The organism is Mycobacterium sp. (genome assembly GCF_035506235.1).
Classification (GTDB): Bacteria; Actinomycetota; Actinomycetes; order Mycobacteriales; family Mycobacteriaceae; genus Mycobacterium.
Genome location: NZ_DATJPU010000096.1, coordinates 1 through 57,671 on the forward strand (window position 1 = coordinate 1; position 57,671 = coordinate 57,671).

Here is a 57,671-nt window from a genome sequence, read left to right on the forward strand (position 1 = left end):
TCACCGACATCCGCACCGACGTCACGGGCGGCCGACAGAGGTGGCGTGCCACCAAACCGATTGACGCTTAGGCGTTTACAGTATCACGGGCCTTTTCGTGCCGGCGCTGCCGCTCCATGGTGGCGAAGTAGAAGGCGAACGCGAACGCGAAACTGGTGAACAGGCTGGACACGAAGTACAGCCACGGGCGGCGCAGCCCGCGACGGTAGCCGTCGACGATGGTGAACAGCGGCAGCAGAACCACGTTCGCGATCGTGTAATCCTGACTGGCCGAGCTGGCCGCGGGGTTGGTGAACATCAGCCGGATGTATTGCGCCCAACTGCCCGGGCCCCAGATCGGGTTGGTGGACCCCGTTGCGTACTCCTGCACGAAGTGGATGTTGAAATACCAGCCCAGCGCCACCGACGCGATGCCAACGAGGTAGTACGCGGCTTCCAACGGGGAGAACAACGGGCCGTCGCCCGGCCGCGCGAAAACCTTCGAGTTGGACGCGACGATCCAGCCGATGACAGTAAGCCCGAGAACCGCATGCACGAGAAGCGACACCATGGGCGCAGTGTCGTCCCTGGCAAGAAGTTTTGTCAATAATGACAGAAAGCAGAGGGAGTACGTTACTGGCATGGTCCGACCCGCTCAGACGGCGCGCAGCGAGCGCACCCGGGAGGCGCTGATCCAGGCCGCGATGGTGCGGTTCCTGGCCCAGGGCGTCGAGGACACGTCGGCCGAGCAGATCGCCTCGGACGCCGGGGTGTCGCTGCGGACCTTCTATCGCCACTTCCGGTCCAAGCACGACTTGCTGTTTGCCGACTACACCGGGCTGAACTGGTTTCGCGCCGCGCTCGACGCCCGGCCCGCCGAAGAGCCGATCATCGACTCCGTGCAGTCGGCCGTCTTCTCGTTTCCCTATGACGTTGAGGCAGTGACGAAAATCGCCGCGTTGCGCGGCGGCGAGCTCGACCCGGGCCGCATCGTACGCCATATTCAGGAAGTCCAGGCCGACTTCGCCGACGCCATCCAAGAGCAACTGCAACGGCGTAGCTGGGCGGCGACGCACACCCCCGACGCGCGGTTGCGCGCCGCGGTGACCGCGCGCTGCATCGCGGCCGCGGTTTTCGGCGCGATGGAACTTTGGATGCTCGGCGACGATCGATCGCTGGGCGAGCTGGCGCGGATGTGCCACATGGCGCTCGAGTCGCTGCGCGCCGGCATCACCGACGCCTGGGCGGCCGGCGCCTGAATAGCGTTTCGTCATAATTGACAAAACTTGGCGGTCGTGCCAGCCTCCATTTCTGGAGGGCAGGGACATGACTGAATACGACGCGATCGTCATCGGCGCGGGACACAACGGGCTGGCCGCGGCGGTGCTGCTGCAAAAGGCCGGGCTGAAGACGGTGTGCCTGGACGCCAAGCTGTATGCGGGCGGGATGGCTTCCACGGTCGAGCTTTTCGACGGGTACCGCTTCGAGATCGCCGGCTCGGTGCAGTTCCCGACGGCGTCGGTGGTGGTCGAGGAATTGGGCCTGGACACCCTCGAGACGATCGACCTGGAGGTGATGTCGGTCGCGGTGCGCGGCGTCGGTGACGATCCGCTGATCCAGTACAGCGACCCGATCAAGCTGTTCACCCACCTCAACGAGGTGCACGGCGCGGACGCGGTCAACGGGATGGCCGGGCTGATGGCCTGGAGCCAGGCGCCGACACGGGCGCTGGGCCGATTCGAGGCGGGGACCGCGCCCAAGACCTTCGACGAGATGTATGCCTGCGCCACCAACGAATTCGAGCGCTCGGCCATCGACGACATGCTGTTCGGTTCGGTCACCGACGTGCTGGACCGCTACCTGCCGGACCGCGAGAAACACGGCGCGCTGCGCGGGTCGATGACCGTGCTGGCCGTCAACACCCTGTACCGCGGGCCGGCCACGCCGGGCAGCGCCGCGGCACTCGCCTTCGGGCTCGGCGTCCCCGACGGGGATACCATGCAGATGAAGAAGCTGCGCGGCGGCATCGGCGCGCTCACCTCGCACCTGGCCGAACTGCTGGAAAGCCTGGGCGGCGAGATGCGGCTGCGCACCAGGGTCACCGAGATCCTGGTCGCGGGGGGCCGGGTGACCGGAGTGCGCACGGAGGGGGGCGAGACGCTGGCCGCGCCGATCGTCGTCTCCAACCTCGCGCCCGACGTCACGCTCAACGAGATGATCGATCCCGCCGCGCTCCCCGCCGACATCCGCGAGCGGTACGCGGGAATCGACCACCGCGGCAGCTACCTGCAGATGCACTTCGCGCTGGAAGAGGCGCCCAGGTTCGCCGCGCCCTACGAGGCTCTCAACGAGCCGGCCATGCAGGCGTCCATCGGCCTGTTCTGCACGCCGGAGGAAGTCCAGCAGCAGTGGGAGGACGCCCGGCGCGGGATCGTGCCGGCCGACCCGACGGTGGTGTTGCAGATCCCGTCGCAGAACGATCCGGACCTGGCGCCCGAGGGCAGGCACGCCGCATCGGCGTTCGCGCTGTGGTTCCCGATCGAGGGCGGTGCCGACTATGGGCAGACGAAGGTCGAGATGGGCCAGCGGGTGATCGACAAGATCACCCGGCTGGCGCCGAACTTCGAGGGCGGCATCATTCGGCACACCACCTTCACGCCCAGGCACATGGGTGTGATGTTCGGCGCCCCGGGCGGCGACTACTGCCACGGGTTGTTGAGCTCGGACCAGATCGGGCCGAACCGGCCCGGCCCGAAGGGCTTTCGCGGCCAGCCGATCCCGATCAGGGGGCTGTATCTCGGCGGCGCGGGGTGCCACGGCGGGCCGGGGATCACGTTCATCCCGGGCTACAACGCCGCTCGCGCGGCGCTGGACGACCTGGGGCGCTAACCGCGCTCGCTCAGCAGTTCGTCCAGCAGCGCGGTGAACTCGTCCGGGCGCGCCGGCGTCAGCGCGGGGCTGGGCCAGGTCCCCGGTACGTCCAGGGTGATCAGCCTCGACTTGAACGGCCGCTGCACGTCCAGGGGCAGCCAGCGACGGAAGTCGGAGCTGCCCCAGATGCGGAACCGCTGCATGAACATGCCCAGCGCCTCGGTCTTGTACCCGCGGATCGTGTCCAGCGCGATGACCTTCGACGTGCCGGACGGAAAGTGGTAGCGGCGCAACGTGATCGCCGCGCGGTCCAGCTGGACCAGGCCGTCATCGTAAGTCGCGTTCATTTCTTCGAGCTTCGCAGTTGGTGGCCCCGCGCGGTCAGGCAGTGGCCGTCGTCCAACCGCCACTGCCAGCCGTGCAGGTTACAGGTCAAGGTGTTGCCCTCTACCACACCGAATTTCGACAGGTCGGCCTTGAGATGGGGGCAACGGCGCTGAAGCTCCCAGCCGTCCAGCGTGATCGACGCGGAGTCGTCGTGGGTCTCGGCGAACCAGCCGTCGGCGTAGGCGATCCGCTCGTCGGTCAGACACTTGAAGAATGTGTACAGGTATTCGTTGTAGCCGCCGACGCGCCACGCGGTGAAGCGGGTGGACAAGAAGATCGTGTTGACCCAGTCGGGTTCGTGATCGCGCAGCACCGTGCGCACCAACTCCGGCGCGACGGCGAAACCGTAACGGGCCTTCTCGTCCGGAATCCGTTCGCGCACAGTCCGTTTCGGGAAGTCGAGGATCACCGTCTCGGGACCGATGACCAGCTCGACGGGATAGCCGATGCCGTCGCAGATTTCGTCGCTTTGCAGCATGATCGGCTCGAACAGCGCGCGCAGTTGGTCCAGCAGCGGCTCGCCGGTGGCGGGGGCCCAGCCGGCCCGCTCCGCGGCCACCACCGGCGCCATCCGATCGGCATAGTCGGCGATGTAGGCCGCTTTGCCCGTGGTGAAGATCGCCTCCACCTGCTCGTCCGGTAGGGGATGGCGCAGCGAGTTGAGCGTCGTGCCGGAGAAGTCCGCGGTGGAACCCGGAATCATCAGCAGGCCGCCGTCGTGCCCGTGCGCGCGCATCTGCTCCAGGAAGACGATCTGGTCGGGAAAGATGTTGGCCGGATCGCCGTGGTCGTCGTTGAGGTGACGCAACTCGGGGTCCAGAAAGCACGGCGGCCCCGCCGACGGCACCACCCAGCTGGCCCCCACCTGGGCGATGTACTGGCGGGCGCGATCCATCCCCCGCTGCCTCTTCTGGATGCCGAACGACTCCTTGGCGCGGGCGGGCATGTCGTAGACCATCGGGTACCAGATCGCCCCGGAGTACTGCAGCAGGTGCACGTCCACGCGGCCGAATGCGGTTCCCAGCACGTCCAGGTCCACCGGCCGGGCGTCGTTCATGTTGAAAGCCGTTGTGGTGCCGTCGGAAACCACCAGCGCGGAGTCACCGATCGGGCCGTCGGCCGGGGCGCGCAGGGCGATGATCATGATGTCGAGGTCGCCCTTGGGCCCGCTGACCCGGTGCCTGGTCGAGTCGGTGGTCTCGAAGAACCGATGAAACCCCAGCTTCTGCAGCTCGTTTCGCAGGTCGGGCACCGGGAAGTCGGGCAGCAGCACCACCGCGTCCTTGTTGACGTGCTCGCGCAGGTTCTTGGCGTCGAAGTGATCCTTGTGCAGGTGGGACACGTACAGGTAGTCGCAGTCGCCCAACCGGTCCCAGTCCAGTGCGCTGTTGTCCGGGAACGGAAACCAGGACGCGAAGTAGGCGGGGTTGACCCAGGGGTCGCAAAGGATGGTGCCCGCGTGGGTCTCGATCAGGAATCCGGCGTGGCCGACGCTCGTGACCTGCACTGATACCTTTCGGGGGACAAGGGGGCATGCCGACGGTTGACGGCTTGTCAGCCCCCGAGCTTAGCGCGAGGCCGCATCCTCGGCCCGCCACAGCCGCCGGTGGTAATCGATCCGCGCCGGGTCCGGCCGGACGCCGTTGGCGGCGATGAACTCCCCTTCAGCGCACCTCACCCGGCTCACAGCCGGGAGCACTAGGCTGGACTGCTGTGGAACCGGTATACGGGACAATCATTCAGCTCGCCCGCTTGATCTGGCGCATTCAGGGTCTGAAGATCACGGTCTCGGGCGTGGAGAACTTGCCCAAGAGCGGCGGTGCGGTCATCGCGATCAACCACACCGGCTACCTGGACTTCACTTTCGCGGGTTTGCCTGCGTACAAGCAGGGCCTCGGGCGCAAGGTGCGGTTCATGGCCAAGCAGGAGGTGTTCGACGACAAGATCACCGGGCCGATCATGCGCAGCCTGCGGCACATTCCCGTGGACCGGCAGGACGGGGCCGCGTCCTATGAGGCCGCCGTCAGGAACCTCAAGGACGGCGAGCTGGTCGGCGTCTACCCCGAAGCCACGATCAGCCGCAGCTTCGAAATCAAGGAGTTCAAGTCGGGGGCGGCCCGGATGGCGGTCGAGGCCGGGGTGCCGATCGTTCCGCACATCGTCTGGGGCGCGCAGCGCATCTGGACCAAGGACCATCCCAAGAAGCTGCTGCACCCCAAGGTGCCGATCGTCGTCCTGGTGGGCGAACCGATCGAACCGACGCTGGCCGTCGAGGAGTTGAAGGGGCTGTTGCATTCGCGGATGCAACATCTGCTGGAACGGGCCCAAGAAATGTATGGGCCGCACCCGGCCGGTGAGTTCTGGGTGCCGCGCCGGCTCGGCGGCAGCGCCCCTTCGCTGGCCGAGGCGGCCCGCATGGACGCCGAGGAGGCCGCCGCGCGGGCGGCCCGGCGCGCCCGAGCTGCTGGGGCGCCGGAGCAGTAGCCGATGGCGGAGCCGACCTTTCGCACCCTCGAGATCCTGGCCCGGCTCGTGGTGCTGGCCACCGGCACCCCCATCGCCTACAACGGCGAGGAGAACATCCCCGACCGGGGCGGGGCCGTGATCGCGATCAACCACACCAGCTACGTGGACTTTTTGCCCGCCGCATTGGCTGTGCATCGGCGGCGCCGTCGGCTTAGATTCATGATCAAAGCCGAGATGCAACAGGTGAAGGTGGTCAATTTCCTGATCAAGCACACCCGCACCATTCCGGTGGACCGCGGCGCCGGGGCGGACGCCTATGCGGTCGCCGTTCGGCGGCTGCGTGAGGGCGAGCTGGTCGGCGTCTATCCGGAGGCCACGATCAGCCGGAGCTTCGAGCTCAAGGAATTCAAGACGGGCGCGGCCCGGATGGCCGTCGAGGCGGACGTGCCGATCGTGCCGGTAATCGTGTGGGGGGCCCACCGCATCTGGACCAAGGACCATCCGCGGAACATCGGCCGCAAGAAGTCGCCGATCACCGTGCACGTGGGCGGCCCGCTGCGTGCGGCCGAGGACATCGCGACCACCACCGCCGCCGTGCGCGAATCGATGACCGCACTGTTGCACCAGGCGCAGCAACGGTATCCGCACCCCGCCGGCGCCTACTGGGTGCCGCGCCGGCTGGGCGGTGGCGCGCCGACTTTGGCCGAGGCGGCTCAGATAGAGGCCGACGAGGCCGCGGCACGGTCGGCCAGAAAGGCCGCCAACCGCACCCCGCATCAGTTTCGGTAGGGGGAAGGAGAGGGAGATGGCAGAGCCGTTTTACCGGTTTGGGGAGTGGATCGTTCCGCCGGCCGTCGCCATGCAGGGAACGAAATTCACCTACCAAGGCCTGGAGAACATTCCCGCTCGGGGCGGTGGTCTGCTTGCCCAGAACCACACCAGCTACCTCGACTGGCTGCCGACGATGCTGGCCGTCAAGGAGCGCGGCCGGCGCATGTACTTCATGATCAAGTCCGAAATGGCCGACGTGAAGGCGGTCAACTACGTGATCAAGCACGCGCGGCTCATCCCGGTGGATCGCCGGGCGGGACACGGCGCGCTCGAGGTGGCCGTGCGGCGCATGCGCGAGGGCCAGCTCATCGGGATGCACCCCGAGGCGACGATCAGCCGCAGTTTCGAGCTCAGGGAATTCAAAACCGGGGCGGCGAGGATGGCCTTGGAGGCGCAGGTGCCGCTGATCCCGGTGGTCGTCTGGGGCGCTCACCGGATTTGGCCGAAGGACCACCCGAAGAAGGTGTTCCGCAACAAGGTTCCGATCACCGTGGCCGCCGGCCGCCCGCTGCAGCCCCAGGGCACCGCCGAGCAGCTCAACGCCGCGCTGCGGCAGGCGATGAACGCGTTGCTGTACCGGGTGCAGGACGAGTATCCGCATCCCGAAGGACAGTATTGGGTGCCGCGGCGGCTGGGTGGCAGCGCGCCGAGCCAAGACGACTCCCGGGCGATCCGGTTGGCCGAATTGCAGGAGCGGACGCAAAGGTACGGTAGCGACGGCGTGACCCGACCGGGACAGAGCCAAAGCGGATTGCACTGACGACTGCAAAGGGCGGACCGCCTCCATGACCTTGCCGGCGCTGATCGCCTGTGACGTCGACGGCACCTTGTTCGACGAAAACGAGGCCATCGGCCCGCGCACGCGCGACGCGGTGCGCGCGGCCGTCGCCGCCGGTGCGCAGTTCGTGGTGGCAACCGGCCGCCCGCCGCGCTGGATTCGTCCCGTCGTGGAGGCGCTCGGCTTCGCACCGATCGCGGTGTGCGCCAACGGCGCCGTCCTCTACGACCCCGCGAACGACCGGGTGGTGTCGTCGCGAACGCTGCCCGTCGACACCCTGGCCGAATTGGCCGAGCTCGCGACCCGCGTCATCCCGGGGGCGGGCCTGGCCGTCGAGCGGATCGGCGAACGCGCCCATGACACGGCCACCCCCCAATTCATCAGCTCGCCGGGTTACGAGCACGCGTGGCTCAATCCGGACAACACCGAGGTGTCGATCCAGGATCTGCTGAGCGCCCCGGCGATCAAGCTGCTGATCCGCAAGACCGGTGCCCGCAGCGCGGACATGGCAGCCGCACTGGCCGAACATGTCGGCATCGAGGGCGATATCACCTACTCCACCAACAACGGGCTGGTGGAGATCGTGCCGCTGGGGATCAGCAAGGCCAGCGGCGTCGAGGAGATCGCCAAACCGCAGGGGATCACCAGCGAAGAGGTGGTGGCGTTCGGCGACATGCCCAACGATCTCCCGATGCTGCGCTGGGCCGGTCACGGCGTGGCGATGGGTAACGCGCATCCCGACGTGCTGGCCGCCGCCGACGAGGTTACCGCGCCCAACACCGACGACGGGGTGGGGCGGGTGCTGGAACGCTGGTGGCTTTAGGCGGGCAATCGGGCTTCAGCGCGCTAACCCGTCGGCGTGATGGACGCCGCGAGCTGCTGGGGCAGGTAGTTGACCATCAGGGGAACGATTCCCATGAACGGCGTCCCGAAGATGGTCACGGGAAGTTGCCCGAAGATGCCCAAGTCGATCGTCGCCGTCAGCGGGTGGGGCGGAACGAGAATCCCATCGAACGGCAAGTGCAGAACGATCGGTATGGAGGCCGGTAACGGCGATGGCAGGCCCGTCGGCACCGGGATCGTCATATCCACGATCGTTTCGCCATTGAGGAAGGCGTTCGCCACGACGGCCGGGCTGTTGACGAGCGCACCGAGCGCCGCCGCGCCGTTGCCGGCCAACAGAGCCTGCTGAACGGCCGTCGCGGAGGTTGCCAGCCCGCCCAGGGTGGCGAGCGGCGCGCCCGCGGCGGCGTAGGTGATCACCAACGGCAATCCGAAGAAGACGCTCAGCGACCCGGTTTCCGGGTTTCCCAGCGGCAACGTCGCGGTCGCCGAAATCGTCGGGATCGTAAGCACATTGAGCGCGTTGGTGAGATTCTGCGATATCTGCCGGAGGATGGACGGTGGCATCAGGTTGGTGAAGTACTGCGCCTCTTGTCCGGGGATGTTTGCGAGGGCGAACAGATTCCCCAGCGGGCCAAGCAGGGTCGGATTCACCGTGGCGGTGACCGTGGGAGGGAACGGGGGAATCGGAGCGCTGATCATCACGGTGCCCGGATTGAATCCTGTGACAAAGAGATTGGCGAAGGCCTGCCCGACGTCCTGCACCGCCCCGAAGTAATCGCCGGCCAGGACGGCTTGAAGGGCCACCTGCAGCTGCGCGCCGAAAGCGGGCAGGCCGGCCACGATCCCGGTCGCCGCGGCGTAGAGGTTGGTGGCGAATGCCTGGGCGAAGCCGATCTGCGTGGTGATGAACTGCTGGACGTAATACGCGGGGTTGAACGCGAGGAGTTGCTGGATGCCGGCCTGGATGGCCGCCGGCAGGTTGGCCAGGAACGCGGGGAAGTTCTCGATGGTGGTGGTGAGCGCCGCCGCGATCTGCTGCCAGTAACCCTGCTGGTTGACGAGAACCTGGCGCAGGAACGGGAAGGGGTCGGCGGACCAGGTGTTGAAGAGGGTTTGCAGGTTCGCCGACGTGTTGGCAATCAACTGCCCGTACGCGCCGCCCGGGGCTGCGGCCGCCAGGCCGGACGCGGCGGTCGCGGCGGGGAGGCCGGTCATCAGGCTCTGCTCGGCGTTGGCGAGCTCAGTGCCGAGGTAGGCCGCCGCGCCACCGTTCAGCAGGCTGACAAACTCGTCCTGAAACGCCGCGGCCTGGGTGCTGAGGACTTGAAATTCCCGGCCGAATCTGCCGAATACCTCGGAGATCGCGATCGACACCTCGTCGGAGGCCGCCGCCGCGACCCCGGTCGTCGGCCCCGCCGCCGCCGCGGTTGCCTCACCCAGGTTCGAGCCGATGCCGGCCAGGCGCTCGGCCGCGGCCGTCACCATCTCCGGTTCGGTAACCACGAATGACACGACCGTCTCCCCTCGCCTCGATCCCAACCCCGTTGCCAGGCGGGTCGAGCCTACTGTGACGGCGGACACATCGAGCGTGAAACGACCGGAGGCTCGCTAAGTTGCGGTGGGGTGGCTCGGCAGCGAGAAGTGTTCCGGCGGCACCTCGGGACCGCTCGGGGATTGCGTCGACAACGGCGTCGCGATGCCGTCGACGACCGACGTGACGTTCCCGGTGAGCCGGTCGTAGTTCAGGGTTCCGTGCTGAAAGTTCTGCGTAATCTGCAGCGGCTCTTGTATTTCCGCGCTGGTCGGCAACCCCAGCGGACCCCGCTCGTAACTGAGTGACGCCCACGCGTCGTAGATGGCGCCGGTCACCGGCTCCGGGCCGATCTCGGGCGACCAGTACATCGCGCCCTTGGCGAAGGTGACGAAGCGGGCGTCACCCTCCCCGCTGTCTTCCGGAGCGGTGGGTGCCCCCAGGACGCTGTTCATCCCTCCCGTCGCGAGCCAGTGGTCGTAGATGGCCCCGCCCTTCAGCGCGTTGATCAGCTCCTCGGGCGGATCGTTGAAATGCGCTGCGATATCGCGGACTTCGTCCATCAGCGCGTAGGCGGCGTTGCCGGGGCAATCGGTGTTGCCGACGTCGCGGTGGGTGAAGATGGTGGGCAGGTTCGCGATGGTGCCTGCCGCGAACGTGGTGTAGTGGCTACCGGCCGACTCCAGCGCCACCTTGCCCTTGGGGTCGACGCCGTCCAGGCCCAGCCGCCAGCCGAGCAGCCTGCCCACGGTTCGCAGCTGGATCGGGGTGGGCGGTACGTCGTCGAAGTTGCCGATCATCGCCACGCCCCAGGTGTTGCGGTTGAATCCGCCGGTGTGGAAGGCCTCGACGGCCTTGGTGAGGCCCCCGGCGCTGCCCTCGAACACCTGGCCGTACTTGTCGACCAGCGCGTTGTAGGCGATGTCGCACCAGCCCAGGGTCTTGCTGTGGTAGGTGTAGATCGCCTTGACGATCCCGGCCGACTCCAGCGGCGAATAGTCGTTGCTGCCCGCGGTGTGGTGGACGACCGCGGCGCGAATCCCGTTGTCGTACTGCGGACTACCGCAGCGCAGCGACTCGTCGGCGCCCCACTCCGCCCGGCTGATGATGGTGGGTGGCTGCCCGGGCATCATGACCCCGGTCGGCGGCGTCCAGTGCGTCCTGGCCGGCGTTTGCGGCGGCGAGATGAGGATCGCGGAGATGTTCTGCCCGTAGGGCTGTTCCCTGCTTACCGGCTTGTACCCCAGGCCGTCGTGGGCCGTCCCGACGCCGCCCAGGGTCACCGGCGCGTCGATCGGGCGGGTGACCGCGATCTGGACCGTCGTGGTGGTGCCGACGAACACCGGGTCGGTGCTGCGCGGCCCCTCGGCCGGCGCGGCCGGGCGGGCCGGCCCCGCCGGCTCGTCGTCGCCCGCCGGGCCGGCGTCGGGAGCCGCCGTCTCATACTCGGTCTGATACCAGGGCCCCCACGAACCGGCGGGGCGTTTCGCGCGGACCCGGGTGGACGTGCCGGCGAGGTCGCCGGTGAGCGCGACCATCGAAAACGGCGTGCCCTGGGTGAGTTCGCGAACCGTGACCCCGCCCCCCAGCCCGACCAGCGGCTGCTCGGCGAGCTGGGTGTCCTGGGCCCGCGGCGGCTCCGGCGCGCCGCGGTCGTGTGTTGCGTCGCCCACCCACGAGACGATGACGACGGTCGCCGCGATGGCGGTGAGCAACATCGTTGGTGCGCGACTGCGGGACGACACCAGCTGATGTTACTTTTGTTTCTGGTGTTATTTATGAGGCGACACGATACTGGCGCCGACAAGTCCCCGAAAACCTGTTCGACGGCACCGCAGAGGTTGGGTCGCCGGCCGGATTGCACGTTCCGGCCCATGCGGGCTCTGCGGTGCCGTCAGGGGACAGGTTCCTCCCGGTCCTAGTGGGGCAAAGCCGGCGCGGCGGCACCGGTCAGGGCGCCGGTTGCGCCCGGCACGGCACCCGCGGCGGCAGGCAGGGCACCCGCGGCGGCCGGCAGCGCGCCCGCGGCGGCCGGCAGCGCGCCGGCGGCGGCACCGGGCAGGGCACCCGCGGCGCCCGGAAGGGCACCCGCGGCGCCGGGCAGCGCACCCGCGGCGCCCGGCAGCGCGCCCGCGGCGGCACCGGGCAGGGCGGCCGCGGCACCCGGCAAGGCCTTGGCGGCACCCGGCAGCGCACCGGCGGCGGCCGGCAACGCGGCACCCGGCGCACCACCCGCGGCGCCCTGCTGGACACTCTGCATGATGGCCGGCATCACCAGGCCCTTGAGCAGGTCGATGGCCTGGCTGGCGCCCAGCTGGTTGGCGGCCTGCATCAGGTCGTTGACCAGCCCGCCCCCACCGCCCGAGCCGCCGCCCCCGGTGCCGCCCGACGCGATCGGCGAGGTGCCGCCGAGCGTCGACGGGTCACCGAGGATCGGGTAGGTGCCGCCGGCGCCCGGGTCCAACCCGGTCGTCGAGTCGATCGGTACCTCGCTGGGCGACAGGGTAGGACTGCCGATCCCGGGTGTGACGCCAGCGGGGCTGGTCAGCGCCGGGTTGAGTCCGGCGGCCGGGGTCGTGGGCACCGCGCCGGGAGTGGTCACCCCGGGCGTGGTGGGCGGCAATCCCGGGTTCGCCAGGGCCGGGCTCGTCAGGCCCGGGCTGGTCAGCGCCGGGCTCGTCAACCCCGGGCTGGTGAGACCCGGGCTGGTGAGACTCGGGCTGGTGAGACCCGGGCTGGTGAGACCCGGGCTGGTGAGGCCCGGGCTGGTCAAGCCCGGGCTGGTAAGCCCCGGACTGCCCAGCCCGGGGCTGGCCAGGCCCGGTGTGCCGGTCCCGGTCCCGCTCAAGGCGGGCACGGGCGGCAGGTTGATCCCGAACTGCGACAGGCCCTGCGACAGCGCACCCATCAGCTCGCCGGGCAGGTCGGACATCACCGCGGCCTTCTTGAACTCGTGGTGCTCGGCCGGCTTGCTGTCGGCGGTCGATTCGTAGACAAGGAAGTATGCGCAAGGACTCGCCACTGCCACGGCGGCGACCGCGCTCATGGCTGTCGAAAGCTTGCGTCGGCGTCGGTTCGGCACGGAAGTCTCCTCAAATCTGGACAACTATTGGAACTGTGTTGTGTCGGCGTCTCCTGCCTGTCCTATCCGGCATGAAGCACACAGAGTCGATGGTACGAGTGGGATTGGTGTGACTAGAGTGCTGATATTGAATCGTGAGGTAATTGCGACTCCGACTGTGACCGGCGATCCGGGTCTTCCAAAGCCCTCGTCTTTTGCCTTTAACCCGGACTCCCTGGCCTCGCCAAATGGGTTAGGCCCGTGCGGTCGGATACCCTAAGCAACCGATGACCGCTCGTTTCGATCTTCTTGTCGTCGGTTCCGGATTCTTCGGCCTGACCATCGCCGAGCGCGTGGCTACCCAACTCGGAAAGTGCGTGCTCGTCGTCGACCGGCGCCCGCACATCGGGGGCAACGCGTATTCCGAGGCCGAGCCCCGGACCGGCATCGAGGTGCACAAGTACGGCGCCCACCTGTTCCACACCTCGAACAAGAGGGTCTGGGATTACGTGCGCCAGTTCACCGAGTTCACCGACTACCGGCACCGGGTGTTCGCGATGCACAACGGCCAGGCCTACCAGTTCCCGATGGGACTGGGCCTGGTGTCGCAGTTCTTCGGCAGGTACTTCACTCCGGATGAAGCGCGGCAGCTGATCGCCGAGCAGGCCGCCGAGATCAACACCGCAGACGCGCAGAACTTCGAGGAGAAGGCCATCTCGCTGGTCGGCCGGCCGCTCTACGAGGCGTTCATCAAGAACTACACCGCCAAGCAGTGGCAGACCGACCCCAAGGAACTGCCCGCGTCCAACATCACCCGTCTTCCGGTGCGCTACACGTTCGACAACCGCTACTTCAGCGACACCTACGAGGGCCTGCCGGTCCACGGCTACACCGCGTGGCTGGAGAACATGGCCGCCGACAACCGCATCGAGGTCAGGCTGGACACCGACTGGTTCGACGTGCGCGACCAACTGCGCGCGGACAGCCCGCAGGCCCCCGTGGTGTACACCGGTCCGCTGGACCGCTACTTCGACTACGCCGAAGGCCGGCTGGGCTGGCGCACCCTGGACTTCGAGGTGGAAGTGCTGCCGATCGGTGATTTCCAGGGCACCCCGGTGATGAACTACAACGACCCGGACCCGCCATACACACGCATCCACGAATTCCGGCACTTCCACACCGAGCGTGACTACCCGACCGACAAGACCGTCATCATGCGCGAGTACTCCCGGTTCGCCGAGGACGACGACGAGCCCTACTACCCGATCAACACCGAGGCCGACCGCGCCCTGTTGGCCGCCTACCGAGCCAGGGCGAAGTCCGAGACCGCGTCATCGAAGGTGCTCTTCGGTGGCCGGCTGGGCACCTACCGATACCTGGATATGCACATGGCCATTGCCAGCGCGCTGAACATGTACGACAACACCCTGGCGCCGCACCTGCGCGACGGCGCCGCCCTCGTCGAGGACGAGGGGGCGCGGATATGAGCGCCGTCAGCCTGCTGTCCCGCATCATCCTGCCGCGTCCCGGTGAACCGCTCGACGTGCGCAAGCTGTACCTCGACGAGTCGACGACCAACGCCCGGCGCGCGCACGCGACGTCACGCACGTCGCTGCAGATCGGCGCGGAGTCCGAGGTGTCGTTCGCCACGTACTTCAACGCATTCCCCGCCAGCTACTGGCGCCGCTGGTCGATCTGCCAGTCGGTGGTGCTGCGCGTCGAGCTGACCGGGTCCGGTCGCGTCGACGTCTACCGGACCAAGGCCACCGGGGCGCGCATCTTCGTCGAGGGCCGCCAATTCGCCGGCGGCGAGGACGAACCCGCGGTCGCCGAGATCGAGGTTGCGCTGAAGCCGTTCGAGGACGGCGGCTGGATCTGGTTCGACATCACCACCGACAGCAAGGTCACCCTGCTCAGCGGCGGTTGGTATGCGACCGAGCCCGCCCCGGGCACGGCCAACATCGCCGTCGGCATTCCCACGTTCAACCGCCCGGCCGACTGCGCCAACGCGCTGAGCACGCTGACCGCGGACCCGTTGGTGGACGCGGTGATCGGGGCCGTGATCGTGCCCGACCAAGGGGTCCGCAAGGTGCGCGATCACCCCGACTTTCCCGCCGCGGCCGCCCGGCTGGGCAATCGGCTGTCCATCCACGACCAGCCCAACCTCGGCGGTTCCGGCGGCTACAGCCGGGTGATGTACGAAGCGCTGAAAAACACCGACTGCCAACAGATCCTGTTCATGGACGACGACATCCGCATCGAGCCGGACTCGATCCTGCGGGTCCTGGCGATGCACCGCTTCGCCAAGAGCCCCATGCTGGTGGGCGGTCAGATGCTCAACCTGCAGGAGCCGTCACACCTGCACATCATGGGCGAGGTGGTGGACCGGTCGAACTTCATGTGGACCTCCGCGCCGCACGCCGAGTACGACCATGACTTCGCCGAATATCCGTTGAACGACAACAACGACCGAAGCAAGCTGCTGCACCGCCGCATCGACGTCGACTACAACGGCTGGTGGACGTGCATGATCCCGCGGCAGGTCGCCGAGGAGCTCGGGCAGCCGTTGCCGCTGTTCATCAAATGGGACGACGCCGACTACGGGCTGCGGGCCGCCGAGCGCGGGTACCCGACCGTCACCCTGCCCGGCGCGGCGATCTGGCACATGGCCTGGAGCGACAAGGACGACGCCATCGACTGGCAGGCCTACTTTCACCTGCGCAACCGGCTGGTGGTGGCGGCGATGCACTGGGACGGTGATGTCACCGGCCTGGTCCGCAGCCACCTCAAGGCGACGCTGAAACACCTTGCCTGCCTTGAATATTCGACGGTAGCGATCCAGAACAAGGCCATTGACGACTTCCTGGCCGGCCCCGAGCACATCTTTTCGATCCTGGAGAGCGCGCTGCCGGAAGTGCACCGGATGCGCAAGGAGTACCCGGACGCGGTCGTGCTGCCCGCGGCGAGCGAGCTGCCGCAACCACTGCACCGGAGCAAGGCGATGAAGCCACCGGTCAACCCCGTCTCCATCGGCTACCGCCTGTCCCGCGGGGTATTGCACAACATGACCAAGGCCGACCCGGCGGCTCACCTGCGGCCGGAGTACAACGTGCCCACGCAGGACGCGCGGTGGTTCCGGCTGTGCACCGTCGACGGCGTGACCGTGACGACCGCCGACGGATGCGGGGTCGTCTACCGGCAGCGCGACCGCCGCAAGATGGTCTCGCTGCTGCTCAAGTCGCTGCGGCGCCAGCGTCTGTTGCTGGGCCGGTTCGACGAGATGCGTCGGGTGTACCGGGAGGCGCTGCCCGTGCTGTCCAGCAAGCAGAAGTGGGAGACGGCGTTGTTGCCGGCGCACGATGAGCCCGACAAAAGACCCGAGCATGGCTGAATCGGCCGCTCCGCGCGGCGAAGTGGCCGCGCTGGTGGCCGTTCAGTCGGCGCTGGCGGACCGCCCCGGCGTGCTGACCGTGGCGCGGGGGCTGTCCTACTTCGGGGAGCACAGCATCGGCTGGGTGGCCGTCGCGTTGCTCGGTGCGGCGCTGATGCCGAGACGTCGCCGCGACTGGCTGATGGTGGGGGCCGGGGCGTTCGCCGCGCACGCCGCCGCCGTGCTGATCAAGCGGTTGGTGCGGCGCCCACGGCCGCATGATCCGTCCGTCGCGGTCAACGTAGGCACACCCAGCCAGTTGAGCTTTCCCTCCGCGCACGCCACCTCCACCACGGCCGCGGCCATCCTGATGGGGCGGGTCACCGGGTTGCCCAGAGGAATGTGCGCCGCGGTCCTGATACCGCCGATGGCGCTGTCGCGGATGCTCCTGGGGGTGCACTACCCCAGCGACGTGGCCTTCGGCGTCGCCCTTGGCGCCGCGGTCGCCCGGATCACGGGCCGGATCGGCGAGAGGTCCCGAAAGAGGTGCGTCGAATGAGCGAAGACGTGGTGACCGGGCCCCCGGGCAATGTGATCACCGGGGTCGTCAAGGCGATCCGCCCGCGGCAGTGGGTGAAGAACGTGTTGGTGCTGGCCGCGCCGCTGAGCGCGGCGGGCCGCGGCCACCGCTACGACTACGGCCAACTGGCGATGCAGGTGTCGGTGGCCTTCGTTGTGTTCAGCCTGGCGGCCTCGTCGATATACCTGATCAACGACGTCCGCGACGTCGAGGCCGACCGCGAACACCCGACCAAAAGGTTCCGCCCGATCGCCGCCGGCGTGGTGCCCGAGTGGCTGGCCTACGCCCTGGCCGTCGCGCTCGGGGTGGTGTCACTCGGCCTGGCCTGGTGGCTGACGCCGAACCTGGCGCTGGTGATGGTGGTCTACCTCGCCATGCAGCTGGCGTACTGCTTCGGCCTCAAGCACCAGGCGGTGATGGACATCTGCATCGTGTCGTCGGCGTATCTGCTGCGGGCCATCGCCGGGGGTGCGGCCACCGACACCCGGCTCTCGCAGTGGTTTTTGCTGATGGCCGCGTTCGCGTCGCTGTTCATGGTGGCCGGCAAGCGCTACGCCGAGCTGCAACTTGCCGAGCGCACCGGCGCGGCGATCCGCAAGGCGCTGGAGAGCTACACCAGCACCTATCTGCGATTCGTCTGGACGATGTCGGCCACCGCGGTGGTGCTGTGCTATGGGCTGTGGGCGTTCGAGCGCGAACACGGCGAGGCGGGCTGGTTCGTGGTGTCGATGGTCCCCTTCACCATCGCGGTCCTGCGCTACGCGGTCGACGTCGACGGCGGGCTGGCCGGGGAGCCCGAGGACATAGCGTTGCGCGACCGGGTGCTGCAGTTCTTGGCGCTGGCCTGGATCGCGACAGTTGGGGCCGCCGTTGCCTTCGGCTAGTCCCCAGGTGCAGGCGGTGGGGGCGGGGGTGAGGCGCCGGCCGGTGATCAGGCGGGCCGGACGGCCGCTGTTCCCTTACGTCACCATGGTGCGGGCCACGCTGTGGGTCAGCGTGGCGGTGGTCGCCGTCCTGTTCGCGTGGGGCGCCTGGCAGCGGCGCTGGATCGCCGACGACGGGCTCATCGTGCTGCGGACGGTGCGCAATCTGCTGGCGGGGAACGGGCCGGTCTTCAATCAGGGCGAGCGGGTCGAGGCGAACACCTCCACGGCGTGGACCTATCTGATGTACGCGGGCAGCTGGGTCGGGGGGCCGATGCGCATGGAGTACGTGGCTCTGGCGCTGGCCCTGACCCTTTCGGTGCTGGGCGTGGCGTTCTTGATGCTGGGCGCCGGCCGGCTGTACGCGCCCAGCCTGCGGGGCCGCAGGGCGATCATGCTGCCGGCCGGGGCCCTGGTCTACATCGCGTTGCCGCCGGCGCGTGACTTCGCCACCTCCGGCCTGGAGAGCGGCCTGACGCTGGCCTATCTCGGGCTGCTGTGGTGGATGATGGTGTGCTGGGCGCAAGCCGTGCGCGGGCGTCCGGACGGCCCGGCGTTCATCGGCACGCTGGCGTTCGTCGCCGGGTTCAGCGTTCTGGTCCGGCCCGACCTGGCGTTGATGGGCGGGCTGGCGCTGATCATGATGCTGATCGCGGGGCGCACCTGGCGCCGCCGCGCGCTGGTCGTGGTGGCCGGCGGATTCCTGCCGGTGGCCTACGAGGTCTTCCGGATGGGCTACTACGGCCTGTTGGTGCCGGGGACGGCCCTGGCCAAGGATGCGGCCGGGGACAAGTGGTCGCAGGGGATGATCTATCTCTCGAACTTCAACGCGCCCTACGCGGTGTGGGTGCCGGTGGTGTTGCTGGTGGCGCTCGGGGCGCTCCTGGTGGTTGCGCGTCGCCGCGCGTCGTTCCTGCGCCCGGTGCTCGCGCCCGACTACGGCCGGGTGGCGCGGGGGGTGCAGAGCCCGCCGGCGGTGGTTGCCTTCGTCGTCGTCAGCGGCCTGCTGCAGGGCTTCTATTGGATCCGCCAGGGCGGCGATTTCATGCACGCGCGGGTCCTGCTGGCGCCGCTGTTTTGTTTGCTGGCGCCGGTGGCCGTCATTCCGGTGGTGATTCCCGACGGCGCTGATTATTCGCGGGAGACGGGCTATTGGGTGGCCGGCGCCGCCGGCGCACTGTGGCTGGGAACCGCCGGCTGGGCGCTGTGGGCAGCAAACTCACCCGGGATGGGCGACGACGCCACCCACGTCACGTACTCGGGAATCGTCGACGAGAGGCGCTTCTACGCGCAGGCCACCGGGCACGCGCATCCGCTGACGGCCGCCGACTACCTGGACTACCCGAGGATGGCCGCCGTCCTGACGGCCCTCGACAACACCCCGGAGGGCGCGCTGCTGCTACCGTCCGGCAACTACACCCAGTGGGACCTGGTGCCCCAGGAGCAGCCGGCGCCCGGGGGCGACAAAGGGCCGCAGAAGCCGCAGCACACGGTGTTTTTCACCAACCTGGGCATGGTCGGCATGAACGTAGGGCTCGATGTCAGGGTGATCGACCAGATCGGTCTGGCAAATCCGCTGGCTCAGCACACCGAGCGGTTGAAGCACGGCCGGATCGGGCACGACAAGAACCTGTTCCCGGACTGGGTGATCGCCGACGGCCCGTGGGTGAAGTTACCTCCCGGGATCCCGGGCTATCTGGACGTGAACTGGGTTGCCCAGGCGGTGGAGGCCCTGAAATGTCCGGAGACCCAAGCGGTGCTCAGCTCGGTGCGAGCCCCAATGACCTTGCACCGCTTCGTCTCCAACGTCGTGCACTCTTTCGGGTTCACCACGTACCGCATCGATAGAGTTCCGCTCTACGAGCTCGCGAGGTGCGGGCTGCCCGTTCCGGAGGCGATCCCGCCGCCTCCCCGCGAGTAAAGGCGCCGGGCCGAAATTTTTTTCGGCGGGTGCCGAATTCGGCTTCGGCCGAGGGTGCTCCGATATTCCCAGCAACCTCACATCTGTGCTCTCACCAGTGCTCACTGAGGGGCAGGCACATGCGGAAACGCGATTCTCGGGGCCTTTCCAAGTCGGTGGTCGGCTCGAAAATCAAGGGGTGGGAGCCCGAAATGGCGGTTTGCCCGACCGGCTCGATGAGAGGGGACGCCCGCAGGTGTGGTTGACTACACGGGCACTGCTGCGCCGGACACATAAGCTGTCCGACCCAATTCGGGGATGCGTCCAATCGGAGAAATGCGCCGAAAGGCCGAAAGAAGGATGAGGAAGCAAGGATGACGCTTGTCGACAGGTTTCGCGGCGCCGTGGCTCGCATGCCACGACGGCTCGTGGTGGGGTCCGTTGGCGTGGCTCTGCTCTCGGGTCTGATTGGCGCCGTGGGGGGCTCGGCGACCGCCGGGGCGTTCTCGCGCCCGGGTCTGCCGGTGGAGTACCTGCAGGTTCCCTCGGCCGCCATGGGCCGCGACATCAAGATTCAGTTCCAAAGCGGTGGCGCCAACGCGCCCGCGCTCTACCTGCTCGACGGCATGCGCGCGCAGGACGACTACAACGGCTGGGACATCAACACCCCCGCTTTCGAGTGGTACAACCAGTCGGGCCTCGCCGTGGTCATGCCGGTCGGCGGGCAGTCCAGCTTCTACTCCGACTGGTACAAGCCCGCCTGCGGCAAGGCCGGCTGCACCACCTACAAGTGGGAAACCTTCCTGACCAGCGAGCTGCCCGCCTACCTGGCGTCCAACAAGCAGGTCAAGCCGACCGGCAGCGCCGCCGTCGGCCTGTCGATGGCCGGCTCGTCGGCGCTGATCCTCGCCGCCTACCACCCCAACCAGTTCATCTACGCCGGCTCGCTGTCGGCGCTGCTGGACCCGTCGCAGGGCATGGGGCCGTCGCTGATCGGCCTGGCCATGGGCGACGCCGGTGGCTACAAGAAGGACGACATGTGGGGGCCGTCGAGCGACCCCGCCTGGCAGCGCAACGACCCGTCGCTGCAGGTCGGCAAGCTCGTCGCCAACAACACCCGCATCTGGATCTACTGCGGTAACGGCAAGCCGTCCGACCTCGGTGGCGACAACCTGCCCGCCAAGTTCCTCGAGGGCTTCGTGCGGACCAGCAACTTGAAGTTCCAGGACGCCTACAACCAGGCCGGTGGCCACAACGCGGTGTTCAACTTCGACGCCAACGGCACACACGACTGGCCGTACTGGGGCGCGCAGCTGCACGCGATGCTGCCCGACCTGCAGTCCACGTTGGGCGCCACGCCCGGTGTCGGTCCGGCTACCGCCGCCGCCGCCGGCAACCAGGGCACCGGCACCTAAACCCACCAGCGACGCGACCAGCGGCGGGCACCTTCCGGGGTTCCCGCCGCTGCTCGTTCGCGGCCTGTGTGATTTGTTTCACTACCCGGCGGTCGGGGGAACAACGGCGCTGGCTAATCTGCACACAGCGACTAGACGATGGAGGGTGGACATGAGGGTCGTGCGGGGTCTGTCAACGTTGCTGTTGGGCGTTGCTCTGGCGTTAGGGACGACGGGTCCCACCGGGACCGCCCGCGCCGCGGGTTACGAGAGCCTGATGGTTCCGTCGGCGGCGATGGGCCGTGACATCCCGGTGGCCTTCCTGGCCGGCGGTCCGCACGCGGTCTATCTGTTGGACCCCTTCGACGCCGCCCCGGATGTCAGCAACTGGGTCACCGCCGGCAACGCGATGAACACGCTGGCCGGCAAGGGCATCTCGGTGGTGGCCCCCGCCGGGGGCGCCTACAGCATGTACACCAACTGGGAGAACGACGGCAGCAAGCAGTGGGACACCTTCCTGTCCAGCGAGCTGCCCGACTGGCTGGCCGCCAACAAGGGCCTGGCGCCCGGCGGTCACGCGGCCGTCGGCGCCTCCCAGGGCGGCTACGCCGCCATGGCGCTGGCCGCCTTCCACCCCGACCGCTTCGGCTTCGCCGGCTCGCTGTCCGGGTTCCTGTACCCGTCGAACACCACCACCAACGGGTCGATCCTCGCCGGCCTGCAGCAATTCGGCGGGATTGACGGCAATGGCATGTGGGGAGCCCCGCAGCTGGGCCGGTGGAAGTGGCACGACCCGTACGTGCACGCCTCGCTGCTGGCGCAGAACAACACGCGCGTGTGGGTCTTCAGCCCGACCACCGACGCGGCAAGCGATCCCGCCGCCATGATCGGCCAGGCCGGTGAGGCGATGGGCAACAGCCGGATGTTCTACCAGCAGTACCGCAGCGTGGGCGGCCACAACGGGCACTTCGACTTCCCGGGCGGCGGTGACAACGGCTGGGGCTCGTGGTCTGGGCAGCTGGGAGCCATGTCGGGCGACATCGTGGGGGCAATCCGCTAGTCAGGCGCCGCGCCGAACGCCGGTACCGTTGTAGGGAGCGCAGCAGAGGGCGGGGCGGCCGCTTCCCCCGGAATCGAGCTGCGATCGACCGACTCTGCCAGCAGGAGAAGATGACCACGAGCGCGCGGCGTAAGCGCCACCGAACCCTCGCCTGGATAGCCGCCCTCGCGGTGGCCGGCGTCGTGTTGCTGGTCATCGTGGCCGTGGTGATGCTGCTGCGCGGCCCCAAAACACCTCCCAGCGCGGTACCGCCCGGCATCCTGCCGCCGCCCTCCACGACCACCCACCCGCACAAGCCGCGGCCCGCTTCCCAGGACGCGTCGTGCCCCGACGTGCAGGTGATCAACGTCCCCGGGACCTGGGAGTCCGCCCCGCAGGACGACCCGCTCAACCCGACGCAATTCCCGAATGCGTTGCTGCACAAGGTGACCGCGGAGATCTCCCAGCAGTTCCCCTCGTCCCGGGTGCAGACGTACACGACGCCCTACACGGCGCAGTTTCACAATCCGCTGACCGGCGACACCCAGATGTCCTACAACGAAAGCCGGGCCGAAGGGACCCGCGCGACCGTCCAGGCGATGACCGACATGAACACAAAGTGCCCGCTGACCAGCTACGTGCTGATGGGGTTTTCCCAGGGCGCGGTGATCGTGGGTGACATCGCCAGCGACATCGGCAACGGCCGTGGACCCGTGGACGACGACCTGGTGCTCGGTGTGACGTTGATCGCCGACGGTCGCCGCCAGGACGGGGTCGGCAACGACGTCGGGCCCAACCCGCCCGGCGAGGGCGCCGAGATCACCCTGCACGAGGTGCCGGTGCTGTCCGGGCTCGGCCTGACCATGAGCGGCGCCCGGCCGGGCGGCTTCGGCGCGCTGAGCAGCAAGACGAACGAGATCTGCGCGCCCGGCGACCTGATCTGCGCCGCGCCGAACGAGGCGTTCAGCGTCGCCAAGCTGCCCGACACCTTGAACACTCTCGCCGGCGGCGCCGGCCAACCGGTCCACGCACTGTACGCCACGACCCAGTTCTGGAACCTGGACGGGGCGGCGGCGACCGATTGGACGCTGAATTGGGCGCGCAGGCTGATCGAAAACGCGCCGCACCCCAAACACGGGTGACACAACCGCCACGTAGGCGAATCCGTGACGCGATCGGCGGTACCTTGTGATTTGGTCTGCTGCGAGGCGCCCCTTAACATTAAGAGGAAATTAAGAGCAATCAGAGCTTCGTTGCGGCCCAGATTGGGGTTGAGGCCGGCTGGGTCTGGCAGGGACGGCGCTCCCGAGCGCGGGTCGTTCAAAGCCGGCTCGTGTATAGAGGACCCGTCGGCGCAGCCGACACGGAGGCATTAAGTCGGCGAAGCCGACCGAGATGGTTGTGACAGGAGAGGGCGGCATGGCGTACCACAACCCATTCATCGTGAATGGAAAGATCAGGTTCCCGGATAACACGAACCTGGTTCGTCACGTTGAAAAGTGGGCGAAGGTTCGCGGCGACAGGCTGGCGTATCGATTCCTGGACTTCTCCACCGAACGCGACGGTGTGGCACGCGACCTCTCGTGGGCGGACTTCGGTGCTCGCAATCGAGCCGTCGGCGCCCGGCTGCAGCAGGTCACCCAGCCCGGTGACCGCATCGCCATCCTGTGCCCGCAGAACCTGGACTACCTCGTCTCATTCTTTGGCACGCTCTACTCGGGCAGGATCGCGGTGCCGCTGTTCGACCCGGCCGAGCCGGGCCACGTCGGTCGTTTGCACGCCGTGCTCGACGACTGCACCCCGGCGACGATCCTGACCACCACCGACGCCGCCGAAGGCGTCCGCAAGTTCATCCGCGCCCGTTCGGCCCAGGAACGGCCGCGCGTCATCGCCGTCGACGCGGTGCCCAACGAGGTCGCCTCCACCTGGCAGGAGCCCGACGCCGACGAGAACACCATTGCCTACCTGCAGTACACCTCCGGCTCCACCCGCATTCCGAGCGGCGTGCAGATCACCCACCTGAGCCTGCCCACCAACGTGCTGCAGGTGCTGAACGCGCTGGAGGGCACCGAGGGCGACCGTGGGTGCATGTGGCTGCCCTTCTTCCACGACATGGGCCTGATCACGGCGCTGTTGTCGTCGGTGCTCGGCCAGGACTTCACCTTCATGACACCGGCCGCGTTCGTGCGCCGGCCCGGCCGTTGGATCCGCGAACTCGCGCGCAAGCCAGGAGAGACCGGCGGGGTCTTCTCGGCCGCGCCGAACTTCGCGTTCGAACACGCCGCGGTGCGCGGCCTGCCCCGCGACGACGAGCCGCCGCTGGACCTGAGCAACGTCAAGGGGATCCTCAACGGGAGCGAGCCGGTGAGCCCCGCGTCGATGCGCAAGTTCTACGAGGCCTTTGCGCCCTATGGCCTCAAGGAGGAGGCGATCAAGCCGTCCTATGGCCTGGCCGAGGCGACGCTGTTCGTTTCGACCACGCCTATGGACGAGAAGCCGAGGGTCATTTACGTCGACCGGGACGAGCTGAACAATCAGCGCTTCGTGGAGGTACCCGCCGACGCGCCGAAAGCCGTCGCGCAGGTTTCCGCCGGCAAGGTGGGTGTCGACGAGTGGGCGGTCATCGTCGAGCCCGACACGGCCAGCGAGCTGCCGGATGGGCAAATCGGCGAGATCTGGTTGCACGGCAAGAACCTGGGAGTCGGCTACTGGGGCAAGGAAGAAGAGACTTCCGAAGTCTTCAAAAACATCCTCAAGTCGCGGATCCCCGAGTCGCACGCCGAGGGGGCCGCCGATGATGGGCTGTGGGTGCGTACCGGCGACTACGGCACCTACTACAAGGGCCACCTCTATATAGCGGGCCGGATCAAGGACCTGGTCATCATCGACGGCCGTAACCACTACCCGCAAGACCTGGAGTACACGGCGCAGGAATCCACCAAGGCGTTGCGGGTCGGCTACGTGGCCGCCTTCTCCGTTCCGGCCAACCAGCTGCCGCAGGTGGTGTTCGACTACCCGCACGTCGGCCTCAAATTCGATCCGGAGGACTCCTCCGAGCAGCTGGTGATCGTCGGGGAACGCGCCGCCGGTGCGCACAAGCTCGACTACCAGCCCATCACCGACGACATCCGGGCGGCCATCGCCGTGGGGCACGGGGTGACCGTGCGCGACGTTCTGCTGGTGCAGGCCGGGACGATTCCGCGTACTTCGAGCGGGAAGATCGGGCGCCGCGCGTGCCGCGCCGCCTACCTCGACGGAAGCCTGCGCAGCGGCGTCGGTTCGCCGACCGCCTTCGCCGGCGCCAACGACTGAACCCGGGAACCATGACTGACACAGAACCTGACAACAACTCCACCTCAGCGGCGGAGGGGAACCTCCCCGCCAAGAAGAACGACATGACGGTCCCCGAGATGCGCCAGTGGCTGCGTAACTATGTGGCCCAGGCAACCGGGCAGTCGCCCGATTCGATCGACGAGTCGGTGCCGATGGTCGAGCTGGGGCTGTCTTCGCGCGACGCCGTGGCGATGGCCGCCGACATCGAGGATATGACCGGTGTCACCCTGTCGGTCGCGGTGGCTTTCCAGCATCCGACCATCGAATCGCTGGCGACCCGGATCATCGAGGGCGAACCCGAAAGGGCCGACGACGACGTCGACATCGTCGACTGGTCGCGCAACGGGCCCGCGGAGCGCGTCGACATCGCGATCGTGGGCCTGTCCACCCGGCTGCCCGGCGACATGAACAGCCCCGACGAAACCTGGCAGGCGCTGCTGGAGGGCCGCGACGCCATCACCGACCTGCCCGAGGGCCGCTGGTCGGAATTCCTGGAAGAGCCGCGGCTGGCCGAGCGGGTCGCGAAGGCCCGCACCCGCGGCGGCTATCTGAAGGACATCAAGGGCTTCGACTCCGAGTTCTTCGCCGTCGCGAAGACCGAGGCCGACAACATCGACCCACAGCAGCGGATGGCGCTGGAGTTGACCTGGGAGGCGCTCGAGCACGCCCGCATCCCGGCGTCCAGCCTGCGCGGCGAGTCCGTCGGCGTTTACGTCGGTGTCTCGAACCACGACTACGGATTCCTGGCGATCTCGGACCCGACCGTCGCGCACCCCTATGCGATCACCGGCAACGCGATGTCGGTCATCGCCAACCGGGTGTCGTACTTCTACGACTTCCGCGGTCCCTCGGTCGCGGTCGACACCGCGTGCTCGAGTTCGCTGGTGGCGGTCCATCAGGCGGTGCAGGCGCTGCGTAACGGCGAAGCCGACGTCGCCGTCGCCGGCGGCGTCAACGCGCTGCTCACGCCCGCGGTGACCCTCGGTTTCGACGAGATCGGCGCGGTGCTGGCCCCCGACGGCCGGATCAAGTCGTTCTCCTCGGACGCCGACGGCTACACCCGCTCCGAGGGCGGCGGCATGGTGGTGCTCAAGCGGGTCGACGACGCCCGCCGCGACGGGGACCAGATCCTCGCCGTGATCGCCGGCACCGCGGTCAATCACGACGGCCGGTCCAACGGCCTGATCGCGCCCAACCAGGACGCGCAGGCCGACGTGCTGCGCCGGGCCTACAAGGACGCCGGGATCGATCCGCGCACCGTCGACTACATCGAGGCGCACGGCACCGGGACCGTCCTGGGCGACCCGATCGAGGCCGAGGCGCTGGGCCGCGTGGTCGGCAGGGGACGTCCCGCCGATCGGCCGGCGCTGCTGGGCGCGGTGAAAACCAATGTGGGCCACATGGAGTCGGCGGCCGGCGCGGCCAGCTTGGCCAAGGTGGTGCTGGCGTTGCAGCACGACAAGCTGCCGCCGTCGATCAACTTCGCCGGACCGAGCCCGTACATCGACTTCGACGGGATGCGGTTGAAGGTCGCCGACCAGGCGACCGACTGGCCGCGCTACGGCGGCTACGCCCTCGCCGGGGTGTCGAGCTTCGGTTTCGGCGGCGCCAACGCGCACGTGGTGGTCCGCGAGGTCCTGCCGCGTGACGTCGTCGAAAAAGAGCCCGAGGCCAAACCCGAGGTGAAGGCCGCCGCCGAAGCGGCCGAGGCGCCCACCCTCGAAGGCCACTCGCTGCGGTTCGACGACTTCGGCAACATCCTCACCGACACGCCCGTGGCGGACGAGGAAGAGCCCGACCTGCCGGGCGTGACGGAAGAGGCGCTGAGCCTCAAAGAGGCCGCGATGGAAGAGCTTGCGGTGCAAGAGCTTCCGCCGCCGGTGATCCCGCTGGCCGTGTCGGCGTTCCTGACGTCACGCAAGAAGGCCGCAGCCGCCGAGCTCGCGGACTGGATGGAAAGCCCCGAGGGGCAGGCGGCGTCGCTGGAATCGATCGGCCGGTCGCTGTCGCGCCGCAACCACGGCCGCTCGCGCGCGGTGGTGCTGGCGCACGACCACGACGAGGCGGTCAAAGGCCTGCGGGCCATCGCCGAGGGCAAGCAGCGGCCGAATGTCTTCAGCGCCGACGGGCCGGTGACCAACGGCCCGGTGTGGGTGCTGGCCGGATTCGGCGCGCAGCACCGCAAGATGGGCAAGAGCCTGTACCTGCGCGACGCGGTCTTCGCCCAGTGGATCGAGAAGGTCGACGCGCTGGTCCAGGACGAGCTGGGCTACTCGGTGCTCGAGCTGATCCTCGACGACTCGCAGGACTACGGCATCGAGACCACCCAGGTCACCATCTTCGCGATCCAGATCGCGCTGGGTGAGCTGCTCAAGCACCACGGCGCCAAGCCCGCCGCGGTGGTCGGCCAGTCGCTGGGCGAGGCCGCGTCGGCCTACTTCGCCGGCGGGCTGTCGCTGCGCGACGCCACCCGGGCCATCTGCTCCCGTTCGCATCTCATGGGCGAGGGCGAGGCGATGCTGTTCGGCGAGTACATCCGGCTGATGGCGCTGGTGGAGTACTCCGCCGACGAGATCAAGACGGTGTTCTCCGACTTCCCCGACCTGGAGGTGTGCGTCTACGCCGCCCCCACCCAGACGGTCATCGGGGGCCCGCCCGAGCAGGTGGACGCGATCATCGCCCGCGCGGAATCGGAGGGCAAGTTCGCCCGCAAGTTCCAGACCAAGGGCGCCAGCCACACCTCGCAGATGGACCCGCTGCTCGGCGAGCTCGCCGCGGAGCTGCAGGGCATCAAGCCGATGAGCCCCACGTGCGGGATCTACTCGACCGTGCACGAGGGCAGCTACATCAAGCCCGGCGGCGACCCGATCCACGACGTCGACTACTGGAAGAAGGGCCTGCGTCACAGCGTCTACTTCACCCATGGGATCCGCAACGCCGTCGACAGCGGGCACACCACGTTCCTGGAGCTGGCGCCCAATCCCGTCGCGCTGATGCAGGTGGGTCTGACCACGGCCTCGGCGGGTCTGCACGACGCCCAGCTGATCCCGACGCTGGCGCGCAAGCAGGACGAGGTCGAGTCGATGGTCTCGACCATGGCGCAGCTGTACGTCTACGGCCACGACCTGGACGTGCGGACCCTGTTTACCCGCGCCAAGGGGCCCCAGGATTACGCGAACATCCCGCCGACCCGCTTCAAGCGCAAGGAGCACTGGCTGGACGTGCACTTCTCGCACGGCACCAGCTCGGTGCTCATGCCGGGCAACCACGTCGCGCTGCCGGATGGCCGCCACGTCTGGGAGTACTTACCGCGAGGCCTGACGGACCTGGCGGCGCTGGTGAAAACCGCCGCGGCCGAGGTGCTTCCGGACGCGCAGCTGACGGCGGCCGAGGAGCGCGCGAAGCCGAGCGAGGGCGCACGGCTGGTGACGACCCTGACCCGGCACCCCGGCGGGGCGTCGGTCCAGGTGCACGCGCGCATCGACGAGTCCTTCACGCTGGTGTACGACGCGCTGGTGACCCGGGGCGGCTCCGAATCGGTGCTGCCGGCGGCGGTCGGCGCGGGCACGGCGATCGCGGCCCCGGTCAACGGCGCCGCGTCGGCCGCGGACGCTCCCGGCGAGGACGCGGACACGGAGACGCTGGCCGACAGCCTGACCAACCGGTACATGCCTGCCGGGTTCACCAAGTGGTCGCCGGACTCGGGCGAGACCATCGCCGAGCGGCTCGGCGCCATCGTCGGCGCGGCCATGGGCTACGAGCCCGAGGACCTGCCGTGGGAGGTGCCGCTGATCGAGCTGGGCCTCGACTCGCTGATGGCGGTGCGGATCAAGAACCGCGTCGAATACGACTTCGACCTGCCGCCCATCCAGTTGACGGCGGTGCGCGACGCCAACCTCTACGCCGTCGAGAAGCTGATCGAGTACGCGGTGGAGCACCGCGACGAGGTCCAGCAGCTGCACGAGCACCAGAAGACACAGACGGCCGAGGAAATCGCCCGGGCGCAGGCCGAATTGCTCAGCGGCGCGTCGGCCGCCTCGGTGGTGGCGCCGGCCCCCGACCCGCAGGGGGAGCCGGCGACGCAAGCGCCGCCGGCCTCGGACGTCCCCGTCCCGCCGCCGCCGACGAACCCGTCGGGGCCGACCTCGAACGGCAAGCGGCCCGACCTCGCGGCCGCGGTCGACGTGCCGCCGCGCGACGCCGCCGAGCGCGTCGCCTTCGCCACCTGGGCGATCGTGACCGGCAAGTCGCCGGGTGGCATCTTCAATCCGCTGCCCACGCTCGACGGCGACGCCGCCGCCAAGATGGCGCAGCGCCTCTCGGAGCGCGCCGTGGGGGCACCTCCCGCTTGCGGGGGAGGTCCGATCACCGCCGAGGACGTGCTGGCGTCGGAGAACATCGAGGCGCTGGCCGAGAAGGTGCGCGAGTACCTGGAGGCGGGGCAGGTCGACGGGTTCGTCCGCACGCTGCGGGCCCGGCCGGAGGGCAGCACCAAGCCGCCGGTGTTCGTGTTCCACCCGGCCGGCGGCTCGACGGTGGTCTACGAGCCACTGCTCAACCGGCTGCCGTCCGACACCCCGATGTACGGCCTCGAACGTGTCGAGGGCACCATCGCCGAGCGCGCGGCGCAATACGTGCCGAAGCTGATCGAGATGCAGGGCGACGGGCCGTACATCCTGGCCGGCTGGTCGCTGGGCGGCGCGCTGGCCTACGCCTGCGCGATCGGGCTCAGGCAGATGGGCAAGGACGTCGAATGGGTGGGGCTCATCGACGCGGTGCGTCCGGGCGAGGAGATCCCGCAGACCAAGGAGGAGATCCGCAAGCGCTGGGATCGCTACGCCCGGTTCGCCGAGAAGACCTTCAACGTCACCATCGACGAGATCCCCTACGAACAGCTCGAGGAACTCGACGACGCGGGCCAGGTCCAGCTCGTGCTCGAGGCGGTCAGAGCGAGCGGTGTGCAGATCCCGGCCGGGATCATCGAACACCAGCGCACGTCGTACCTGGACCAGCGGGCAATCGACACCGCCGAAATCCAGCCCTACGACGGGCACGTCACGCTCTACATGGCCGATCGCTACCATGACGACGCGATCATGTTCGAGCCGCGCTACGCCACCCGCAAGCCGGACGGCGGCTGGGGCGAGCACGTGTCCGACCTCGAGGTCGTACCGGTCGGGGGCGAGCACATCCAGGTCATCGACGAGCCGATCATCGCCAAGGTGGGGGCGCACATGACCCAGGCCCTGAACGGGATCGCGGCAAAGCACCAGCCGGACACGTCCGAAAAAGTGAGGTAGGCGAGTAGTGACGGAGACCGTGCCAGCCCCCGTTCAGCACACCACGGCGGAGAAGCTGGCCGAGCTGCACGCTCGCCTCGAACTGGCCAAGGAGCCCGGCGGCGAGAAGGCCTCCGCCAAGCGCGACAAGAAGGGCATCCCGAGCGCCCGCGCCCGCGTGCACGCGCTGGTCGATCCGGGCACCTTCTTCGAGATCGGGGCGCTGGCCAAGACGCCGAACGACCCGAACGCGCTCTACGGGGACGGGTGCGTCACGGGGCACGCCATGATCGACGGCCGGCCGGTCGGGGTGTTCTCCCACGACCAGACGGTGTTCCAGGGCACCGTCGGCGAGATGTTCGGCCGCAAGGTCGCGCGGTTGATGGAGTGGTGCGCGATGGTCGGCTGCCCGATCATCGGCATCCAGGACTCGGGCGGGGCCCGCATCCAGGACGCCGTCACCTCGCTGGCCTGGTACGCCGAGCTGGGCCGTCGTCACGAGGCGCTGTCCGGGCTGGTGCCGCAGATCTCGCTGATCTTCGGCAAATGCGCTGGGGGAGCGGTCTATTCGCCGATCCAGGACGATCTGCTCGTCTCGGTGCGCGACCAGGGCTACTTCTTCGTCACCGGGCCCGACGTGATTCGGGAAGTCACCGGCGAGGAGGTCACCCTCGACGAACTCGGTGGCTCCGACGCCCAGGCCCGCTACGGCAACATCCACCAGGTGGTCGACTCGGAGGCCGAGGCGTTCCAATACGTCCGCGACTACCTGTCGTTCCTGCCGTCGAACTGCTTCGATAAGCCGCCGATCGTCAACCCCGGTCTGGAGCCGGAGATCACCCCGACCGACCTGGAGCTCGACGCGATCGTGCCGGACTCCGACAACGCGGCCTACGACATGCACGAGATCCTGCTGCGCATCTTCGACGACGGCGACTTCCTCGACGTCGCCGCGCAGCACGGGCCCGCCATCATCACCGGATACGCGCGCGTCGACGGCCACCCCGTGGGGGTGATCGCCAACCAGCCCATGCACATGTCGGGGGCGATCGACAACGAGGCGTCCGACAAGGCGGCGCGGTTCATCCGGTTCTGCGACGCGTTCAATATCCCGCTGGTCTTCGTCGTGGACACCCCCGGGTTCCTGCCGGGCGCCGAGGAGGAGAAGAGGGGCATCATCAAGCGCGGCGGGCGGTTCCTCTACTCCGTCGTAGAGGCCGACGTGCCCAAGGTGACCATCACGGTCCGCAAGTCCTACGGCGGCGCGTACGCCGTGATGGGGTCGCGGCAGCTGACCGCCGACTTCAACTTCGCCTGGCCGACGGCGCGGATCGCGGTGATCGGCGCCGAGGGAGCCGCGCAGTTGCTGATGAAGCGGTTCCCCGACCCGACGACCCCCGAGGCGCAGCAGATCAAGAAGGACTTCATCGAGGGCTACAACCTCAACATGGCGATCCCGTGGACCGCCGCCGAGCGCGGCTTCATCGACGCGGTCATCGACCCGCACGAGACGCGGCTGCTGCTCCGCAAGTCGATGCACCTGTTGCGGGACAAGCAGCTGTGGTTCCGCGTCGCCCGCAAGCACGGCTTGATCCCGGTTTAGTTCCCAACGCGAGCAGACGCAAAAGCCCCCAATTCTTAGGCGTGTCGCGGGCTTTTATGTCTGCTCGCCGGCAAAGGCGCCGTCAGCCAACTCGTCGAAACGGTCGAGCGCCTCGTCGGATTCGGCGTCGATCCCCCGCAGCGGCCCCCGATCCGCGAGATGGCGGTGCGCGTACAGCCGCGCGACGAGCGCCTTGCGCTCGCTGCCGCGGGTTTCCCGCTCCCACGCGGCCTGCTCGGTGAGCAGCGCGCCCGCATAGACGTCGCCCATGAACTGCGCCAGCGGGAACAGCCGCGCCTCGGCGACACCGCCATCGAGCTTGCCCCACGCGGTGATGGCCGCGTCGAGGTCCTCGACGCGGCTCGCGATCAGGCGAGTGGTTTCGTCGTCGTCGGAGACTGACACGGCGTCGCCCAGCCGCGCCAGCAGCGCCTCGTGGGCGCCGGCCCGCTCGATGCCGCGCTGCACGTCGAGGCACAGGATGTTGTCCGGGCCCTCCCAGATGGTGTTCACCTGGGCGTCCCGCAGCAGCCGGGCCACCGGCCACGTCTCGACATAGCCGTTGCCGCCGTGGATTTCGATCGCGTCCGACGCGGCGGTGATCCCCAGCCGGCACACCTTGAGCTTGGTGACGGGCACCGCGATGCGCTGCCGCACGCTGCGGGGCTGGCGGTGGTTGACCGCGCCCGTCCCGTCGAAGACCAGCGCGAGCGCCGCCTCGACGTCGACGATCATCTCGGCGAGCTTGCGCCGCATCAGCGGCTTGTCGATGAGCGCCCCGCCGAACGCGTGCCGCTGCCGGGCGTAGCACAGCGATTCGACCAGCGCGCGGCGGGCGTTGCCGAGCGCGAACTGGGCGATGCCGAGGCGCGCGGCGTTGGTGAGTTCCATCATGCGGCCCAGCCCCTTGCCATCGGACGGGCCGCCGTCGGACGTCGGCTCGCCGGACAGCAGAAAGGCCTCGGCGTCGACGAACTCGACCTCGCCGGAGGCCACGGAACGAGTGCCGAGCTTGTCCTTGAGGCGGCGCACCCGCACCCCGTTGCGCGAACCGTCGCGCCGGTTGCGCAGCACGAGGAAGTTGGCGACGCCGCGGGTCGAGTCGAGCGCGCCCTCCGGCTTGGCCAGGACGACGAACGCCTCCCCCGCGCAGTTGGAGGCGAACCACTTGAAGCCGTTCAGCAGCCACGCATCGCCGGACCGTCTCGCGGTGGTCTCCAGCGCGCCCAGGTCGGAGCCCCCGGTGCGTTCCGTCAGCAGCTGCGCGGTCTCGCCTGCCCACTCGCCGGAGGCGAACTTGGCCAGCACGTGCTCGGCCACGTCGCGCGGCGCGTAGGCGGCCACCAGCGACTGCACCATGCCGCCGCCGGTGCCCAGCGCGCAGCCCATCCCGATATCGGCCTGGTTGAGCAGATAGTTGGACGCGAACAGCGCCAGGCCCGAGCTCACCTCGGCGCCCCGGGCCGCGTCCCGGAGCGCCTGTTGGGCGTCGAGCACCGCGCGCTTGGACTGGGTGAACGACGTCGGCATGACGACCCGGCTGACGTCGTGTCCCCATCGGTCGTATCGCTCCAGCCGGGGTGGGTTGCGGTCGGTCTCCTCGGCCCAGCGCGCCACCGGGCCGCCCATCAGGTCCCCGATTCGGGTCAGATGGGGCTCCAGCACCGCCAATTCGCCGGGCTGCAGATAGTAGGCCATGGTGAGCTGCAGGGTGGGGTCGGTGAGGTACCAGTTGAGCCCCACAGCTCCGCGGTAGCTGTCCGTCCGATAGCGCTGCGACTTTTCTTCAGTCGAGAACGGCAGCCTGTCCACCGCTTCCGGGGCGTAGTCGCTCATGCCGCGACGGTATTACAGGCGCGACGCCGAGTGAAGGACGCTCGAGCCAATTCTCATGCGGTGGCGCGCAGCGGGCGCCGCCGACAGACGCCCGGGGCGGCGCCCGCCGCGGCACGGCCGGCGAGCGCGTCGGCGTCGGTTATCAGAACGCCCTTGCTTTGCAACGTGATCCAGCCCCGGGAAGCGAATTCGCCCAGTGCTTTGTTGACCGAGACCCGGTCGGCGCCGACGAGTTGGGCCATCTCGTCCTGGCTGAGCTCGTGCGCGACCCGCAGCGCATCACGCTCGCGGGTTCCAAAGCGCCGGGCCAACAGCAACAGCTGGCTCGCCACGCGGGTGGCCACATCGCTGGAGATCAGCTCGATGAGTTGGTCCTCGGTATGTTGTAGCCGCTGGTTCAGTGCCCGCAGGAGTTGCTCGGCGATCACCGGCCGGTGGGCTATCCAGGCGCGCAACGTGGCACGGTTCACCCACACCGCGCGCACGTCGGTGATTGCCGTCGCGGTGCAGGACCGGGGGCCGGGATCGAACACCGCCAGCTCGCCGAAGACGTCCGCCGGGCCCATGATCGCCCGGAGATTCTCGCGGTCACCGGGACCCGTCATGCTGATCTTGACCTTGCCCGTGACGATGATGTACACGCGATCACCCGGGTCCCCCTGAGCGAAAATTCGCTGCCCCGCCCTGAATTCGCACGTATGCAGCTGGTCGACCATCGCCGACGCCGTCTCGGGTTCGACGTGACGCAATATCCCGGCCTCGCTGAGGAGCCGGGTCAGGATCAGGTCCACGTCGCCTTGCTCGACGCCGGGTGCAGCGCTCACGAAAGCTCTCCTCGTCGGCGTATCAACCGGTCACCGGCCCGGTGAGAAAAACCAGGCGGAAATTGCCGATCTGGATCTCGTCACCGTTGGCCAGCACCGCCGAGTCGACGGCTTCGCGGTTGACATAGGTACTGTTCAGGCTGCCGAGGTCAACGACGCGGAAATGGCCGTTCTCCCTTCGGAACTCGGCATGCCTGCGGCTGACTGTGATGTCGTCGAGGAAGATGTCGCTGGCGGGATGCCGACCCGCCGACATGATGGGCTGCTGCAGGAGAAACTGCGACCCGGCATTGGGACCCCGCTTCACGACGAGCGTGCCCGAGCCCCGTCCCATTGTTGCCATGTCCTCGACCGCTGCGTCGGCGACGGCCATCGACGTGTCCAACTCGTCGCGCATATTAGCGCGCAAGGCGGGCCCGATGTCGGCGGTGCTTTCGTCGGGTGCTTGACCCGATTCGCGGGCGCGGGTTGGCCGCTGTGACGTTGACACCGTCGTGGTCATGCTGCCCGGGGAAGATCCGGGGTTGTGGTTGCCGCGTGCGATGCCGGTTGGCGCGGTGCCGGGGCCCAGCCGACGTAGGTGAGGTAAAGCCCGACGACCGCGAAGATCAGGCAGGCCGCAATCCACCAGGCTTGGGCGCCGATCATGCTGTTGGCCAGCGAAACGAAAGCCTGGGGAAAGGCGAAAAGGAGCAGCCCGCGCAGCACGATGAGCCAGCCCAGCAGCGACACGGTGATCGCCGCGGCGCCACGCCAGTATGGGTGCGCGGCGACGACGAAGAGGCCGAACAGCAGAATGAAGGCCCCGGTCACCCAGGTCCACAACGAATTCGCTTCAAACTGGGACAGCAGTGTCCGCATGTCCGAAGCGCGCGCCAGCGCAGTGACGTCGACAATGACGAGGAATGGACCGAGCACGCGCGCGAAAAAACGCGTCCTTGCCTGCGGCTCTGATGAAGCGTTCATTGGCGTGCCTTTCATCCGACGCCCGTTACTGGACACCTGTATCGGACCATTTCACCGAAGCGTGGAAATAGGGACCGAAGTCCCGTTCGTCCGGGGCGTTCGTCCTCGCACGTCAGCGGTGACCTATGGCCCTCCCTCGGCAGGTCCGCCGCGGTGCATGATCGGCTCGGAAGTCAACGATCAGAGGAGTCGATGATGAAGGCCAACGTGGGTGACTGGCTCGTGGTCAAGGGGACGACGACGGAGCTGGCGGATCAGCGTGGCGTGATCACGGAGGTGCACGGGGCCGACGGGGCACCGCCGTACGTGGTGCGCTGGCTTTCCAACGGCCATGTGGCCACGGTGTTTCCGGGTTCAGACGCCATCGTCGTCACGGCCGCCGAACAACAACGGGCCGACGAACGGGCGCGGCACGGGGCCGCGCACTGACTTTGCTGACGGCTTATACGGGCACCAGGAATTCGGACGTATAGAACTCGGCGGGGTTCTGGGAGTTTGGGTTTGCGCGCTCGATAATCACCCAGATCCCCGTCGTGTCCTGCCGAATGCTGTCTTGAACAGTCACCGTCGCGTTGCCGGCCCCGTCGGTGTCCATTCCGGTAAAGGCGGTGCCCGGTGCCCCGGGTCCGCAGGTGGCCGATGAGGGGCGAGGTTCCTGGATAAGGCCGACGTCGTAATGGGTGCCCGGCTCGTTGGGGACCGCCATGTGCACCTGCGCGACGGCTCTCGATCCGGAGGCGCTGATGAGGGCCGAACCGGTGCCTTCGGGTGGCTGCGGGACCCACGCCGCCTCGGTCACCTTGCTGAAATCACAGCGTCGCTCATAACTGTCCAGAACCACCGTGGTGCCGCCCTCGGCGGCCGCGTCGGCGATTTCGAAGGTCGCCGCCGGGGAGATCACCACGTCGATCGCCGCGGCGCCAGTGCCTAAGCGTGTGAGCGTGTGCATCGGGTCACCTTTTGACGCGAGTGTTAGTTACCCCACCGGGGAAATAGGTATTAACCCGCAGTTCACAAAGCTAAACATTCGGACCGCAATTACCCGGACGTTAATTTCGACCGATTATTCGACGAGTGACCAATTAATGGCGCCCAACTCTAAGAATCCGTTGCAATACAACCGATTCCGTGTTAGCTAGGGCTTGATTCGGATCTCTCCGGGTGACCACCACCCGCTACGCGTCGCGGTGCCCAGATCGAGCTGGGCGGGCCGGGCGTCGGCGATGGTGTCGAATTTGCGCAGTGAGCCCCAGTCGCGGCCCCAGTCGCGGGACAGGTAGGTGGACATCACGTGCGCGCGCAGCAGCAGGTCGGTGATGCCCAGCAGCCCGCCGTTGACGCCGTCCTCCCAGGTGTCGGTGTCCTGCTTCTTGGCGTTGTAGTCGGGAGTGATCCGGAACTTCGGGATCTCGGTGACACCGTTGACGTGCAGCATCGGCTGCTGGCAGGGGAAGGCCAGCCCGACCGCCCAGTCCAGCAACACCGGCTGCGACGAGCCGACGTACTCCTGCAGCGAGCGCAGTTCGGGCACCCGCGGCGGGGTCACCGCGATCCAGTCGTCCGGCGTCAGGGACAGGTCCTCGGCCACCACCCGCACCGCGACGGCGTCTGCGGGCATCTGGGAGCGTGGGAAGCGCAGGTTGCGCCACACCTTCGGCTGCTCGCCGTACAGGTCATAGGGCACCAGCCGCCCGGCCGGCTGCACGGAGCCGCCGGGACCGGGCCTGCCGAATTCCAATTCCACGGTCTGCCCGCTGGTGTGGTGGTGCAGGATGCTGTTGCCGGCGATCGTGCCCGCGGCGGTCACCACCAGCAGGGGATGCCCGGCGTCGGGCTTCGGCAGCTGGTACCACGCCGAGGTCAATCTGCTCTGCTGCTGCGCGCCGCTGGTATAGCTGCCGGCCAGCGGAACCTGATCGGGGTTGAGGCCGTAGGGCAGCGGCACCGTCGACCCGTTGATGCCCGGCGCCGTCAGCTTGAGCGGCGCATCCCAGTCGTAGTCGGTACCGGGCTGCGGCACCGCAGTCTCCTTGATCGACTCGGCCAGTGTGCGGTCCGGCACGCCGTTGGGGGTGAATCCTGTGGGGTTGACACCACCCAGCGGTCCCAGCGGGCCCCAGGAACCCGAGTTGGCGGGCAGGGGCGCCATGAAGCCCGCGTTGCTGTCCGGCTCGACGAGCACGTCGTCGGCCAGGCCGCAACCTCCGCTGAACTCGCGCAGGTTGTCCCAGGCGTTGGAGTACGTGGGGTACTGGCGGACGATGCCGGCCACCATCGACGCCACGAACACCAGCGTCATGAAGCCGGCGGCGATGGGGATGGGCGCCGCCGTCAGCGCCCGCGCCAGGCGGCCCTCGCCGTGCTCCGGGGACGCGAAGTGCAACCAGACCGTATACACCGCGGCGATCGCGAACAATGCGAAAAAGATTGTGCTGATTGTGGTTCCGGCGATTTTAGGCATGCTGCTGTTGAACGGCACACCGTAACTGGAGACGTACCACCAGCCGTTCGTGGTGGCGAAGCACAGCGCCAACACGAACAGCACCGCCGCCAGGAACGCCATCCGGTTGCGCGACCAGCGCAGCACCTTCGGCGACACCAGCACGGTGGTCAGCGCGGCCATCGCCGCGCCTACCGCGGCGAACAACCCGAAGTGATGCACCCATTTGGTGGGGGTGAACATCAGGAAGAACATGGTGCCGAAGATGACGCCCATCAGACGCCACGCCGGCCCGCGCGCCACGCCGGGGATTCGCTTGCGCCGCAACATGATGAACATCGCGGTGAACAAGCACAGCGCGGTGATCAAGAATCCGAACCGGCGCGACAGGGAGCCGTCGACGGTGGGCAGGATGAGGTAGTAGTAGCGCAGGTTCTCGGTGTACCACGCCTGGCTGGGGCCGATCGCGGTGCGAATCCTGGTGGCTTCCAACACCGTCGACAGCGTCTGGTCGGCGAACACCACGGTGAGGATGACGAATCCGGCCGCGAGCATCGGGGCCACCAGCGGCCACGTTCCCACCAGGCGGTGGCGTCGCACCAGGATGCGCAGGATCGGTCGACCGCCGGCAACCAGCGCGGCGACCGCGATCAGGCCGGTTGGCTGGATACCGAGCGTGAACGCGGCGGCGATCACCGCCAGCGCCGCCGGCGTCAGGCGGCTGTAGCGCATGGAACGCTCGATCAGCACGTAGGTGATCAGCGAGCCGACGGCGATCTGGCCCTCGGGGCGCAGGCCGTTGTCGAACGGCATCCAGGCGGCCAGCAGCACCATGCCCGCCGCCCAGTTCGCGGCCTTGCTTCCGGCCACCGCGGGCCCCAACCGGGGGAGCACCTCGCGCGATAGGAGCAGCCAGCACACCAGCCCGGCGACCAGGTCCGGCAACCGCATCCACAAGCTGGCGTCGCTGACCTTGGTCATCAGCGCCAGCAGGTTGTAGTACCAGCCGAAAGGGTCCTCGGGGCTGCCGAACCAGCGGAAGTAGTTGGACATGTAGCCGGCGGGACCCGCGACCCGCGCCATGCCCAGGATGTAGCCGTCGTCGGAGGAGTTTGCGCCGATCACATGCCACAGCAAGAAGCCGAATATGACCGTGGCGTCGGCCAGGGTAAAGGTGCGCCAGTTCGCGGGAATGAGCCGGCGCATCCGGTGCCCGTCCAACTGGTCGAGGCGCCACAGCGCGACCAGCGAGACGATGGTGGACACGATCGCCAGCACCATCGCGACAAGTTTCAGCGTCGTCGGTGTGGTCGAGAACCGGGTGTCGATGGTCGCCGAGAACCGCAGCCCGGGCGGAGCGGGACCCGTCAGATCCGTGAACACCCCGACGATCTGGGGGCGCAGGTTGGGATCGGGGAAACCACCGCCCAGCGGCTTGCCCGCCGGATCGGTCAACCCGACGAAGGTGGCGTAGGCGCCGGCCTTTGTGGAGGTGATCTCGATGCGCTGGCATTGTGGGGATTTCGCCTGATCCCGGGGGACGCTGGCGATCACCACGTTGCGATCGGTGACGTCGACGCGCTTGGCGTTGGCGACGACGAACAACCCGTTCAGCGCGGCATCCTTGCCCTTCTTGGGCGCCGTACTCAGCACCACCCCGCCATCGGGTGGCAGCGCGCGCACCACCGAGCACGGCACGGTCACCGTCACGTCGACCGGTGTGAGCGAGATCAGCGGTGCGGTAACGCTGTTCAACTGGCCATTTTGCGGCCAGTTCAGCGTCGCCGTGGTCTGCACGACGGGAAGCAGCGGCGTCGCGACCGACAGGACGAAGCCGATCAGCCCGGCGATCGTCGCGACCCAGCGCGTCACGCGCACGTCTTGACGCGGGGCCGCCGTGTTCTCTCGGGTCCTGACGGTGGTGACGCTCATGGCAGAGCTCGAATCGGTCCCTGCCGGGTCCAGCCGCGCACTGTGATCACACCCTGTTCTATAGCGGCGACCGGGGCCTGATCTGCCGGCACCAACGGGTAATACTGCTCGACCGACCCCCAGTCGCGATACCAGTCACCGCGCAGGTATGTCGAGACCGTCGAGGTGCGCAGCATCGCCTGCGTGACCAGGAACGGGCCGCCGGCCTCGCTGGCCTCCCACCCGTTCGACGATGCCGCCGTCTGTTTGTGGTCGGGCAGGATGCGGTATTGCGGGAGTTCGGCAACGCCGAGGTGTTCGGAGAACGGCCGCTGGCAGGGGAAGTTCGCCGCGGTCGCGATGTCCATCAGCACGGGTGTATGCGATCCGATCAGTTGCTGCAAGGTCTGCAGCACCGGGACCCGCGGCGGCGTGAACGCGAACCACTGCTCGGAGCTCAGGTTCGGGTCGTAAGCGACGATGCGTGCGACGTTGGCCTCCGGGGGCGCCCAGGTGAGCGGGAACCGCAGGTTGCGCCAGGCGGGCTCCGGCCCGATGTCGATCGGGTACACCTCCGCCAGCGGCCGGGTGCTGCCGTCGGGGCGAGCGACGCCCCACTGCAATTTCAGCTGCTGCCCGTAGGTGAAGGTGCCGTCCTCTTTGTACGACCAGATGGCGCCGGTGGCGGAGACCACGACGATCGGCCGGTCCGGGCTGCGGGGTGGCAACTGGTACCATTCCGAGGTCGCCGTGGCGGCTAGCGAGTTTTCCCCGTAGCTGCCCATCACCGGTGTGCGGGCGGGGTCGAGGCCGAACGGCAACGCCGCGTGCGATCCGTTCACGCCGACGGAACCCTTCCCGCCGGCAGTGCCCGCGGAGTCACTCATCGAGGCGTTGGGCTTGTTGGGTGACGCGTCGGAATTCACCACCCCCGGCTTGGTCACCACCGGGTAGGACCTCAGGTCATCGCCCACCCCGTCGGGCTTGAACCCGACCGGGTTGTTCCCGCCGAGCGGGCCGTCAGCGCCGAAGGTCTGCCCCGGCGCCGGCTGCAACATGCCGGCATTGGGGTCGGGCTCGGTCAGCACGTCGTCGGCCATCGCACAGCTGGTGGGCGACAGCCCGGAACTGAGTGCGGCCAGGTTGGCCTTCGCGGTGGTGTAGAGCGGATAGCGGCCCACGGCGCCCTTGGCCAGCGACCCGACTTCGCCCAGCACCATGATCGTCGCGACCACCAGCAGTGGGGTCGATGCCAGGACGCGGTTGCGCCGGTTGTCCTTGACTTCGGTGTGGCCGGCGTAGTCCATGCGGAAGTGCTGCCAGGCGGCCAGCAGGCCGGTGATGATCGACAACGTCAGGAACATGGACGTCACCGGATGGCTGGCGATGACCGGCTGGATGTCCCACCACGGCACCCCATAGTTGCCGACGTAGAACCAACCGTTGATGCCCGAGGTGGCCCACGCCAGCACGAACAGCAACGCCGTCACGTACAGCGTCAGGTTGCGGCGGTTGTGCAGGCCGATCCGCGCGCAGGCGAATGCGGTCACCGCACCCAGCGCCCCGGCCAACCCGGCGAACGCGCCGAACTGTACGGCCCACTTCGTCGGGGTGAACGTCAGGAGCAGCAGGCCGAGCGCGGTGGTGCCGATCAACCGCCAGGCCGGGCCGCTGGCCAATCCGGGTACCCGGCCGCGGCGCAGCAGGATGACCAGCATCCCGAACAGGCACAGCAGCAGCACCAGCACCGCGAACCGCCGCGCCATCGAGCCGTCGGGGTTGGACTCGACCGTGAGGAAGTAGTAGCGAAGCCAATCCTGGTACCAGGCGATTGTCGGGCCGACCTTGTACTTGATGCGCGCCGACTCGGCGACGGTGGCCAGCGTCTGGCTGCGGAACACCACCACGAGGATCAGCGACAGCGAGGCGGCCAGCACGAGCAGCGGCGCCAACAATCCGTCGGTCTCCCGGCGCCGCCGGATCGCTCGGGCGATGGCCCGGGCGCCCGTCAGCAGCGCGGCGACGGCGATCAAGCCTTGCGGTGCCAGCGTCGCGGTCAGCATCGCGACGATGATGGCGACCGCCGCGGGGGCCAGCCCCCCGAGCGCGATCGCGCGTTCCACCAGCATCCAGGTCAGCACGACGCCCAGCGCGATCAGCGGCTCGGGCCGCAGGCCGTTGTTGAACGGCAGCCAGGCGGCCAGGAAGACCGCGGCCGCCGTGAACACCGCGACCCGGTTTGCCCCCAGGCCGCCCCGCCCGGGCCCCAACCGCCGCAGCATCCAGTGGCCGATGATCAGCCAGCAGGCGATCCCGGCGAGCGTCGCCGGCAGCCGCATCCACACCCCGGCCGTGCTCACCGACGCGAGCTTGGCCAGCACCCCGAGGTACCAGTCGAACGGCGCGTCCGTCGTCCCGAAGTAGCGGTAGTAATCGGCCACGTACCCGGCCTGTGGGGCGACGCGGGCGATGGTCAGGTTGTAGCCGTCGTCCGACGAGGTGGCGCCGATGACGTGCCAGACCAGCAGCGTCCCGATGACCGCGATGTCGGCGAGCCACGTCGCGGCGCCGACGCGCAACCACGAGGGCCGATGCATGCGCCAGGAGCGCCAGTTGATCCGGGTGTCGCCGCCGCGGCTGCGCCGATCCAGCGCCGCCATCGCGGCGATGGCCGCCAGGACCGCCAGGGTGCCGATGGCCATCACGATCGCCTTCAGCGCGGTGGGCGCCGTGATGAACCGGGTGTCGATGTCGACGCGGGCCGAAAGTCCCGGCTGCGCCGGCACCTTCAGGTCGGTGAAGATGCCGCCGACCTGAGGCTTCTTCTCCGACGGCAGGATGCCGGAGGCGCCGGGGATGCCGGCGAAGTCCGCGCCCGCCGCACCGGCGTCGGCCCACACGTGCAGGACGCTGCAGGCGCCGGCCGCCACCGCCGAGCGCTGCGCCACGGCGGCCACGGTGTCACGGAACGCGACGACGATCACGTCTTTGTCGGCCCGCACGAAGAGCCCGTTTTTGCCGGTGTCCACCCCGCCGGCGGGCAGGGTCGAGACGACCAGCCCGCCTGCCGGGGGCAAGGTGGCCATCGCCCGGCACGGGATGGAGATGTCCAGAGCGCGGGGTGCCCCGGACACCAGCGGGGCGGTGATCTGGGTGACGTGCCCGTCCGTGGTGCCCTGAGGCCACAGGACCGTCGCGGTCGTCTGCTTCACCGGAAGCAATGGAACGCTGACGCACAGCAGCAGGCCGACAAGCCCCGCGACGACGGCGATCGACCGTGGTATGCGCAGCGATCGCTCATTACGGTCGTGGGGCACGAGGCTCGATGGTAGGGGACGCGGCTGAGTGCGGTGAGGACGCGGGGCCGCGCTCGGCCCGAGGACGAGCCGCACAGTTGGGTTGAGTGCGGTGAGGACGCGGGGCCGCGCCGGCGGCCCGGTGATTTGCCGCGCCCCCGGCACGAAATAAACTCAACACCCGGAACGGCCCCGATGACCCAGGAGGCTGGCGGCGCGATGACGAATGCAGGCCTCGGGTTCGGCGTCTTGGGACCGTTGCTGATGACCAGCCACGGGGTGCGGGTCCCGGTGGGCGCTCCGAAGCAGCGCGCGGTGCTGGCCATGCTCCTGATCAACCGCAACCGGCCGGTGTCGGTCGACTCGTTGATCAACGCGGTGTGGGACGAGGATCCGGTGCCCGCCGCGCGCACCAGCATCCAGGCCCATGTGTCGAACCTGCGCCGGCTGCTGCGCAGCGCCGGCGTCGACCCCTACCAGGTGCTGGCGAGCGCACCGCCCGGGTATCAGCTCAGCGTCGCCGACGCCGACTGCGACCTGGGGCGCTTCACCGCCGCGAAGGTCGCGGCAAACCAGGCCGCCGCGGCCGGACGCTTCGACGAGGCCAGCCGGCATTTCTCGTTGGCGCTGGGCGAATGGCGCGGGCCGGTGCTCGACGACCTGCGCGACTTCGCCTTCGTCGACGCCTTCGCCACCGCGTTGATGGAAGAAAAGGTGGCCGCCCATACCGCGCGCGCCGAGGCCGAGATCGCGTGCGGGCGCGCCGGGGAGGTCATCGGTGAGCTCGAGACGCTCACCGCCGAACACCCCTACCGCGAACCGCTGTGGGCGCAACTGATCACCGCCTACTACGTCACCGAGCGGCAGTCCGATGCGCTCGGCGCCTACCGGCGGCTCAAGACGGCCCTGGCCGAGGGGCTCGGCATCGACCCGGGCCGTACCGTCAGCGCGCTGCACGAGCGGATCCTGCGCCAGGAACCGTTGGGCTTGAAGCGGGCCGACCTGACCACCCACAAGCGCGGCGTCTACCACCAGGAGCCGACGACCGCGTCGATACAGCTGGCGGAGTCCACGCCCGCCCGGCTGCGCGACCACACGGGACGCTTCCATCCGCTCACGGGTGCGATCACCCGGATCGGGCGCTTCACCGACAACGACATCGTCCTCGACGACACCGACGTCAGCCGCCACCACGCCGTCATCACCGACACCGGAACGGGCTTCATGATGACCGATTTGCGCTCCACCAACGGGGTGGAGGTGCGGGGTCAGCGCATCCGCGGCAGCGCCAGCCTGGCCGACGGCGACCACATCCGCGTCGGCGGCCACGAGTTCACCTTCGAAATCGGCCCGCGCTGAGGCTATTTCGTCAGCCGCTTGGCCAGTATGTCCCGGCCGGCGCCGTCGAGGTCGGCGAGCGCCGCGGGGCGCCCCGCCATCGCCATCAGCAGGGCCTCGCCCGGGCCGGTGACCTCGGGTCCGCGGCCGTGCGACCAGTCGACGTCGGTGGCGCGCAGGCGAAGGCCCCGGATCCGGCGTCCGGCGCCGAGCCTGGGGTTGCCGGGCACCAGGCCGAGCACCCGCCGCAGCCGGTCCTCGGGGACGGTGCGGGGCCGGCCCAGCGAGCGCCGGATGTCCTGGTGGTGGATGGTGCCGTCGACGAGCGCGATCATGCCGCCGAAACCCGCGGTCAGCCCCTTCGGTGTGAGGTGGTTGCGCAGAAATTCGAGCAGCTGTTCCGGGCTCAGCGCGGCGAACTCGTCGACACCCACCTGGTTGGCCCGCACGACCCAGCCCTTCGCGAACCGCTTCACCAGCCCCGCGGCGCCCAGTTCCTCGTAGCTGATCACATGTGCCACAACGTCTTTGACGCTCCACTTCGAGCACAGGGTGGGCGCCTCCCAGTCCTGCGGCGTGCACGTGGCGAGGAAGTCGGCGAAGTCGGCCCGTTCGGCGCGGGCCAGGCTCATCAGATTCGCAGGTGTTCGCGTCATCACGTCTCTTTCTTGATCCTGCCGATGGTCGCCCTTTCCCATCAAGGGCCCGGCCGTCCCGCGCCCGTCAGGCTACCCTGACGGGGTGAGCCTCGCCGAGGCCTGGCAGCAGGCGCAAGAGGCGTGGCGCCGGCTCGCCACGCGGAGCGGACGCCCCAACGAGGATGGGCTCGAGGCACTGTCCGACATCGGTGTGGTGCGCCGGATGCTGGACCAAGCCGAGTTGGCGGCGGTCCGGACCGCCCGGCGGCACGGAAAGTCCTGGGCCGAGATCGCCACGGAGCTGGGCGTCACGCGCCAATCCGCGTGGGAACGCTGGCGAGACCTCGACGACTCCCCGCGCGGTGCCCGGTCGACGGCGGTTGGCGGCGCGGCCGCCGAGGCGGTGGAGGTGCGCGTCAGGAAGGCGCCCTGGAGCGCGAAGGTGATGGTGCCCAATGTCGTAAGCCTCGAATGGGTCGCGGCCCGCGAGGCGCTCAACGACAAGGGACTGGTCGCGATGAACGCCCGGCCGGACTTTCCGGCCGAGCCCGGGGAACGAGGCTGGATCGTCACCGACCAGAGCCCCGAGTCCGGCGCGCGGGTCAAGCCGGGATCAGCGGTCCGGCTATGGCTCAACGGTGACGGCGGAGCGGGAGTCCGCGAACCGCGCCGTCCGCCACCGACCCCCCTATCGGTCCGCGAGATGCGGCCCGAACCCCGCGACCAGGCCGTCGGATAAGCCAGCGAGCACGTCGCAAGGATTTCGCAAGCATCTCGCAAAGACTCTGCAAGCGGCCCGCGTCACGCTGCCGGCTATGAGTGCCAACACAAAACTTTCCAAGTTGCGGATGGCGGCCGGCGTGGCCGTGGCTACCGTCGGTCTGTCACTGGCCGGGTCTCTGATGCCGGCCGTCGCGTCGGCTGACCCCTGGGTCCCCTACAGCGGACCGCTGCACCCGGTCCGCCATTACGCCGCGGACGTCCTGCACCCGGTGTGGACCCTCACGCACCCCCTGCGCGCGCTGATTCCGTAGGGCGCGCGCTCGCTAATGGCGAAGCGGGGCGGGGTTCCACAGGCCGCTGCGCGTCGCGGTCCCCAGCTGCAGGCGGGCGGGCTGGGCGCCGGGGTAATACGGCGTCAGGCGTTGCAGCGAGCCCCAATCGCGGGACCAGTCGTCCTTCAGGTACGTGGCCATGGTGGTCGCCTTCACCAGTAGCTCCGTGACGCCCAACGGGCCGCCGCCGTTGTTGTCCATCACCGGCGAGTTGGCCTCCGCGCCGAATCGATCCGGCAGGATGCGCCATTTGGGTGTCTCGTCGACGCCGTTTTGGTGGCCGAACGGTCGCTGGCAGGGGAACGCCAGCCCGACCAGCCAGTCCAGGAATACCGGGTCCTGGGAGCCCACCACGTCTTGCAGGGTGCGCAACTGCGGAATCCGTGGAGGTGTCAGCGCGATCCAGTGCTGCGGCGCCAGGTCTTCGTCGTCGGCGACCAGGCGGATCTGGGTGGCGGCGGTCGGGATGGCGGACATCGCCAGCCGCAGGTTGCGCCAGGCCGGGGACGCCCCGACGTCGGCCAGCTGGAACGACCCGCCGGGGTGCCCGCTGGCCGCCTGGTCGTCGGTGGCCCACTGCACCTGGACCTCGCGGGGGTCGAAGCGGCCGGCGGCGGTGACCACCAGCAGCGGCCCCGCCTTGTCGCGGGCGGGCACTCGATACCAGCCCGAGCGCAGGTGGGCGGGCAATTGGATGCCGGAGCGCCAGCTGCCGAGCACGGGTGTGCGCGCCGGATCGAGGTTGTAGGGCAGCTGGGCCGCCGAGCCGTTGATTCCCGGTGCGGGGGTGGTGCCTCCCTCGGTGCCGGCCTCCGCGCCGGTGGTCAGCCTGTCGTCGCTGACGAAACTGCGGTCGCCGGGACGTTCCATCACCGGGTCGGCGCGGACGTCGGCGGGAATGCCGTTGGGCGTGAACGCTTCCGACAGGCCCGCGCCCAGGGCGTCGGCCACCGGGGCGCTCACGGGCGCAAGCATGCCCGCGTTCGGGTCCTGCTCCACCAGCACGTCCTCGGCCAGCCCGCAGGACTTGCCGGTCAGCGCCTCGAGGTTGGAGCGGCCCACCGTCCACGCGGGGTACTGGTCGATCATCGCCAGGGTCAGCGACGCCACCTCGAAAATGACCAGCAGCCACGTCGCAATTGCCAACGGGGACTGGACAATTCCAGCGAATCGCGCGCCGTAGCGGGTTTTGGATGCGCCGTTGTCGGGATCGACGAAGTGGAACCACGCGGCCAGCAGCAGCATCAGCAGGGTCAGCCCGAGCAGCATGGTGGCGAAGGCGTAGTGCCAGGCCGGGAACGAATTCGACCACGGCACACCAAAATTGGATACATACCACCAGCCGTTCACGCTGGCGAACGACAACGCCACCAGGAACAGCACCACGGCGGCGAACACGGTGCGGTTGCGGCGGGACCGCATCGCCGCGGCCATCACCGCGACTGCGGCGAGCGCGCCCAGCGGTCCGGCCAGCCCGGCGAACACCCCGAAGTGGTGGGTCCATTTGGTCGGCGTGAACATCATCGCGATGAACGAGATGATGGTGATCCCGACGATGCGCCGGCTCGGCCCGGCGGCCGTGCCCGGAATTCGGCCCTTGCGCAACGACATTGCGACGGTAATCCCCAGCGCCAGCACCAGCGCCAGCACGGCGAACCGGCGGGCGACCGAACCGTCCGGGCTCGCCATGAACAGCCGCTCGTAGCGGATGTGTTCGTCGAACCAGCTCAGGCTGGGCCCGACGGCCCGTTTGAGGGCGGTGGCCTTCATCTCGCCGGCAAGTGTCTGGTCGCGGAAGATCAGGATCGTGGTGACGGTGACCGCGGCGAGCAAGGGTGCCACCAGTGGCAGCGCGCCGAACAGTTTGGACCTGCGGTGCAGGATGGTCCGCAGCGGCCCGATCGCGACCAGCAACGCCCCGATCGAGGCGATGCCCGTGGGCCCGGAGAACAGCGTGAGCGCGCCGACGATGCAGGCGATCGCCACCGGCAGCAGCCGGCTGGTGGCCACCGCGCGTTCCACCGAACACCAGGTGAGCAGGATGCCCAGGGCGATGATCGGCTCGGGCCGCAGGCCGTTGTCGAGCGGGAGCCACACCGCCAGGAACATGCCCGCCGCCGTCCACGCCGCCGCCCGATTCGTCTTGACGGCGTGCCCCAGTCGCGGGATGACCTCGCGGCTGATGACCCACCAGCAGGTCAGCGCCATGACCAGGGTGGGCAGCCGCATCCAGATGCTGGTGGTGCTGACGTGGGCCCACAACGCCAGCAGGTCGTAGTACCAGCCGAACGGGGCCTCCGGCGTGCCGAACCAACGGTAGTAGTTGGCCATGTAGCCGGCGTGCTCGGAGACCCGGGCCATGGTCAGGATGTAGCCGTCGTCGGAGGTGTTGGCGCCGACGAAATGCCACCACGTCAACACCGCGATGACGAGGGCGTCGAGACCGCCGATGGACCACCAGCGGGCGGGCAGGAAGCGGCGGTGCCGGGTCCCGTCGGCGGTGTCGAGCACGTGCAGGGCGACCAGGGCGACGCCCGTCAGCACCACCCCGAGGATCATCGCCGCCATCTTCAGCGTGGTGGGGCTGCTGCTGTAGCGGGTGTCGACGGTCGCCGAAAAGCTCAGGCCCGGCGGCGCCGGCCCGCTCAGGTCGGTGAAGACGCCGACGATCTGCGGCCGGAAGTCGTAACCGCTTTTCTCGCCGCGCAGCGGCGAGCCGGGATGCTCGGCGTTGGGCCCCTGCGTCAGGCCGACGAACTCGGCGGTGACCCGGTCGGCGTGCGCGGTGAAGGTCAGCCGCTGGCAGGCCGGGCTGAGCACCTCGCTCAGCGGGGCGGTGACCACCGCGACGTTGCGCACCACCAGTACCAGGTAGTCGTTGGCGCGCTGGATGAGCAGCCCGCGGTCGACGGCCTTGGGGGCCTGCTTGGGCACGGTGGACAACAGCACCGTCTTGCCGGCGTTCTGCGGTCCCGCCAGCCCGGCGGCGGCCTGACACGGCACGGTGACGTTCAAATCGGTGGCGACGTACCCGATCAGCGGGGCGTCGACGCTGTTGAACGTGCCGTTTTGCGGCCAGTTCAGTTGGGCGGTGGTCTGGCTGACGGGCAGCAACGGGGTGGCGATCGCCAGCAGGGCGCCGAGCAGACCGGCGACGATAGCAACCACCCGAGCGATCCGGTGGTTACCTCCCGCGTCGTCCACGGGGGTTGATGGTAGTTGTTCGGCCAAGTCAGCCGGGGTTTCGGTGGCCATCAGCGGTTACACCGCCGGCTTGCGGATGGCCAGCACGAACGGGCCGACGTCGTCGACGGCGAAGCGCGGGTCGGCGAACAGGGCCGCCGGCAGGTCGACGGTGTACCGGCGAACGTTGGGCTGGTTAGGGTACACGTCCTGCGCCAGCCGCAACGTGTAGTTGCTGTTGGCTCCGCGGCGCATGAGGAAAACCGTCGGCGGGGGCCACGGCGACGTGTCCAGCGCGTGGATCAACTCGTCGGCGCTCTTCAGCTTGGACCACTTCCCGATCTGGGCGGCCCGCAGGTCGAACTGGGCCAGCGGGTTGGCGTAGTGGGACGTCAGGCCCTGGAATCCCCAGTAGGGGTAGTACGACAGGAAGCTGTAGTCGGCGGTCATCACCACGATCTGGTCGCGCGGCTTGCCGGTCACCTTGAGGATGGCGGCGTCGATGGCCGGGTAGAACTTCTCGGAGCTCGGCGGTCGCCGGTCGCCGCGCTGGCCGTGGCCGTCGGTGTCCGTGTAGGCGATGGTCAGATCGGGCCGCAGCACGTCGGGGATGTCCTGGCTGAACGCGATCGCCGCGGCCAGGCCGATCGCCCCGGCCACCGGGAATATCGATTTCTGGAGGGCCGGGCGCCGTGCGGCCAACGCCTGGGTGAGCTCCACGAAGCCGAACGCACCGGCGGCGACCAGCAGCACGGACAGCGTGGGCTGCAGCCGGAACGACAGCAGCGTGGTGCGCGCCAGCGTGGTCAGCATCGACAACAGCGACCACAGGTACACGGCGAGCACGCCGATCGCGAGGGCGCCGGCCCGCACCGAGGTGCGGGCGCGCACCACCAGCCACAGCGTGCCCAGCATGCAGACCGCCCCCAGCAGCGAGAACTGCAGCATCGGGAAGGTCAGTTCGGCGCCGTCGGCCGGCAGGTAGTGAAAGGCGCTGCCGCTGTCGCTGACCGGGCTGCGCGCCGCGCGCATCGCGAACGGCAGCCAGGTGGTGCTCGCGATCGCCGCCGCGATGACGGCGATGACGGCCAGCCGGCGCAGCGGGTCGAGCGCGGCACGGAAGCCGTCCTGCCGCCAGCGCGCACCGGCCAGCAGCAGCGCCATCAGCAACGCCGTGAACGCGGTGAACCCGAACAGCAGCGTGTACCAGGTGGCCGTCCAGCCGAGGAAGAGCCCGGCGCCGATCACCGCTGCCCAACCGCCGCGGTCGCCGGCACGCAGGCCCGACCACATCAGCACCAGCACCGGCGGCAACAACACCGTGATCATCGCGGCGTAGGGCTCCGGCGAGCTGTAGGCCAGGGTCACCGCGGCGGTCGCGGCGGTGACGATCAGCGCGTATTGGAAGCGAATCATCCGCCCCCACAGCACCAGCGCGACGGCGACCGCGATGGCGATCGAGGTGATCGCCCACGGCTTGTACATCTCCCAGGCCGGCGTTCCCGTCAGGGCCGCGACGCGACCGCCGATCCAGAACCAGCCCGGCGGGTAGAACGTCGGCAGCCCGAGGTAGGTCATGTCGTTCAGGGCCGGGCTGTCCGCGAGGCGGGTCAGGTATTCGGTGCGGAACTGCTGATCGACGGAGATGCCGAACAGGTACAGCTTCGTGGCGCCCAGCGGCATGCCCAGCGTCACGACGGTGAACGCGGACAGGAACACCAGCCCGCCCAGCCGGGCCAGGACCCGATGACGCCTCCCGCGCCCCAGCCAGCCGACGGCCACGAGCCCGGCCAGGCAGCCGACCTGCCCTACGGTCGTCAGCGCGTGCAGCTGGTTCGACGACGGGAAGGCCGGCCATTGCACGCCGGCGATCGCGATCAGCGATGGCACCGCGACGACGACGGCGACCGCCACCGCCGCGGCCATCTGGCCCGCGGTGGCCAGCGCGTTGCGCACGCTCAGATTGGCAGCTTGCGGAAGACGCTCCGCGGGATGTGTCGCAACACCATCATCACGTAACGGAATGCTGCTGGTGCCCAAACCAATTCCTTACCTTTGGCCGCCGCGGTCACCGCGAGGTTGGCGACGTACTCCTTGTCGACGGTGAGCGGGGCTTCCTTGACGTGCGCGCTCATCCGGGTACGCACCTGACCCGGCCGGATCACCAGGACGCGAACGCCGAACTCGCGCAAGGCGTCTCCGAGCCCCAGGTAGAAACCGTCCAGCCCCGCCTTGGTGGAGCCGTAGACAAAGTTGGACCGGCGCACCCGCTCGCCGGCCACCGTGCTCATCGCGATGATCTGCCCGAAGCCCTGGGCGCGCATCTTCTCGCCGAGCAGCACACCGACCGAAACGGCCGCGGTGTAATTGATCTCGGCGATCTGCACGGCCTTGCGCTGGTCTTGCCACAACTCTTCGGCATCCCCCAAGATGCCGAACGCCACGATGACCACGTCAATGTCTTTGCCGGCACCGCCGGCATTGAAGGCCTGGTCGATCATCTTCGGGTGGCTTTCGGGGTCGGTGGCCTCGAAGTCGATCAGCTCCACCGACCGCGCGCCGGCTGCCTTCATCTGGGCCACCGCGTCGTCCCGGCTCGGGTCATTAGGCATGGCCGCCAGGATGATTCGGGCGTGCGCGTTCTGCAGGTAACGCTCACAGATGGCCAGCCCGATCTCGGAGGTACCCCCGAGCAGCAGGATGGCCTGCGGGTTTCCCACGGCGTCAAGCACCATTTAGAGCAGCTCCAAGCGTCGGGCCATGTCGGAGGCGAATACCCGCAGGGGATCGACCTTGCGGCGCAAGGCGATCCACTCGTCGATGCGCGGATACATGGCGTGGAAGATTTCGGCGGTGGTGCGCGAATCCTTGGCGGTATAGACGCGCCCACCGAATTCCAGCACGCGGCGGTCGAGTTCGTTGAGGAACTCGTTGAGCCCGGGCTTGATGGGAAAGTCGACGCACACGTTCCAGCCCGGGATGGGGAAGCTCAGCGGAGCCTGGTTGCCGGGGCCGAACAGTTTGAACACGTTGAGAAACGAGTAGTGCCCGGACTTTTGGATGTCGCGGATGATGCCCTTGAACTCCTCGACGGCGGTGGTGGGCACGACGAACTGGTACTGGCTGAAACCGGCCGGGCCGTAGGCTCGGTTCCACTCGCCGAACATGTCCAGCGGGTGGTAGAACTGCGTCAGGTTCTGGATCTTGCCGCGGTAGGTTCCGGATTTCCGGTACCACAATTCGCCGATCGACCCGAAAGTGTATTTGTTAGCCAGTCCGTTCGGGACCATGTCGGGAATCGTAAGTAGTTGCGGCGCATCGAATTTCAGCGGATCGCGGCGCAGCTTCGGGGGCAACTGATCAAGCGTGGCGAGCGAGCCGCGCGAAATCGCCGCGCGGCCGAGTTTCGGCGGCGCGCTGATCGCGTCAAACCAGGCGCTGGAATAGGTGTAGTCGGCTTCGCTGCCGTCGCTGTGAAATGCGATGGTTTCGTCCAGGCCGGCGGTGACGTCGCCGTCGGCGATGAAATACGCGGTCTCCGTCGGCGTCATCTCGACGGTGGCCCGCAGGATGATTCCGGTCAGGCCGTTGCCTCCGACCGTGGCCCAGAACAGCTCAGAATCCTCACCGGTCGGGGTGAGGCGGCGTACCTGTCCGTCGGCGGTCAGCAGGTCCATGCTGCGCACGTGGCTGCCGAAGCTGCCCGCGCTGTGATGGTTCTTGCCGTGGATGTCGCAGGCGATCGCGCCGCCGATGGTGACTTGGCGGGTGCCCGGCAGCACCGGCACCCACAGGCCGAACGGCAGCGCCGCCTTCATCAGCTGGTCGAGGTTGACTCCCGCGTCGAGGTCGGCCAGGTTGCTGTCGGCGCTGATCGAGTGGATGGTGTTCAGCCCGGTCATGTCGATGACCAGGCCGCCGCCATTCTGCGCGTTGTCGCCGTAGGAGCGGCCCAGCCCGCGCGCAACCACCCCCCGGCCGCCGGCGTCGGCCATGTTGGCCACGGCTTTGGCGATCTCCTCCGGGTCCGGCGTGGAAAGCACCGTCGCCAGGGAGGGCGCGGTACGGCCCCAGCCCGTCAGGCGCTTGGTGGTGAACATCGTCAAAGAGGCTACCGCCTGGGCGGCAGGGCTCAGCGGATGCGGAAGATTATCGCCCGCTGGACGACGAAGTTGATCACCGTCGCGGTGCCCTGCGCGATCACGAACGCCACCGGTATCGCCCACGAGCGGAAGTGCAAAAGCGCCAGGCAGAGGTGGTTGAGGCCGACCTGCACCGAGAAAGTGATGGCGTAGAGGACCATGACCGCGAGGAATCGCCTGGTGCTCGGCGCCGCCTGAAACGTCCATCGACGGTTGATCAGGTAGGCGGTGATGGTGCCGACGATGAAACTCGTTGCTTTGGAAAGGTCGACCTGCAGGCCCACCAGTTTGTAGAGCACCAGGTAGAGGCTGAAGTCGACGATCCCGGCCAGACCACCGGTGACGACGAACCGCATTACCTGTGTCGTCAGACCCAGGTGTGGGCGCGCGGGAATGGCGCCAGGCTCTGGGGGGATCATTGCGGCGAGTCTATCGGGGCTGGAAGCCGGTGGCCGGCCGAGTTAGCGGGGCAGCTTCACCGAGATGAGCTCGACCTGGTTCTCGCCTTGCGGCGTCGTGTAGGTCACCGTGTCGCCCGCCTTGTGCCCGGCGAGCGCCTGCGCCAGCGGGCTGCGGGCGGTCAACGTCTCGGCCTCGCGGCCGATGGGAGTCTCCTCGACGATGGAAATCACGTGCATGGTGACGACCTCGCCGTCGGGGAACCGCAGGGTCACCTCGGTACCGCCGGGCAGCGCTTCCGAGTCGTCCGCCGGCGACGGCCCGCTCCGCAATCGGCGGTCCAGCTCGTTGATCCGGTCGGCCAGGACGACGAGCTCGTCCGCGCGTTGTATCGCCTCGGCCGCGTCTCCGTGGTCACCGATCATGCCGCGGTCGTTTTTGACCTCGACCTCGAGGCGATCGCGCCGCTGCTTTAGCCGGTCCAGCTCCGCGGCGAGGTTTTCCCGCGCCGCATCCGCCGCCGATTTGGCATTTTTGCTCACGTCAGTTGACCCGATTCCTGTCTGCCGTCCCTTGCTGACCTGTAGCGCTACAGTGTGGCACCACCGCCAGGCAGCCGCCACCTTTCGCGCACGCAAACTTGGTTGTTCTACACATACCCAGTAGGGCGGCGAATATATCCCCGTTTGCTAGTGGGCGCGCGCCTCGGGTCCTCTGGAGGTTTGCGCGCTACACCCAGCCCACGCGGGTCACCGGTCCCGCGGTGAGGGTGACCACGTTGTTGCGGCTTTCCCTCGCCTCGATCCGAGAAACCCACACCCGGCCGCCGGTGGCCAGCTCGACGATGCGCTCGGCCGTCGCGAACGCCCAGGCCGCCGAGCCCTCGATGCCGGTGTTCGCCATGATCCGCAGGGCGACGACGCCCCGCTCCGCCAGCAGTTCGAACAGGTCGCGTTGCGGGTCGTCCTCTGCGATCAGCGTGGTGTGGTCGAACTGGTAGCGCAGTGCCGACCGGACCTCGCTGACGGCGCCGCCGTCCACCACCAGGCCGGTCCCGGGCTCGGCCTCGGCGCAAGCGAACTCGACTTCGAATGCGCGCTCGTAGCCGTGCAGGAAGAAGCGCTTTCCCCGATTGGCCCACGAGCGATGGCAGCACGGGAGTTCGCCGAAAAGCTTGCGTGTGTGGAAGCGCGCCGCCCGGCCGTTCGGTGTGTCGGCGCGGTGCATGGTGGCGACCCACACGCCGTCGTCGAAAGCCGTGTCAGTCATGAGTGCAGCGTCGGCGCAGCGCCTTGAGGGATCCTTGGAGAATTCTTGGCGTGCGCTAAAAAGGTGGTGGCTCGTAGCTGGCCGCGATGCGCTCGGCGCGTCGTGCCGCCTCCGCGGCGAGCCGGGCCTCGTTGACGCCGCGCTCCCAGCTGACGCGGGCGGCGCGTTCCTGAGCCCGGGTTTGTCGCCGGGTGGGCATCATCAGTCCGCGGAATTCTCCCGGCGTCGGCGTGTTCTTCGGCAGCACCAGCGCTCCCGTCGGCACGGCCAGGGCCGGAAACAACAGCGTCCCAAGGGGTTTCGTGACATACTCATGGCCCGACGGTGACGTCCACACCACCGTCCCATCCGGCTCCGGACGATCCCGCCACCCATCCACACCGGCGTAGAAGGTCTTGAGCGGGTGGTGGGTGCGACTGGCCGAATTACTCTCTGACCCAGCTCGTTGCATGAGTCGAAACTCGCCCCGCTCCTCGGCTTACACTTCCGCAATGTTCTCGGAGACCCGCTATGCGATGAACGGGGACTTGCGCGTCGCATACCGCGCGTCGGGTGAAGGTCCTCGCGACATTGTGTTCGTTTCGAACTGGTTCACCACCTGTGAGCTTTTTCCGGAGCTGCCGTCTGTTCAGGGGTGGGTCGAGGCGATGACATCGCTCGGTCGGCTGATCTTTTTCGACCAGCCGGGCACGGGAGGGTCCGATCCCGTCACTCCGGGCGCGCTGCCGACCTTGGAGCTGGGCCGACAGCATCACTGCGGTGCTTGACGATCTCGCAGTTAGCGAAGCGGTCCTCGTCACCATTATCGGGTCCCTCGCCACGGGGGCCCTGTTCGCGGCGACACATCCGTCCCGCACGACAGCATTGGTGGTGCTTGAGGGCTACGCAGACCCGTCGGCCATCGCCGATATCGAGGGAGCCCTCGCCACGGTAGTCGCCATGTGGGGCACCGGGAAGTTCCAGCCCGTTTTTAGTCCGGACATGCCGTGGAACGAGGAGATCCGGACAATGTGGGCCCGAGAAGAACGCATGGCGGCCAGCCCGGCGACGGTAGGTCTCATGATGCCGCTCATAGCCGAGGTGGACGTGCGGACGCTGCTTCCCACGGTCCGCGTACCAACCCTCGTCCTCCACCACACCGACGACGAGTGGCTCCCGCCCGCGCACGGCAAGTACGTCGCTGATCACATACCGGGCGCGAAATACGTCGAGCTCCCAGGCCGCAACATATACCACTTCGTCGAACCTTGGAGACCGTCGTTCCAGGAGATCGCCGAGTTCCTCACCGGCCAGCAGGCTGATGTGGCCGATGATCGGGTTCTCGCCACGGTGCTGTTCACCGACATCGTGGATTCGACGCGGCGCGCGGCGGAGATGGGTGACCGTGACTGGCGTGCCTTGCTTGATGCGCATGACGCCGTCATCCGGTCTCAGCTTGCCCGGTTTCGGGGCCGCGAGGTGAACACATCCGGCGACGGCTTCCTCGCGATGTTCGACGGCCCGCAGCGAGCGATCCGCTGCGCCATGGCAATTCGTGACGCGGTGCAGGCGCTCGGCATCCAGGTGCGTGCCGGGCTGCACACCGGCGAATGCGAACTGCGAGGCGATGACATCAGCGGGATCGGCGTGCACATCGGCGCTCGCGTGAGCGCGCTGGCCGGGCCGAACGACGTGCTCGTGTCAAGCACGCTGCGCGACCTCGTGATCGGGTCAGGGCTGGAATTCGAAGACCGGGGCACGCACCAACTGAAGGGCGTACCCGGTGAATGGCGCGTCTTCGCCGTCACGTAGCTTGTGCACCCGGTGGTAGCGGCAGAGCCGGGTGGTATTGCCGGAATCGGGGCGACACCACACAGACGGGCCAGTGATGCTTCGGATTTGAGCCGGTCAATGTTTTGCCCGGCCGTGGTCAACATTTGTCCGGTCGCTTCGGTGCCCACGCCGGTCACGGCCAACAGGTTGGGCGCATGCTGGGTCAAAATGGCGTCGAGTTCCTCGTTGACTTAGGCGATCTCCTCGTCGAGCATCTGGATGCGTTTGGCCAGCCGCCGGCCGCAACATGCGTCGGGCACCGGCCACTGGGTCGTCGAGGGCAGCGGCCTTGGGAACGCGCAGCTGGGCGCAGCGCGCCACCAAGGCGGCGCGGTCATAGCTGGACAACTTCTCGCGCAGCGGCTCGCGCGCACACCACAGCAGGCCGTGG

General features: G+C 68.4%; 43 protein-coding genes and 3 pseudogenes. 22 read left to right on the forward strand and 24 right to left on the reverse strand.

Going from position 1 to position 57,671, the window contains the following annotated elements; all coding sequences use genetic code 11:
- Window positions 1-67: 67 nt before the first annotated feature.
- Window positions 68-550 carry a DUF2834 domain-containing protein gene (locus tag VMD50_RS08615; RefSeq protein ID WP_325426787.1) on the reverse strand — a complete coding sequence of 161 codons (483 nt, stop codon included), beginning with the start codon at window positions 548-550 and terminating at the stop codon, window positions 68-70.
- A 70-nt stretch (window positions 551-620) separates the two neighbouring features.
- Here VMD50_RS08615 and VMD50_RS08620 point away from each other — a divergent pair, with 70 nt between their 5' ends.
- Window positions 621-1,238, forward strand: a complete 618-nt coding sequence (locus VMD50_RS08620; RefSeq protein ID WP_325426789.1) for a TetR/AcrR family transcriptional regulator — start codon at window positions 621-623, stop codon at window positions 1,236-1,238.
- A 67-nt stretch (window positions 1,239-1,305) separates the two neighbouring features.
- Window positions 1,306-2,868, forward strand: coding sequence for a phytoene desaturase family protein (locus tag VMD50_RS08625; RefSeq protein WP_325426791.1), 1,563 nt, complete (start codon window positions 1,306-1,308; stop codon window positions 2,866-2,868).
- On the opposite strand, the gene VMD50_RS08630 is transcribed toward VMD50_RS08625, so the two are convergent.
- The 3 genes and pseudogenes from VMD50_RS08630 to VMD50_RS08640 form a co-directional block, all read right to left on the reverse strand.
- Complete coding sequence (locus VMD50_RS08630) at window positions 2,865-3,197, reverse strand: hypothetical protein (protein WP_325426793.1); 333 nt, start codon at window positions 3,195-3,197, stop codon at window positions 2,865-2,867. The two genes, VMD50_RS08625 and VMD50_RS08630, sit on opposite strands and share 4 nt — an antisense overlap.
- On the reverse strand, window positions 3,194-4,744 hold the full coding sequence (locus tag VMD50_RS08635; RefSeq protein ID WP_325426795.1) for an MBL fold metallo-hydrolase: 1,551 nt from the start codon (window positions 4,742-4,744) through the stop codon (window positions 3,194-3,196). Before VMD50_RS08635 ends, VMD50_RS08630 begins: the two co-directional genes overlap by 4 nt.
- Before the next feature lie 60 nt (window positions 4,745-4,804).
- Window positions 4,805-4,919: pseudogene (locus tag VMD50_RS08640) on the reverse strand (aminoglycoside phosphotransferase APH(3')); the annotation flags it as partial.
- Window positions 4,920-4,950: 31 nt separating this feature from the next.
- Between VMD50_RS08640 and VMD50_RS08645 the strand changes: the two are divergent.
- From VMD50_RS08645 to VMD50_RS08660, 4 genes are read left to right on the forward strand one after another with little or no spacing between them, the layout of a single operon-like run.
- The gene (locus VMD50_RS08645) at window positions 4,951-5,721 is read left to right on the forward strand and encodes a lysophospholipid acyltransferase family protein (RefSeq protein WP_325426797.1); all 771 of its coding nucleotides are present in this window, start codon (window positions 4,951-4,953) and stop codon (window positions 5,719-5,721) included.
- A 3-nt stretch (window positions 5,722-5,724) separates the two neighbouring features.
- Window positions 5,725-6,492, forward strand: a complete 768-nt coding sequence (locus tag VMD50_RS08650) for a lysophospholipid acyltransferase family protein (protein ID WP_325426799.1) — start codon at window positions 5,725-5,727, stop codon at window positions 6,490-6,492.
- A 16-nt stretch (window positions 6,493-6,508) separates the two neighbouring features.
- Complete coding sequence (locus VMD50_RS08655) at window positions 6,509-7,294, forward strand: lysophospholipid acyltransferase family protein (protein ID WP_325426801.1); 786 nt, start codon at window positions 6,509-6,511, stop codon at window positions 7,292-7,294.
- Between the two features lie 25 nt (window positions 7,295-7,319).
- Entirely contained in the window at window positions 7,320-8,135 is an 816-nt protein-coding gene (locus tag VMD50_RS08660) for an HAD family hydrolase (protein WP_325426803.1), read from the forward strand.
- A gap of 23 nt (window positions 8,136-8,158) precedes the next feature.
- Here the strand turns inward: VMD50_RS08660 and VMD50_RS08665 are convergent, their stop codons facing one another.
- The 3 genes and pseudogenes from VMD50_RS08665 to VMD50_RS08675 all read right to left on the reverse strand — a co-directional run.
- Window positions 8,159-9,670: a PE family protein gene (locus VMD50_RS08665; protein ID WP_325426805.1), complete on the reverse strand. Its 1,512-nt coding sequence runs from the start codon at window positions 9,668-9,670 to the stop codon at window positions 8,159-8,161.
- Between the two features lie 96 nt (window positions 9,671-9,766).
- Complete coding sequence (locus VMD50_RS08670; protein WP_325426807.1) at window positions 9,767-11,434, reverse strand: LGFP repeat-containing protein; 1,668 nt, start codon at window positions 11,432-11,434, stop codon at window positions 9,767-9,769.
- A gap of 440 nt (window positions 11,435-11,874) precedes the next feature.
- Window positions 11,875-12,771 (reverse strand): annotated as a pseudogene (locus VMD50_RS08675) (PirG); the annotation flags it as partial.
- Window positions 12,772-13,037: 266 nt separating this feature from the next.
- Between VMD50_RS08675 and glf the strand changes: the two are divergent.
- From glf to VMD50_RS08730, 11 genes are all read left to right on the forward strand, one after another.
- A complete protein-coding gene (glf, locus tag VMD50_RS08680; RefSeq protein ID WP_325426808.1) occupies window positions 13,038-14,237 on the forward strand; it encodes a UDP-galactopyranose mutase in 1,200 nt (399 codons plus the stop codon).
- Window positions 14,234-16,141 (forward strand): glycosyltransferase, encoded by a 1,908-nt coding sequence (locus tag VMD50_RS08685; RefSeq protein ID WP_325426810.1) that lies wholly within the window; start codon window positions 14,234-14,236, stop codon window positions 16,139-16,141. Before glf ends, VMD50_RS08685 begins: the two co-directional genes overlap by 4 nt.
- Window positions 16,134-16,679 carry a phosphatase PAP2 family protein gene (locus VMD50_RS08690; protein ID WP_325426812.1) on the forward strand — a complete coding sequence of 182 codons (546 nt, stop codon included), beginning with the start codon at window positions 16,134-16,136 and terminating at the stop codon, window positions 16,677-16,679. Before VMD50_RS08685 ends, VMD50_RS08690 begins: the two co-directional genes overlap by 8 nt.
- Window positions 16,676-17,584 carry a decaprenyl-phosphate phosphoribosyltransferase gene (locus VMD50_RS08695; protein WP_325426814.1) on the forward strand — a complete coding sequence of 303 codons (909 nt, stop codon included), beginning with the start codon at window positions 16,676-16,678 and terminating at the stop codon, window positions 17,582-17,584. Before VMD50_RS08690 ends, VMD50_RS08695 begins: the two co-directional genes overlap by 4 nt.
- The gene (gene aftB, locus VMD50_RS08700) at window positions 17,571-19,544 is read left to right on the forward strand and encodes a terminal beta-(1->2)-arabinofuranosyltransferase (protein WP_325426816.1); all 1,974 of its coding nucleotides are present in this window, start codon (window positions 17,571-17,573) and stop codon (window positions 19,542-19,544) included. Before VMD50_RS08695 ends, aftB begins: the two co-directional genes overlap by 14 nt.
- Before the next feature lie 353 nt (window positions 19,545-19,897).
- Window positions 19,898-20,938, forward strand: a complete 1,041-nt coding sequence (locus tag VMD50_RS08705; protein ID WP_325426818.1) for an esterase family protein — start codon at window positions 19,898-19,900, stop codon at window positions 20,936-20,938.
- A gap of 160 nt (window positions 20,939-21,098) precedes the next feature.
- On the forward strand, window positions 21,099-21,977 hold the full coding sequence (locus VMD50_RS08710; RefSeq protein ID WP_325426878.1) for an esterase family protein: 879 nt from the start codon (window positions 21,099-21,101) through the stop codon (window positions 21,975-21,977).
- A 110-nt stretch (window positions 21,978-22,087) separates the two neighbouring features.
- Window positions 22,088-23,098 (forward strand): carboxylesterase Culp6, encoded by a 1,011-nt coding sequence (gene culp6, locus VMD50_RS08715; RefSeq protein ID WP_325426820.1) that lies wholly within the window; start codon window positions 22,088-22,090, stop codon window positions 23,096-23,098.
- Between the two features lie 277 nt (window positions 23,099-23,375).
- Window positions 23,376-25,268: a long-chain-fatty-acid--AMP ligase FadD32 gene (fadD32, locus tag VMD50_RS08720; RefSeq protein WP_325426822.1), complete on the forward strand. Its 1,893-nt coding sequence runs from the start codon at window positions 23,376-23,378 to the stop codon at window positions 25,266-25,268.
- Window positions 25,269-25,279: 11 nt separating this feature from the next.
- On the forward strand, window positions 25,280-30,589 hold the full coding sequence (gene pks13 / locus VMD50_RS08725; protein WP_325426824.1) for a polyketide synthase Pks13: 5,310 nt from the start codon (window positions 25,280-25,282) through the stop codon (window positions 30,587-30,589).
- Window positions 30,590-30,596: 7 nt separating this feature from the next.
- On the forward strand, window positions 30,597-32,171 hold the full coding sequence (locus VMD50_RS08730) for an acyl-CoA carboxylase subunit beta (protein ID WP_325426826.1): 1,575 nt from the start codon (window positions 30,597-30,599) through the stop codon (window positions 32,169-32,171).
- A 54-nt stretch (window positions 32,172-32,225) separates the two neighbouring features.
- Here the strand turns inward: VMD50_RS08730 and VMD50_RS08735 are convergent, their stop codons facing one another.
- The 4 genes from VMD50_RS08735 to VMD50_RS08750 form a co-directional block, all read right to left on the reverse strand.
- On the reverse strand, window positions 32,226-34,007 hold the full coding sequence (locus tag VMD50_RS08735; RefSeq protein ID WP_325426828.1) for an acyl-CoA dehydrogenase family protein: 1,782 nt from the start codon (window positions 34,005-34,007) through the stop codon (window positions 32,226-32,228).
- Window positions 34,008-34,060: 53 nt separating this feature from the next.
- Window positions 34,061-34,786, reverse strand: coding sequence for a Crp/Fnr family transcriptional regulator (locus VMD50_RS08740; RefSeq protein ID WP_325426880.1), 726 nt, complete (start codon window positions 34,784-34,786; stop codon window positions 34,061-34,063).
- Between the two features lie 67 nt (window positions 34,787-34,853).
- Window positions 34,854-35,333, reverse strand: a complete 480-nt coding sequence (locus VMD50_RS08745; RefSeq protein ID WP_414686027.1) for an FHA domain-containing protein — start codon at window positions 35,331-35,333, stop codon at window positions 34,854-34,856.
- Complete coding sequence (locus VMD50_RS08750) at window positions 35,330-35,812, reverse strand: hypothetical protein (RefSeq protein WP_414686028.1); 483 nt, start codon at window positions 35,810-35,812, stop codon at window positions 35,330-35,332. The genes VMD50_RS08745 and VMD50_RS08750 overlap by 4 nt, the downstream gene beginning before the upstream one ends.
- A 180-nt stretch (window positions 35,813-35,992) precedes the next feature.
- On the opposite strand from VMD50_RS08750, the gene VMD50_RS08755 reads away from it, so the two are divergent.
- A complete protein-coding gene (locus VMD50_RS08755; RefSeq protein ID WP_325426832.1) occupies window positions 35,993-36,226 on the forward strand; it encodes a DUF1918 domain-containing protein in 234 nt (77 codons plus the stop codon).
- A 13-nt stretch (window positions 36,227-36,239) separates the two neighbouring features.
- Here the strand turns inward: VMD50_RS08755 and VMD50_RS08760 are convergent, their stop codons facing one another.
- The 3 genes from VMD50_RS08760 to VMD50_RS08770 form a co-directional block, all read right to left on the reverse strand.
- Window positions 36,240-36,746, reverse strand: a complete 507-nt coding sequence (locus tag VMD50_RS08760) for a hypothetical protein (protein WP_325426834.1) — start codon at window positions 36,744-36,746, stop codon at window positions 36,240-36,242.
- 186 nt (window positions 36,747-36,932) lie between these two features.
- Window positions 36,933-40,169 carry an arabinosyltransferase EmbB gene (embB, locus tag VMD50_RS08765; protein ID WP_325426836.1) on the reverse strand — a complete coding sequence of 1,079 codons (3,237 nt, stop codon included), beginning with the start codon at window positions 40,167-40,169 and terminating at the stop codon, window positions 36,933-36,935.
- Window positions 40,166-43,465 carry an arabinosyltransferase domain-containing protein gene (locus VMD50_RS08770; RefSeq protein WP_325426838.1) on the reverse strand — a complete coding sequence of 1,100 codons (3,300 nt, stop codon included), beginning with the start codon at window positions 43,463-43,465 and terminating at the stop codon, window positions 40,166-40,168. Before VMD50_RS08770 ends, embB begins: the two co-directional genes overlap by 4 nt.
- Before the next feature lie 198 nt (window positions 43,466-43,663).
- Between VMD50_RS08770 and VMD50_RS08775 the strand changes: the two genes are divergently transcribed.
- Window positions 43,664-44,803, forward strand: a complete 1,140-nt coding sequence (locus VMD50_RS08775) for a BTAD domain-containing putative transcriptional regulator (RefSeq protein ID WP_325426840.1) — start codon at window positions 43,664-43,666, stop codon at window positions 44,801-44,803.
- Between the two features lie 2 nt (window positions 44,804-44,805).
- Here VMD50_RS08775 and VMD50_RS08780 read toward each other — a convergent pair whose 3' ends face one another.
- Entirely contained in the window at window positions 44,806-45,438 is a 633-nt protein-coding gene (locus VMD50_RS08780) for a maleylpyruvate isomerase family mycothiol-dependent enzyme (protein ID WP_325426842.1), read from the reverse strand.
- Between the two features lie 85 nt (window positions 45,439-45,523).
- Between VMD50_RS08780 and VMD50_RS08785 the strand changes: the two genes are divergently transcribed.
- Window positions 45,524-46,159: a PASTA domain-containing protein gene (locus VMD50_RS08785; RefSeq protein ID WP_325426844.1), complete on the forward strand. Its 636-nt coding sequence runs from the start codon at window positions 45,524-45,526 to the stop codon at window positions 46,157-46,159.
- Window positions 46,160-46,235: 76 nt separating this feature from the next.
- A complete protein-coding gene (locus VMD50_RS08790; protein WP_325426845.1) occupies window positions 46,236-46,454 on the forward strand; it encodes a hypothetical protein in 219 nt (72 codons plus the stop codon).
- 12 nt (window positions 46,455-46,466) lie between these two features.
- On the opposite strand, the gene VMD50_RS08795 is transcribed toward VMD50_RS08790, so the two are convergent.
- The 8 genes from VMD50_RS08795 to VMD50_RS08830 all read right to left on the reverse strand — a co-directional run bounded on the left by VMD50_RS08795 (window position 46,467) and on the right by VMD50_RS08830 (window position 55,919).
- Window positions 46,467-49,730: an arabinosyltransferase domain-containing protein gene (locus VMD50_RS08795; RefSeq protein WP_325426847.1), complete on the reverse strand. Its 3,264-nt coding sequence runs from the start codon at window positions 49,728-49,730 to the stop codon at window positions 46,467-46,469.
- Between the two features lie 6 nt (window positions 49,731-49,736).
- Window positions 49,737-51,584, reverse strand: a complete 1,848-nt coding sequence (locus VMD50_RS08800) for a galactan 5-O-arabinofuranosyltransferase (protein WP_325426884.1) — start codon at window positions 51,582-51,584, stop codon at window positions 49,737-49,739.
- Between the two features lie 32 nt (window positions 51,585-51,616).
- Entirely contained in the window at window positions 51,617-52,393 is a 777-nt protein-coding gene (locus VMD50_RS08805) for a decaprenylphospho-beta-D-erythro-pentofuranosid-2-ulose 2-reductase (RefSeq protein WP_325426849.1), read from the reverse strand.
- Window positions 52,394-53,758 (reverse strand): decaprenylphosphoryl-beta-D-ribose oxidase, encoded by a 1,365-nt coding sequence (locus tag VMD50_RS08810; RefSeq protein WP_325426851.1) that lies wholly within the window; start codon window positions 53,756-53,758, stop codon window positions 52,394-52,396.
- A gap of 32 nt (window positions 53,759-53,790) precedes the next feature.
- Window positions 53,791-54,156 carry a GtrA family protein gene (locus VMD50_RS08815; protein WP_325426886.1) on the reverse strand — a complete coding sequence of 122 codons (366 nt, stop codon included), beginning with the start codon at window positions 54,154-54,156 and terminating at the stop codon, window positions 53,791-53,793.
- Window positions 54,157-54,261: 105 nt separating this feature from the next.
- The gene (locus tag VMD50_RS08820) at window positions 54,262-54,741 is read right to left on the reverse strand and encodes a GreA/GreB family elongation factor (protein WP_325426853.1); all 480 of its coding nucleotides are present in this window, start codon (window positions 54,739-54,741) and stop codon (window positions 54,262-54,264) included.
- Between the two features lie 187 nt (window positions 54,742-54,928).
- Window positions 54,929-55,468, reverse strand: a complete 540-nt coding sequence (locus tag VMD50_RS08825) for a 6-carboxytetrahydropterin synthase (RefSeq protein ID WP_325426855.1) — start codon at window positions 55,466-55,468, stop codon at window positions 54,929-54,931.
- Between the two features lie 55 nt (window positions 55,469-55,523).
- Window positions 55,524-55,919, reverse strand: coding sequence for a hypothetical protein (locus VMD50_RS08830; RefSeq protein ID WP_325426888.1), 396 nt, complete (start codon window positions 55,917-55,919; stop codon window positions 55,524-55,526).
- Window positions 55,920-55,959: 40 nt separating this feature from the next.
- Between VMD50_RS08830 and VMD50_RS08835 the strand changes: the two are divergent.
- A pseudogene (locus tag VMD50_RS08835) lies at window positions 55,960-57,259 on the forward strand (adenylate/guanylate cyclase domain-containing protein).
- Between the two features lie 212 nt (window positions 57,260-57,471).
- On the opposite strand, the gene VMD50_RS08840 reads toward VMD50_RS08835, so the two are convergent.
- Complete coding sequence (locus tag VMD50_RS08840) at window positions 57,472-57,618, reverse strand: hypothetical protein (RefSeq protein WP_325426857.1); 147 nt, start codon at window positions 57,616-57,618, stop codon at window positions 57,472-57,474.
- Between the last annotated feature and the right edge of the window lie 53 nt (window positions 57,619-57,671).

Coding starts and splice junctions, on each gene's coding strand:
- VMD50_RS08615 (WP_325426787.1), bottom strand. CDS start 550: ATGGTGTCGCTTCTCGTGCATGCGGTTCTCGGGCTTACTGTCATCGGC.
- VMD50_RS08620 (WP_325426789.1), top strand. CDS start 621: ATGGTCCGACCCGCTCAGACGGCGCGCAGCGAGCGCACCCGGGAGGCG.
- VMD50_RS08625 (WP_325426791.1), top strand. CDS start 1,306: ATGACTGAATACGACGCGATCGTCATCGGCGCGGGACACAACGGGCTG.
- VMD50_RS08630 (WP_325426793.1), bottom strand. CDS start 3,197: ATGAACGCGACTTACGATGACGGCCTGGTCCAGCTGGACCGCGCGGCG.
- VMD50_RS08650 (WP_325426799.1), top strand. CDS start 5,725: ATGGCGGAGCCGACCTTTCGCACCCTCGAGATCCTGGCCCGGCTCGTG.
- VMD50_RS08655 (WP_325426801.1), top strand. CDS start 6,509: ATGGCAGAGCCGTTTTACCGGTTTGGGGAGTGGATCGTTCCGCCGGCC.
- VMD50_RS08660 (WP_325426803.1), top strand. CDS start 7,320: ATGACCTTGCCGGCGCTGATCGCCTGTGACGTCGACGGCACCTTGTTC.
- glf (WP_325426808.1), top strand. CDS start 13,038: ATGACCGCTCGTTTCGATCTTCTTGTCGTCGGTTCCGGATTCTTCGGC.
- VMD50_RS08685 (WP_325426810.1), top strand. CDS start 14,234: ATGAGCGCCGTCAGCCTGCTGTCCCGCATCATCCTGCCGCGTCCCGGT.
- VMD50_RS08690 (WP_325426812.1), top strand. CDS start 16,134: ATGGCTGAATCGGCCGCTCCGCGCGGCGAAGTGGCCGCGCTGGTGGCC.
- VMD50_RS08695 (WP_325426814.1), top strand. CDS start 16,676: ATGAGCGAAGACGTGGTGACCGGGCCCCCGGGCAATGTGATCACCGGG.
- VMD50_RS08705 (WP_325426818.1), top strand. CDS start 19,898: ATGACGCTTGTCGACAGGTTTCGCGGCGCCGTGGCTCGCATGCCACGA.
- culp6 (WP_325426820.1), top strand. CDS start 22,088: ATGACCACGAGCGCGCGGCGTAAGCGCCACCGAACCCTCGCCTGGATA.
- fadD32 (WP_325426822.1), top strand. CDS start 23,376: ATGGCGTACCACAACCCATTCATCGTGAATGGAAAGATCAGGTTCCCG.
- pks13 (WP_325426824.1), top strand. CDS start 25,280: ATGACTGACACAGAACCTGACAACAACTCCACCTCAGCGGCGGAGGGG.
- VMD50_RS08735 (WP_325426828.1), bottom strand. CDS start 34,007: ATGAGCGACTACGCCCCGGAAGCGGTGGACAGGCTGCCGTTCTCGACT.
- VMD50_RS08745 (WP_414686027.1), bottom strand. CDS start 35,333: ATGACCACGACGGTGTCAACGTCACAGCGGCCAACCCGCGCCCGCGAA.
- VMD50_RS08750 (WP_414686028.1), bottom strand. CDS start 35,812: ATGAAAGGCACGCCAATGAACGCTTCATCAGAGCCGCAGGCAAGGACG.
- VMD50_RS08755 (WP_325426832.1), top strand. CDS start 35,993: ATGAAGGCCAACGTGGGTGACTGGCTCGTGGTCAAGGGGACGACGACG.
- VMD50_RS08760 (WP_325426834.1), bottom strand. CDS start 36,746: ATGCACACGCTCACACGCTTAGGCACTGGCGCCGCGGCGATCGACGTG.
- embB (WP_325426836.1), bottom strand. CDS start 40,169: ATGAGCGTCACCACCGTCAGGACCCGAGAGAACACGGCGGCCCCGCGT.
- VMD50_RS08775 (WP_325426840.1), top strand. CDS start 43,664: ATGACGAATGCAGGCCTCGGGTTCGGCGTCTTGGGACCGTTGCTGATG.
- VMD50_RS08780 (WP_325426842.1), bottom strand. CDS start 45,438: ATGACGCGAACACCTGCGAATCTGATGAGCCTGGCCCGCGCCGAACGG.
- VMD50_RS08790 (WP_325426845.1), top strand. CDS start 46,236: ATGAGTGCCAACACAAAACTTTCCAAGTTGCGGATGGCGGCCGGCGTG.
- VMD50_RS08795 (WP_325426847.1), bottom strand. CDS start 49,730: ATGGCCACCGAAACCCCGGCTGACTTGGCCGAACAACTACCATCAACC.
- VMD50_RS08800 (WP_325426884.1), bottom strand. CDS start 51,584: ATGGCCGCGGCGGTGGCGGTCGCCGTCGTCGTCGCGGTGCCATCGCTG.
- VMD50_RS08805 (WP_325426849.1), bottom strand. CDS start 52,393: ATGGTGCTTGACGCCGTGGGAAACCCGCAGGCCATCCTGCTGCTCGGG.
- VMD50_RS08810 (WP_325426851.1), bottom strand. CDS start 53,758: ATGTTCACCACCAAGCGCCTGACGGGCTGGGGCCGTACCGCGCCCTCC.
- VMD50_RS08815 (WP_325426886.1), bottom strand. CDS start 54,156: ATGCGGTTCGTCGTCACCGGTGGTCTGGCCGGGATCGTCGACTTCAGC.
- VMD50_RS08825 (WP_325426855.1), bottom strand. CDS start 55,468: ATGACTGACACGGCTTTCGACGACGGCGTGTGGGTCGCCACCATGCAC.
- VMD50_RS08830 (WP_325426888.1), bottom strand. CDS start 55,919: ATGCAACGAGCTGGGTCAGAGAGTAATTCGGCCAGTCGCACCCACCAC.
- VMD50_RS08840 (WP_325426857.1), bottom strand. CDS start 57,618: ATGACCGCGCCGCCTTGGTGGCGCGCTGCGCCCAGCTGCGCGTTCCCA.